This is a genomic window from Bradyrhizobium sp. SZCCHNPS1003, from assembly GCF_032381555.1.
In the GTDB taxonomy this organism is placed as follows: domain Bacteria; phylum Pseudomonadota; class Alphaproteobacteria; order Rhizobiales; family Xanthobacteraceae; genus Bradyrhizobium.
Window position 1 is genome coordinate 57672 of the sequence record NZ_JAUHIU010000015.1, and the last position, 55534, is coordinate 113205.

57 protein-coding genes and 1 pseudogene (1 of these 58 running past the window's edge) are annotated in these 55534 nt (G+C 65.8%); 31 read left to right on the forward strand and 27 right to left on the reverse strand.

The annotated features are described in order from the left end of the window. The first annotated feature begins 27 nt into the window (after nt 1-27). A complete protein-coding gene (gene ychF / locus QX126_RS23905; protein WP_315733974.1) occupies nt 28-1125 on the forward strand; it encodes a redox-regulated ATPase YchF in 1098 nt (365 codons plus the stop codon). Between the two features lie 15 nt (nt 1126-1140). Here the strand turns inward: ychF and QX126_RS23910 are convergent, their stop codons facing one another. Continuing rightward, the gene (locus tag QX126_RS23910) at nt 1141-1431 is read right to left on the reverse strand and encodes a DUF4282 domain-containing protein (protein ID WP_315714083.1); all 291 of its coding nucleotides are present in this window, start codon (nt 1429-1431) and stop codon (nt 1141-1143) included. Between the two features lie 220 nt (nt 1432-1651). Here QX126_RS23910 and QX126_RS23915 point away from each other — a divergent pair, with 220 nt between their 5' ends. The 3 genes from QX126_RS23915 (at nt 1652) to QX126_RS23925 (ending at nt 2851) form a co-directional block, all read left to right on the forward strand. Beyond that, the gene (locus QX126_RS23915; protein WP_315757358.1) at nt 1652-2113 is read left to right on the forward strand and encodes a MaoC family dehydratase; all 462 of its coding nucleotides are present in this window, start codon (nt 1652-1654) and stop codon (nt 2111-2113) included. Further along, on the forward strand, nt 2113-2592 hold the full coding sequence (locus tag QX126_RS23920; protein ID WP_315784080.1) for a MaoC family dehydratase: 480 nt from the start codon (nt 2113-2115) through the stop codon (nt 2590-2592). The genes QX126_RS23915 and QX126_RS23920 overlap by 1 nt, the downstream gene beginning before the upstream one ends. 109 nt (nt 2593-2701) lie before the next feature. Further along, nucleotides 2702-2851, forward strand: coding sequence for a hypothetical protein (locus tag QX126_RS23925; protein WP_315714401.1), 150 nt, complete (start codon nt 2702-2704; stop codon nt 2849-2851). Between the two features lie 56 nt (nt 2852-2907). On the opposite strand, the gene QX126_RS23930 is transcribed toward QX126_RS23925, so the two are convergent. The 6 genes from QX126_RS23930 to QX126_RS23955 all read right to left on the reverse strand — a co-directional run bounded on the left by QX126_RS23930 (nt 2908) and on the right by QX126_RS23955 (nt 6300). Further along, nucleotides 2908-3045 (reverse strand): hypothetical protein, encoded by a 138-nt coding sequence (locus tag QX126_RS23930; protein WP_315733970.1) that lies wholly within the window; start codon nt 3043-3045, stop codon nt 2908-2910. A 157-nt stretch (nt 3046-3202) separates the two neighbouring features. Continuing rightward, a complete protein-coding gene (locus tag QX126_RS23935; RefSeq protein ID WP_315714086.1) occupies nt 3203-3616 on the reverse strand; it encodes a hypothetical protein in 414 nt (137 codons plus the stop codon). Nucleotides 3617-3767: 151 nt separating this feature from the next. After that, nucleotides 3768-4697, reverse strand: a complete 930-nt coding sequence (locus QX126_RS23940; RefSeq protein WP_315784083.1) for a hypothetical protein — start codon at nt 4695-4697, stop codon at nt 3768-3770. A 134-nt stretch (nt 4698-4831) separates the two neighbouring features. Further along, nucleotides 4832-5272, reverse strand: coding sequence for a nuclear transport factor 2 family protein (locus QX126_RS23945; RefSeq protein WP_315784086.1), 441 nt, complete (start codon nt 5270-5272; stop codon nt 4832-4834). A 179-nt stretch (nt 5273-5451) separates the two neighbouring features. Further along, entirely contained in the window at nt 5452-5718 is a 267-nt protein-coding gene (locus tag QX126_RS23950) for a hypothetical protein (protein ID WP_315784089.1), read from the reverse strand. Nucleotides 5719-5853: 135 nt separating this feature from the next. Further along, nucleotides 5854-6300 (reverse strand): nuclear transport factor 2 family protein, encoded by a 447-nt coding sequence (locus QX126_RS23955; RefSeq protein WP_315784092.1) that lies wholly within the window; start codon nt 6298-6300, stop codon nt 5854-5856. Between the two features lie 304 nt (nt 6301-6604). On the opposite strand from QX126_RS23955, the gene QX126_RS23960 reads away from it, so the two are divergent. Further along, nucleotides 6605-6829, forward strand: a complete 225-nt coding sequence (locus QX126_RS23960; RefSeq protein WP_315784229.1) for a hypothetical protein — start codon at nt 6605-6607, stop codon at nt 6827-6829. Between the two features lie 924 nt (nt 6830-7753). Here QX126_RS23960 and QX126_RS23965 read toward each other — a convergent pair. From QX126_RS23965 to QX126_RS23995, 8 genes and pseudogenes are all read right to left on the reverse strand, one after another. Continuing rightward, a complete protein-coding gene (locus QX126_RS23965; protein WP_315784095.1) occupies nt 7754-8035 on the reverse strand; it encodes a hypothetical protein in 282 nt (93 codons plus the stop codon). A 9-nt stretch (nt 8036-8044) separates the two neighbouring features. Further along, nucleotides 8045-8833, reverse strand: a complete 789-nt coding sequence (locus QX126_RS23970; protein WP_315784098.1) for a DpnI domain-containing protein — start codon at nt 8831-8833, stop codon at nt 8045-8047. Between the two features lie 145 nt (nt 8834-8978). Continuing rightward, nucleotides 8979-9160: pseudogene (locus QX126_RS33595) on the reverse strand (hypothetical protein); the annotation flags it as partial. A gap of 29 nt (nt 9161-9189) precedes the next feature. Next, complete coding sequence (locus QX126_RS23975) at nt 9190-9504, reverse strand: transcriptional regulator (RefSeq protein ID WP_315784101.1); 315 nt, start codon at nt 9502-9504, stop codon at nt 9190-9192. A gap of 20 nt (nt 9505-9524) precedes the next feature. Then, nucleotides 9525-12833, reverse strand: coding sequence for an excinuclease ABC subunit UvrB (uvrB, locus tag QX126_RS23980; RefSeq protein ID WP_315784103.1), 3309 nt, complete (start codon nt 12831-12833; stop codon nt 9525-9527). A 188-nt stretch (nt 12834-13021) separates the two neighbouring features. Beyond that, nucleotides 13022-13204: a hypothetical protein gene (locus tag QX126_RS23985; RefSeq protein WP_315733962.1), complete on the reverse strand. Its 183-nt coding sequence runs from the start codon at nt 13202-13204 to the stop codon at nt 13022-13024. A gap of 203 nt (nt 13205-13407) precedes the next feature. After that, entirely contained in the window at nt 13408-13620 is a 213-nt protein-coding gene (locus tag QX126_RS23990; protein WP_315733961.1) for a hypothetical protein, read from the reverse strand. A gap of 66 nt (nt 13621-13686) precedes the next feature. Further along, entirely contained in the window at nt 13687-14610 is a 924-nt protein-coding gene (locus QX126_RS23995) for a LysR substrate-binding domain-containing protein (protein ID WP_315778037.1), read from the reverse strand. A 90-nt stretch (nt 14611-14700) separates the two neighbouring features. Between QX126_RS23995 and QX126_RS24000 the strand changes: the two genes are divergently transcribed. Genes QX126_RS24000 through QX126_RS24010 form a run of 3 tightly spaced genes read left to right on the forward strand, consistent with a single transcriptional unit; the run spans nt 14701 to nt 16438 of the window. Then, entirely contained in the window at nt 14701-15465 is a 765-nt protein-coding gene (locus QX126_RS24000; RefSeq protein ID WP_315733959.1) for a sulfite exporter TauE/SafE family protein, read from the forward strand. Between the two features lie 7 nt (nt 15466-15472). Then, nucleotides 15473-15712, forward strand: coding sequence for a hypothetical protein (locus tag QX126_RS24005; RefSeq protein WP_315784106.1), 240 nt, complete (start codon nt 15473-15475; stop codon nt 15710-15712). Between the two features lie 30 nt (nt 15713-15742). Continuing rightward, a complete protein-coding gene (locus QX126_RS24010; protein ID WP_315784109.1) occupies nt 15743-16438 on the forward strand; it encodes a glutathione S-transferase family protein in 696 nt (231 codons plus the stop codon). Here QX126_RS24010 and QX126_RS24015 read toward each other — a convergent pair. Then, nucleotides 16435-17217, reverse strand: a complete 783-nt coding sequence (locus tag QX126_RS24015) for a crotonase/enoyl-CoA hydratase family protein (RefSeq protein ID WP_315784111.1) — start codon at nt 17215-17217, stop codon at nt 16435-16437. The two genes, QX126_RS24010 and QX126_RS24015, sit on opposite strands and share 4 nt — an antisense overlap. Nucleotides 17218-17319: 102 nt before the next feature. On the opposite strand from QX126_RS24015, the gene QX126_RS24020 reads away from it, so the two are divergent. After that, the gene (locus QX126_RS24020) at nt 17320-17949 is read left to right on the forward strand and encodes a helix-turn-helix domain-containing protein (RefSeq protein ID WP_315784114.1); all 630 of its coding nucleotides are present in this window, start codon (nt 17320-17322) and stop codon (nt 17947-17949) included. Here QX126_RS24020 and QX126_RS24025 read toward each other — a convergent pair. The 4 genes from QX126_RS24025 to QX126_RS24040 form a co-directional block, all read right to left on the reverse strand. Further along, a complete protein-coding gene (locus QX126_RS24025) occupies nt 17924-18409 on the reverse strand; it encodes a hypothetical protein (protein WP_315784117.1) in 486 nt (161 codons plus the stop codon). The genes QX126_RS24020 and QX126_RS24025 overlap by 26 nt on opposite strands. A 15-nt stretch (nt 18410-18424) precedes the next feature. Then, entirely contained in the window at nt 18425-19096 is a 672-nt protein-coding gene (locus QX126_RS24030) for a hypothetical protein (protein WP_315784120.1), read from the reverse strand. A 147-nt stretch (nt 19097-19243) separates the two neighbouring features. Continuing rightward, nucleotides 19244-19927: an HAD family phosphatase gene (locus QX126_RS24035; protein WP_315784123.1), complete on the reverse strand. Its 684-nt coding sequence runs from the start codon at nt 19925-19927 to the stop codon at nt 19244-19246. Continuing rightward, nucleotides 19924-20145 carry a cysteine-rich CWC family protein gene (locus QX126_RS24040; RefSeq protein WP_315784232.1) on the reverse strand — a complete coding sequence of 74 codons (222 nt, stop codon included), beginning with the start codon at nt 20143-20145 and terminating at the stop codon, nt 19924-19926. The genes QX126_RS24035 and QX126_RS24040 overlap by 4 nt, the downstream gene beginning before the upstream one ends. Before the next feature lie 140 nt (nt 20146-20285). Between QX126_RS24040 and QX126_RS24045 the strand changes: the two genes are divergently transcribed. The 4 genes from QX126_RS24045 to QX126_RS24060 all read left to right on the forward strand — a co-directional run bounded on the left by QX126_RS24045 (nt 20286) and on the right by QX126_RS24060 (nt 26038). Then, the gene (locus QX126_RS24045; protein WP_315733942.1) at nt 20286-21806 is read left to right on the forward strand and encodes a DUF1800 domain-containing protein; all 1521 of its coding nucleotides are present in this window, start codon (nt 20286-20288) and stop codon (nt 21804-21806) included. Next, nucleotides 21803-23026: a DUF1501 domain-containing protein gene (locus tag QX126_RS24050; protein ID WP_315784126.1), complete on the forward strand. Its 1224-nt coding sequence runs from the start codon at nt 21803-21805 to the stop codon at nt 23024-23026. Before QX126_RS24045 ends, QX126_RS24050 begins: the two co-directional genes overlap by 4 nt. A gap of 137 nt (nt 23027-23163) precedes the next feature. Further along, a complete protein-coding gene (locus QX126_RS24055) occupies nt 23164-23484 on the forward strand; it encodes an antibiotic biosynthesis monooxygenase (RefSeq protein ID WP_315784129.1) in 321 nt (106 codons plus the stop codon). A gap of 571 nt (nt 23485-24055) precedes the next feature. After that, the gene (locus QX126_RS24060; RefSeq protein WP_315784133.1) at nt 24056-26038 is read left to right on the forward strand and encodes an AI-2E family transporter; all 1983 of its coding nucleotides are present in this window, start codon (nt 24056-24058) and stop codon (nt 26036-26038) included. Nucleotides 26039-26199: 161 nt separating this feature from the next. Here QX126_RS24060 and QX126_RS24065 read toward each other — a convergent pair whose 3' ends face one another. From QX126_RS24065 to QX126_RS24080, 4 genes are all read right to left on the reverse strand, one after another. Further along, nucleotides 26200-26661 (reverse strand): GNAT family N-acetyltransferase, encoded by a 462-nt coding sequence (locus QX126_RS24065; protein ID WP_315733937.1) that lies wholly within the window; start codon nt 26659-26661, stop codon nt 26200-26202. A 63-nt stretch (nt 26662-26724) separates the two neighbouring features. Further along, nucleotides 26725-26919, reverse strand: a complete 195-nt coding sequence (locus QX126_RS24070; protein ID WP_315733936.1) for a hypothetical protein — start codon at nt 26917-26919, stop codon at nt 26725-26727. Nucleotides 26920-27432: 513 nt separating this feature from the next. Further along, entirely contained in the window at nt 27433-28083 is a 651-nt protein-coding gene (locus QX126_RS24075; protein WP_315714112.1) for a glutathione S-transferase family protein, read from the reverse strand. 193 nt (nt 28084-28276) lie between these two features. After that, a complete protein-coding gene (locus QX126_RS24080) occupies nt 28277-29509 on the reverse strand; it encodes a glycosyltransferase family 87 protein (RefSeq protein WP_315778049.1) in 1233 nt (410 codons plus the stop codon). Between the two features lie 191 nt (nt 29510-29700). On the opposite strand from QX126_RS24080, the gene QX126_RS24085 reads away from it, so the two are divergent. The 8 genes from QX126_RS24085 to QX126_RS24120 all read left to right on the forward strand — a co-directional run bounded on the left by QX126_RS24085 (nt 29701) and on the right by QX126_RS24120 (nt 38474). Next, nucleotides 29701-30903 (forward strand): pyridoxal phosphate-dependent aminotransferase, encoded by a 1203-nt coding sequence (locus QX126_RS24085; RefSeq protein ID WP_315733933.1) that lies wholly within the window; start codon nt 29701-29703, stop codon nt 30901-30903. 120 nt (nt 30904-31023) lie between these two features. Further along, nucleotides 31024-31548: a DUF992 domain-containing protein gene (locus tag QX126_RS24090; protein ID WP_315733932.1), complete on the forward strand. Its 525-nt coding sequence runs from the start codon at nt 31024-31026 to the stop codon at nt 31546-31548. Nucleotides 31549-31721: 173 nt separating this feature from the next. Continuing rightward, nucleotides 31722-32195: a DUF992 domain-containing protein gene (locus QX126_RS24095; RefSeq protein ID WP_315733931.1), complete on the forward strand. Its 474-nt coding sequence runs from the start codon at nt 31722-31724 to the stop codon at nt 32193-32195. A 176-nt stretch (nt 32196-32371) separates the two neighbouring features. Beyond that, entirely contained in the window at nt 32372-34420 is a 2049-nt protein-coding gene (locus QX126_RS24100; RefSeq protein ID WP_315771870.1) for an elongation factor G, read from the forward strand. 203 nt (nt 34421-34623) lie between these two features. Continuing rightward, nucleotides 34624-34926 (forward strand): helix-turn-helix transcriptional regulator, encoded by a 303-nt coding sequence (locus QX126_RS24105; protein ID WP_315757334.1) that lies wholly within the window; start codon nt 34624-34626, stop codon nt 34924-34926. 93 nt (nt 34927-35019) lie between these two features. Then, nucleotides 35020-36783 (forward strand): SulP family inorganic anion transporter, encoded by a 1764-nt coding sequence (locus tag QX126_RS24110; protein WP_315784136.1) that lies wholly within the window; start codon nt 35020-35022, stop codon nt 36781-36783. A gap of 126 nt (nt 36784-36909) precedes the next feature. Next, nucleotides 36910-37752 (forward strand): shikimate dehydrogenase, encoded by an 843-nt coding sequence (locus QX126_RS24115; RefSeq protein WP_315771871.1) that lies wholly within the window; start codon nt 36910-36912, stop codon nt 37750-37752. A 143-nt stretch (nt 37753-37895) separates the two neighbouring features. Next, nucleotides 37896-38474, forward strand: a complete 579-nt coding sequence (locus QX126_RS24120) for a hypothetical protein (protein WP_315784236.1) — start codon at nt 37896-37898, stop codon at nt 38472-38474. A 281-nt stretch (nt 38475-38755) separates the two neighbouring features. Here QX126_RS24120 and QX126_RS24125 read toward each other — a convergent pair whose 3' ends face one another. Continuing rightward, nucleotides 38756-39892 (reverse strand): alpha-hydroxy acid oxidase, encoded by a 1137-nt coding sequence (locus QX126_RS24125; RefSeq protein ID WP_315784139.1) that lies wholly within the window; start codon nt 39890-39892, stop codon nt 38756-38758. A 401-nt stretch (nt 39893-40293) separates the two neighbouring features. Here QX126_RS24125 and glmM point away from each other — a divergent pair, with 401 nt between their 5' ends. The 4 genes from glmM to QX126_RS24145 all read left to right on the forward strand — a co-directional run bounded on the left by glmM (nt 40294) and on the right by QX126_RS24145 (nt 44594). Further along, complete coding sequence (gene glmM / locus QX126_RS24130; protein ID WP_315733925.1) at nt 40294-41646, forward strand: phosphoglucosamine mutase; 1353 nt, start codon at nt 40294-40296, stop codon at nt 41644-41646. A gap of 600 nt (nt 41647-42246) precedes the next feature. After that, the gene (locus QX126_RS24135) at nt 42247-43092 is read left to right on the forward strand and encodes an outer membrane protein (RefSeq protein WP_315778051.1); all 846 of its coding nucleotides are present in this window, start codon (nt 42247-42249) and stop codon (nt 43090-43092) included. Nucleotides 43093-43282: 190 nt separating this feature from the next. Then, complete coding sequence (locus QX126_RS24140; protein ID WP_315733923.1) at nt 43283-44110, forward strand: outer membrane protein; 828 nt, start codon at nt 43283-43285, stop codon at nt 44108-44110. Between the two features lie 28 nt (nt 44111-44138). Next, nucleotides 44139-44594 carry a GNAT family N-acetyltransferase gene (locus tag QX126_RS24145; RefSeq protein WP_315733922.1) on the forward strand — a complete coding sequence of 152 codons (456 nt, stop codon included), beginning with the start codon at nt 44139-44141 and terminating at the stop codon, nt 44592-44594. A gap of 5 nt (nt 44595-44599) precedes the next feature. Here QX126_RS24145 and QX126_RS24150 read toward each other — a convergent pair whose 3' ends face one another. Both QX126_RS24150 and QX126_RS24155 read right to left on the reverse strand, forming a co-directional pair. Beyond that, nucleotides 44600-45451: an amidohydrolase family protein gene (locus QX126_RS24150; protein ID WP_315784142.1), complete on the reverse strand. Its 852-nt coding sequence runs from the start codon at nt 45449-45451 to the stop codon at nt 44600-44602. Further along, nucleotides 45448-46434, reverse strand: coding sequence for an aldo/keto reductase (locus QX126_RS24155; protein ID WP_315784145.1), 987 nt, complete (start codon nt 46432-46434; stop codon nt 45448-45450). The genes QX126_RS24150 and QX126_RS24155 overlap by 4 nt, the downstream gene beginning before the upstream one ends. A gap of 106 nt (nt 46435-46540) precedes the next feature. Here QX126_RS24155 and QX126_RS24160 point away from each other — a divergent pair, with 106 nt between their 5' ends. From QX126_RS24160 to QX126_RS24185, 6 genes are all read left to right on the forward strand, one after another. Then, on the forward strand, nt 46541-46831 hold the full coding sequence (locus tag QX126_RS24160; protein ID WP_315784148.1) for a hypothetical protein: 291 nt from the start codon (nt 46541-46543) through the stop codon (nt 46829-46831). A 144-nt stretch (nt 46832-46975) separates the two neighbouring features. Continuing rightward, nucleotides 46976-48148, forward strand: a complete 1173-nt coding sequence (locus QX126_RS24165) for a phosphoserine transaminase (protein WP_315784151.1) — start codon at nt 46976-46978, stop codon at nt 48146-48148. A 275-nt stretch (nt 48149-48423) separates the two neighbouring features. Beyond that, nucleotides 48424-50013 carry a phosphoglycerate dehydrogenase gene (serA, locus tag QX126_RS24170; protein ID WP_315784152.1) on the forward strand — a complete coding sequence of 530 codons (1590 nt, stop codon included), beginning with the start codon at nt 48424-48426 and terminating at the stop codon, nt 50011-50013. A 452-nt stretch (nt 50014-50465) separates the two neighbouring features. Continuing rightward, nucleotides 50466-52133, forward strand: coding sequence for a mucoidy inhibitor MuiA family protein (locus QX126_RS24175; RefSeq protein ID WP_315784238.1), 1668 nt, complete (start codon nt 50466-50468; stop codon nt 52131-52133). A 134-nt stretch (nt 52134-52267) separates the two neighbouring features. Then, entirely contained in the window at nt 52268-54124 is a 1857-nt protein-coding gene (ftsH, locus tag QX126_RS24180; protein ID WP_315733916.1) for an ATP-dependent zinc metalloprotease FtsH, read from the forward strand. 117 nt (nt 54125-54241) lie between these two features. Further along, a protein-coding gene (locus QX126_RS24185) for a methyl-accepting chemotaxis protein (RefSeq protein WP_315771877.1) crosses the window boundary here: on the forward strand, nt 54242-55534 show its 5' portion. Its footprint extends 393 nt past the window's final position; 1293 of the gene's 1686 nt are visible here — the first part of the coding sequence; its start codon is at nt 54242-54244; its stop codon lies off the right edge, out of view.

The following is a 55534-nucleotide window of genomic DNA, read 5'->3' on the forward strand; positions in this document are numbered from 1 at the left end:
GTCGTCTAAAAGGATGCGGGACGGGTCATGGGATTCAAATGCGGAATCGTCGGGTTGCCCAATGTCGGCAAGTCGACGCTGTTCAACGCGCTGACGGAGACGGCGGCGGCGCAGGCCGCGAACTATCCGTTCTGCACCATCGAGCCGAATGTCGGCGAGGTCGCCGTGCCCGATCCGCGGCTGGAGAAGCTCGCGGCCATCGCCAAGTCGGGACAGATCATCCCGACGCGGCTGACCTTCGTCGACATCGCCGGCCTGGTGCGCGGCGCCTCCAAGGGTGAAGGCCTCGGCAACCAGTTCCTCGCCAACATCCGCGAGGTCGACGCGATCGCGCATGTCGTGCGCTGCTTCGAGGATTCCGACATCACCCATGTCGAGGGCAAGATCGCGCCGCTCGCGGACATCGAGACCATCGAGACCGAGCTGATGCTGGCCGATCTCGACAGCCTCGAGAAGCGGGTCGACAACCTGTCCAAGAAGGCCAAGGGCGGCGACAAGGATGCCAAGGAGCAGTACGAGCTCGTCACCCGTGCTCTGGTGCTGCTGCGCGACGGCAAACCGGCGCGGCTGTTGGAGCGCAAGCCTGAGGAGGAGCGCGCCTTCGGCATGCTCGGCCTGCTGACATCCAAGCCCGTGCTCTATGTCTGCAATGTCGAGGAAAGCTCTGCCAAGGACGGCAATAGTTTCTCCCAGGCGGTGTTCGAGCGGGCCAAGGAAGAGGGTGCGGTCGCCGTCGTGATCTCAGCCAAGATCGAGTCTGAGATCGCGACGCTGTCGCGCGAGGAGCGCGTCGACTTCCTGGAGACCTTGGGGCTCGAAGAGGCTGGCCTCGATCGGCTCATCCGCGCCGGCTATCAGCTGCTCGACCTGATCACCTATTTTACCGTAGGGCCGAAAGAGGCGCGGGCCTGGACCATTCACCGTGGCACCAAGGCGCCAGCGGCTGCCGGCGTCATCCACACCGATTTCGAGAAGGGCTTCATCCGCGCCGAGACCATCGCCTTTGCCGACTACGTCGCGCTTGGCGGCGAGGCGGGCGCGCGCGAGGGTGGCAAGCTGCGGCTCGAAGGCAAGGAGTATGTCGTCGCCGACGGCGACGTGATGCACTTCCGCTTCAACAACTGAGAGCCTGTGGGGCGGCTACATCCGCCCCTGCTCGCGGATCGCGCCGAGGTGCTCGTTGATACGGAAGACGATCAGCACGAACTCGGCGATGATGCGCGAGAACACCATGCCGACGATGATTCCGGCGAGCGAGGACAACAGCATCAGGAAACCGCCGAATGGGCTGATTGCCATTTCGGAGAGGCCCGTGAAAATGCCGCGAATTCCCGACAGGATGATCAGCGCAATCACGAGCCAATAGAACGTCTTGATGATGGTGGGCGTGATGAAGCGGTCCCACTGGAACAAATCGCGAAATTCCAACATCCTGATCCCCCGGCCACGTCCGAATCGAAGTCGAATCCGTCTTTAAGTCCTGCTCGACTCTCGCGCCAGACGACATGCGCGGCGGCCGAGTTGGTCCCAGTGTGTGGCGCCTTCTGGCACTCTCGTGCGACTGGACCGGGCGTCAGCCATGCGAGCGGCCCGGTTGTGATTGCTGCAAAGTGCGGCCACAATCGGGCTTCTTTCAGCCATTCCCAGCCTCATGACCCTCACCTTCGAAGATTTTCCGCAAGGCCCGTTCGGCAGCTTTGGCCCGCGACACGTCACCCGCGACGAGATCATTGCCTTCGCCTCTGAGTTTGATCCGCAGCCGATGCATTTGGACGAAGAAGCCGCCTCGCAGTCGATGCTCAGGGGCCTGTCCGGCTCGGGCTGGCACCTCTGCTCGCTGATGATGCGCATGATGTTCGACGGCTTCATCGGCCGCACCGCCTCGCTCGGTTCTCCGGGCGTCAACGAGGTCCGGTGGCTCTCGCCCCTGCGTCCCGACGATGAGCTGATGCTCGATGTGGAGGTTCTGGAAGCGCGGGTGTCGCGGAGCCGTCCGTCGACCGGGATCGTCACCTTCAAATGCAGCGTGCGCAACAAGGCGGGCATGAGGCTTTGCGAGATGGTTTCTCCCATCATCGTCGAGCGCCGTGAGAGCCGCGGGCAGGTGGGCTGATGCGCTTTTTCGAAGATCTTCAGGTCGGCCAGCGCCGCGAGCTCGGCTCCTACACGTTCACAGCCGAAGAGATTAAGCGCTTTGCCGTTCAATTCGATCCGCAACGCTTTCACCTCGACGAGGAAGAGGGCCGCCGATCGCTGTTCGGCGGGCTCGCGGCATCGGGATGGCACATCGGCTCCGTCTGCATGAAGCTGATCGTCGCGGATAATCAGCGCCTCCTGGAGATCGCGCGCTTGCGCGGCGAGCCGATCGTCCTCGGAGGTCCTTCTCCCGGTTTTCGGGATCTGCGCTGGCACAAGCCGGTGCTTGCGGGTGATACGATCAGCTTTTCCAGTGAGATTGATTCGCTTCGCGCGTCGGCGTCGCGCCCGGAGTGGGGCATCCTGCAGGCGCGCAATACCGGCATCAATCAGCACGGCGATCTGGTGTTCTCGGTGCTGGCATCGGCCTTTGTCCCTCGACGGAACGAGGGTTGAGGCGAAAAGGTCACGCTTCGTAGGATTGTCGGCGCGGAACGAACTTCGCGCTAACGCATTCTGAACTCCGACTCTATAAGACAGCCAATCAGGGATCAGGATGTGGGGGATGAGTATGGCAGATCGCGGTGGTCTGAAACTCCTCGGCTTTATCTTTGCCAGCGTGACGCTCGCGGTGATGCTCGCGACGGGAATGGTCGTGAAGGGCTATGCCGACGGCTCGTATTCGCTGGAGACGTCAGCGACGATCAACGAGTGACGGCTTAACTACTCGTTAACCAGAACGGACCACGCAGTCCTGTTTGTAGAGGCGGTCTAGCGGCTCCAGATGAGCACCATGACCGCCATCGCCACCACCAGCAAACCGACGAAGCGGACCATGATGGTCCCGATCCGCTGAGGCTCAGGCCTCAGAGGAATCGGATCGGTGTTTTCCGGCCGGATCGTTTCCATGTAAGTGACACCCTTTTGACGCAACCTGCCCGCCACGAGATGGGCGGGAGTTGGTCGCGGGAGTGCCGGGTCACGTTCAAGGGCGAAGCGCTGCAAAGACGAAAACCGCCGCGCGATACCTCGCACGGCGGTCCTCTTGAAGGTCCGGAAAGAACGCTCAGCTGCTGCGCAGGCCGTCGGCGGCGCGCTTCCACTGCGTCACGTTCTCGGCGATCGCCCGGGTCGACTTCATCGCCGCCTGGCTGAGCTGCGCATAGCTCGCGATCTCGCGCTGCACCCGCTGGCCCTCGGCATGCAGCAGCTCGCGCAGGCTCTCGAGCTCCCCGATCAAGTTCTCGATCTCCGACAGGGAGGTGCCGGCGACGCGCTGGATCAGCGTGGTGACGCTGTTCACCGCCGCATCGGCATCGATCGAAGCCTCGGCCGTGGCGGCCGCATTGGGACGGCGCAGATAGGCGATATCATTACGGACGAAATCACGAATGCCGGCCTCGACTTCGGAGACCGCCGCCAGATCCGTATCCAGCTCGGCTTCAGTTCCATCGATCTTGTCCGGACGAATGACATTCATCGGCTATTTCCTCATTTCGCGTTCAAGCGAGCGCGGTGTCCCCGCACGACGAACTTCTCAAAGCCTATCAGTGCGGCCAAATTGGGCCGCACCGCGGCGAAGTCGCGGCGATGGTTCGACCATTCGTGGCGGCCTGCCGCAATGGTGAACGTCACCAGCTCCGCTTGAAGCCGGCTGAAATGCTCTTGCTGGTGCCGCCCTGCGCGGTCTCGCTGACCGAGCCGGATACGCTGAGACCATCCGACAGCTTCTGCTCCGCGCCGACCTTGCGCAGCCATTTGTCGTCGCTCGACGACAGGGTCTGGCCGGCGGTGACGCTGGTGCCGGTGTCGCCGATCGAGAGCCTGGCGGATTGCTCGGTGTCGAAGCTGCGGCTGGTCTTCGGCGCCGCGCCGGGAATCGGCACCATGCCCTGCTGGGTGACGTTGTAGCCGTTCTGCAGGGTCAGATTGTAGTGATCGATCGGCACCGCCTTGGTGATGGTGGTGCCCAGCCGGCTTTGATCCGAGCCGGGGTTGACGCGGGCCTCGATGGCGGTCTTGTCCCAGATCGAGCCGGCGCCCGGCGCGGTGACGGCCGCCCAGGCCGAGCCGCCGGATTGCGGAGCATTGCCGCCGTTCTCGGCCTTCTCCGCCAGCAATTCCGACATCGTGGTCGGCTGCCGCGCGACCGTCATGTCGGCGCCGACGCGGGCGTCCCAGAACGGCGACACCGACTGCTTGACCGACACGCCCGAGGCGAGGCTGCCCTTGTTCTGGTTCGACCAGTCGAGCGCGGCGGCTTTCTCTGCGGCGGCCTTGCGCCTCGCCGCGGCGGCGGCTTCGGGACGGTCGAGGAAGGTGGTGTCGTCGATCGCGAGCTGGCTCCAGTCGAGCTTTTCGACGTTGATGTCCTTCATCGGGTCGGCCGCTGCGGCCTGGTCCTCGGACTTGTCCTCGTCCTCTGGCTCCGGCGCGATCTGCTGCCAGGGCACGATCTGCAGCGGTTGCGGCGCCTGCATCAGCGTCTGGGCCTGCGCGGCGGACGCAAGAAGGCCGAAGCCGGCCGTAAAAACCGCCAGCGCGCAACCATACGATGTCATGAGAGCAACCCCCGCCGCCCGAACCTGTGTGCCGGAATATGGTGGAATCTTGGCGCAAAATTATGGCTGCGCCAGTCACGATCTGTTGGGTTGTCGGTGAGTGCGACCACAATCCAACACGCGGGGCAGCGGGTTCAGGCGAAGCTGCCGATGCGCGGCAGGTCGATGGAGCGGCCGAGCGTCTGCTCGATCAGATCGAACGTATCGATCAGGATCCGCAGCCGGGCGAGCTTTCCAGCGCGGAATTGCATGAATTGCGCGAGCCGCGCGGTGACCGGCTTGTCGGAATCCTGCGCCGTCATCGCGCAGCGGACCATCGTCGCCGCGCTGGTCTCGTCCAACATCAAGGTCTCGCGCTCCAGCCGCCGGATGCTCACATTGTCCGCGATCTGCCTGACGGCGTCGAGCACCGCCGCGCGGCCGTGCCGCGCGCCGAGGAAGGGAAACATGTCGATCGGGCCGTAGATGGCCCAGTCGATGTCGTCGTCGAGAAGCTCGGCGAAATCATCGAAACGGCGGTCGTTGATCGCGCCATGCAATGCGCGCGACAGACGCCAGAGGCTGTGCTCCGTCATCGGCTCGGGATCCTGAACTGGCTTGCGAGGGGGCGCGCCGGCCTGAAGGCGACGTCGCAACGACGTCGCGCCGGGGCGCCGAATCTATCTCTCTTACGCCTCACATAAATCAGCCACCTGCGCGCGCAACGGCTGTTTTTGCATTGCACAAATGCGCGCGGCTGCCGGTCGCCGCGCCCCTAACGCCCTTCGTGCTGCATCCGCTGCTGCGCGATCGCGACCTCGTGGTCGCGGAAGGCGGCCATGCCGAACAGGGTGGCGCCGGCGATACCGCCGATCAGGGCGCCGAGCGGCATGAAGGTGAAGAACACCAGCATGCCCGCATAGCCTTCGAATTCGCTGGTGTTGAACAGCTCGATCCAGGCCAGTCCAAGCCCTACTCCGATCGTCGCGCCGCCGACAACGCCCATCACCAGTCCGGCCATCGCCAGGAATGCTATTCTCATGTCACCGATGCCCCGTATACCACCGTTGATGGGGTGCGGAGCCCGGGCCACAGGTTCAAGGCAACGACGCCGCCGTTGGTGACGTTTCCGTGATCGGCCGGTCAGGGCTGGCCTCCGCAACCGCCGCGCAGGGCCTCAGGGCCGGGCGGTGCCCGCGATCAGCAGCCGGCTGAGATCGCATTCGAGCACCTGCTGCACCAGGTCGTAGGTGTCCATGATCTCGCGGATGCGGGCGACGCGGCCGTCGCGCAGCGTGTAGAAGGCCGCGAGGTCGTACTGCACGATGCGGTCGTTGTCGCGCTTGCGCAGGAAGATGCGCAGATCCACGGCGACCTGGTCGCCTTCGCAGATCATGGTCTTGATCTCGTGCCGGACCTCGGCATAGCGGCTGCGTGCCGTCTCCCACATCTGCCGCACCTCGGCCTTGCCCCGGCGGCCGCCGAGATGGGGGAAGATGTCGATCGGCGCCGAGGCGAAGTGCTCGAGATCGTCGGTGCAATGCGCCAGCACGCTGTCGAAATCGCCGGCGGCATGGGCCTCGAGCAGCTTGCGCACGCGCTGCTTGTTGATGTGCTCGATCATCCTGTCTCCACTGACGGGAACGCCCGCGTCGGCGATGGCGTTCTGGAGATGCCGGCCCGCGGCCGTCAACCACTTGCGTCACCGTCTGCCGGCGCAATGCGCCGGTACGGTGAACGGAAGCTTGGCGCGGGATCGCGTCACGATCATGTCTCGGGCCATCTCTCACCCCATGGGTCATCCCCGCGCGCGAAAGGTTCGCGCAAGGCGTCATGCCGGTTGCGAGGCGGGAACCGCTTCGCCGCGTCGCCGTTACCCCGCACCATTCTTGCGGAGCTCGATCACGAAGATGTCGATCACCAAGACCATGCTCGCCGCCTCCGTCGCAGCGCTGGCGCTGCTGTCGACGCAGGCCGCCGAGGCCAAGGGCTGCATCAAGGGCGCCATCGTCGGCGGCGTGGCCGGCCACTATGCCGGTCATCACGGCGTGCTCGGCGCGGCCGCCGGCTGCCTCTATGGTCGTCACCGTGCCAAGGAGCAGGAGCGTCAGCAGCAACAGCAGGGCCAGGTCAACGGGCGGGGCCGGACATAGTTGATCCGCGCGTCCATCGTGCTTGGCGTGCCTTTACCTCAAGCTGGCGGCGATGGCCCGGCGTGACCGGGCCTTCGGTCCGTGCCGGAGGTGCCGGCTACAAGGGAGCGCCGCTTGTTGGCGTCGTGGCTCTTTCCGTTACGCCAGCGAGGATGATGCGCATCGGCCTCAACAAACCCTACTGTCGTCCCGGCGAACGCCGGGACCCATACCCCCAGGGAGCGGTTTGAGGCACGCTTGCTATTGGCTTCTTGTCCCTCACGACCGCCGTTGCGTATGGATCCCAGGTCGCCGCGCCGCGCTGTCGCGTCGCAGCTTGCCCACGACGGCAGTGGAGAGAACAACGGATTTACGATTCAAACAGCTAAGGATTGCTCCGGGACATGACGGCGCGGTCTCGCGGCATGTGATGCCCGAGTGATACGATCCGCGTGGCCCTCGTGAGTGCAGAGGGCGCAGGGAATGCCGGGTGAAGGCCTCACCCATGGCCCGCCTGCGAAAAAAATGCAGGCGGCAGGTACCACAGGCAAAGCCGATTCAACCGGCATTCCCTGCGCGACGGTCTTCACGCTTATACGCAGTCTCCCTGGTGCGCCGGGCTTGTTGGCCACCATGTCGCACGACGCGCTTGCGCGCGTCATGCTGGATACCAGCATCGGGGTATCAGGACGCTGCGACTTCACGTCCGCGCATTGCCGTTCGTCCGCACGCCGATAAGCATGCTGCGGCAACATCGCGGCCATCGCATCCCCACCTCGCGTGTCGTGACGATCGCGCGCAACGCCCCTCTGCGGTGAGGCGGGATGCGGGGGAGATAATCATGAATTCCGATAAAGCGCAAGAAGTTTATTTTTTTCGGAAGATGCGAGCTTCATCTCTCGCGTTGTCTGGCGGGCCGTCTGATGGATTTCGTGAAGGGCACCCCTAAATTGGGTCCGACGCCGCGAGAAATTCTTCCGCTTTGGCTCGGCTCGAGAACCGCCCGAGCTCTTCATAGGACGGCTCGTCCTCGGCGTCATCAGCCGATCGCAGGACGACAAAGCAATCCTCATTGCTCAAAATCAGCTCTGTCAGGTCCTCGCTCCGGGACGGAGACATGTCGCGGGCGCCGCAATGAGGACACTCGTCGTCGCAGATGCACGACCATTCATCGGTCCAGGCCTGCGCGCAACGTTCACAACGATAGAAGTTCAAGAACCAGGCCATTGCCGGACCTCACGTCTTCAAACGATAGCGGCCGCGCGATACGAACTCCAGGAATCCCTGATCGCGCAGGAACTGGAGCTGCTGGCGGATTTTCGGTCGGACGTTCTGGTTGCCGGGATAGAGCAGGCTGAGATGGCGGTCGAAAGCGTAGACATCGTCGAGCGTGAATTCCGGCTTGCCGAGCGACTCGACGCATTTCAGCACCTCGATCAGCCATCCGCGTGCATCCAGGGATTCCTTGCGGAGGAAGAGCGTCCGGCTCCACTCCTGCAGCACGACCTGCTTCGCGCGGACGACGCGATTCTGGACGATGTGAATCTTGCCCGACTCGGGAACGCGATCGAGAAGAATGTTCGAGCCGACCCACCCTGCGCGGCGCGCGGTCGCCGCGAGCGGCTTGCGCTGCTCGATGATGTCGCGGACAAAGAAATGCTTCGGCACGACGAAGAGGTTGATGACCGACCGGGTGTCACGGTCATAGTTCATCAGCAGGAGATTGGGATTGTTGCTGGCGGCCAGCCGTTCGCATTTCGTCCCATAGGCACCATCGGCGACCTTGGCGCCGAATGCCTTCTTCTGGCTCTTCAGCTCGAACTCTTCGCTGCAACTCGTACAGAAGAAGTCGGCCAGCGGGCTGTTGTTGGGAAACTGCGCCATGTTCGATCGGCCGCAGTTCGGACAATAGGCTTGCGCGCCGACCCAAGCTTCGGTCCAGGCCCGCGCCTTCTGCGTGCCGCTGGTGTAGGCAGTCTGAGGTTCTTCAAAGCCGAGTTTCATGTGAGCAGAGTAGCTCAACATGATATGTTTTCCAGTCGAGATCGCGGGCCGGACGTCATTGCGAGCGAAGCGGCGAAGCGAAGCAATCCAGATCAGGCCAAGTGCATAGACTGGATTGCTTCGTCGCTGTCGCTCCTCGCAATGAGGCGGCGAGAAGGTTTACACCTCACCGCTTCTTCCACCCGCCGCGCTTTCCCGGCGCGCCGCCGGTCGAGCGGGGGGCAGGACCGAATTCGGGGCCTGAGTCGCGCGAGTTGGTCGGCTGGATGATACGGTCCGGAAAGATTTTTCCGGCAGGGGGCGGTAGGGCAGCGACTCCTGGCCGTGCATTTGGTCCAGATGCAGCCTGTCGACTTGGCCGACGCTCGATCGAGCGCTTAGCCGGTGACGTGGAGCTGCAATCCCACCTGCTTCTGCAGATAAGCGATCACGCTTAAGAGGTTCTTGGCCTGAGGATTGCCTTGCGGGCCGAACATGCGGATCAGGCTCTTGGGCGGTGTATCGATCGCCTCACCGAGCTTTTCGAATCCGACGGTCGCCTTGATGTAGTCGCGAAGAATGGTTTTCCCCGTTTCCATGTCGCCGCTGAGCATCGCGTCGACGCCTTCGCGAAGAAGCGCTGTTGCGAACCTCGTGTCGGCCTTCGCTTGCTTGTGAACCAGATCGTCGAAACGCTTCGCCTTCACGGCCATTGCACTATCCTGCGCCGCACTCACCGCTTCTTCCACCCACCCCGCTTCCCCGGCGCGCCGCCGGTCGAGCGGGGGGCGGGACCGAATTCGGGGCCGGACTCGCGGGAGTTGGTCGGCTGGATGATCTTGCTGCTGCCGCCGAATGGCTTTGGCGGCAGCTTGGCGTTGGGGCGGTAGGGCAGGGATTCCGGGCCGTGCATCTCGTCGAGATGCGGCTTGTGGACTTTGGAGCCGGTGCTTGGGCCGCGAGTGCTGCGGTCCGCGGCCCCCCCTCCCTGGCCCTCCCCCACAAGGGGGGAGGGAACGGAGGGACCGCCCGCGCGGCCTGAAGGACTGGCGGCGAGCTCATCGAGGAGCGGTGCAAGCGGATCCCTATCGCGGGACTTCGCTCCAGCTCGGCCGCCGCGGCCCTTCAGCGCGGTGGTCGGGAGGTTGGCAGCGTCGCCGTATTTCTTGGCGCCGGCGTAGGCGCCGGCCTTGCCTTGCACGGTGCGCTGCTTGGCGGTGGGGTCGTCGACGACGGCAAGCTCGGTGGCGCGCAGGCGCTTGACCTCGTCGCGGAGGCGGGCGGCCTCCTCGAAGTTCAAATCGGCGGCGGCTTCGCGCATGCGGGTTTCGAGATCGGCCAGCACCGCCTCGAAATTGTGGCCGATCGAGATGACGTCGTCGGTGGTGGTGCCGCCGCCGGTCTCGATCAGCACGTGGTCGCGCTCGTAGACCGAGTTGAGGATGTCGCCGATCGACTTCTTGACGCTCTCCGGCGTGATGCCATGGGCCGTGTTGTATTCGACCTGCTTCTCGCGGCGGCGGTTGGTCTCGGCGATGGCGCGCTCCATCGAGCCGGTCATCTGGTCGGCGTAGAGGATCACCTTGCCGTCGACGTTGCGCGCGGCGCGGCCGATGGTCTGGATCAGCGAGGTCTCGCTGCGCAGAAAGCCTTCCTTGTCGGCGTCGAGGATGGCGACCAGCGCGCATTCGGGAATGTCGAGGCCTTCGCGCAAGAGGTTGATGCCGACCAGCGCGTCGAACGCGCCGAGACGAAGGTCGCGGATGATCTCGATGCGCTCGATGGTGTCGATGTCGGAGTGCATGTAGCGGACGCGGATGCCCTGCTCGTGCAGATATTCGGTGAGGTCCTCGGCCATGCGCTTGGTCAGCACCGTGATCAGCGAGCGGTAGCCGGCCTGCGCGGTGGCGCGGACCTCGCCGAGGAGATCGTCGACCTGGGTGCGGGCGGGGCGGATGTTGACCGGCGGATCAATCAGCCCGGTCGGGCGGATGACCTGCTCGACGAACACGCCGCCGGCCTCGTTCAGCTCCCAGCCGCCGGGGGTCGCCGACACCGCGACCGTCTGCGGCCGCATCATGTCCCACTCCTCGAAGCGCAGCGGGCGGTTGTCCATGCAGGAGGGCAGGCGGAAGCCGTATTCGGCCAGGGTCGCCTTGCGGCGGAAGTCGCCGCGGAACATGCCGCCGATCTGCGGCACCGTGACGTGGCTCTCGTCGGCGAACACCAGCGCATTGTCGGGGACGTATTCGAACAGCGTCGGCGGCGGCTCGCCGGGCAGGCGGCCGGTGAGATAGCGCGAGTAGTTCTCGATGCCGGCGCAACTGCCGGTCGCCTCCATCATCTCGATGTCGAAGGTGGTGCGCTGCTCCAGCCGCTGCGCCTCGAGCAGGCGGCCCTGCGCGTGCAACTGGTCGAGCCGGATCTTCAGCTCTGACTTGATCGACTTCATCGCCTGCACGAGGGTCGGGCGCGGCGTCACATAGTGCGAGTTGGCGTAGACCTTGATGAACTCCAGCTCGTCCTGCTTGTGGCCGGTGAGCGGATCGAACTCCTCGATATTCTCCACGGTGTCGCCGAACAGGTTCACGCGCCAGGCGCGGTCCTCATAGTGCGCCGGGAAGATGTCGATGACGTCGCCGCGCACGCGAAAGGTGCCGCGGGTGAAGTCGTGCTGGGTGCGCTTGTATTGCAGGGCGACGAGGTCGGCGATCAGCTGGCGCTGGTCGATGCGCTCACCCTTCTTCAGCGCGAAGGTCATCGCGGTGTAGGTCTCGACCGAGCCGATACCGTAGATGCAGGACACTGAGGCGACGATGATGACGTCGTCGCGCTCGAGCAGCGCGCGCGTCGCCGCGTGGCGCATGCGGTCGATCTGCTCGTTGATCGAGGAATCCTTCTCGATATAGGTGTCGGTGCGCGGGACGTAGGCCTCGGGCTGGTAGTAGTCGTAGTACGAGACGAAGTACTCGACCGCGTTGTCGGGGAAGAAGCTCTTGAACTCGCCATAAAGCTGCGCGGCGAGCGTCTTGTTCGGCGCCAGGATGATGGCCGGGCGCTGCGTCGCCTCGATCACCTTCGCCATGGTGTAGGTCTTGCCGGAGCCGGTGACGCCGAGCAGCACCTGTGTGCGGTCGTTGCGCGCGATGCCCTCGACCAGCTCCTTGATCGCCTGCGGCTGGTCGCCCTTCGGCTCATAGGCCGACTTGATCTCGAAGCGGACGCCGCCTTCCGACTTCTCCGGACGGGGCGGACGGTGTGGCGTCCACACCTTGAGCGAGCCGTCGTCCTTGCGGAACTCGGGACGGCCCTCGCGGATCAGCGACTCCAGCGCTTCCGCCGTGGCCTTGACGCCGAGCGCCTCCATCTTGTTGCGCGGCGGACGGGCGAGCGCCTCCTCGTCGTCCTCGGCCGTGGGCAGGCCAAGCTGCCGCGCCAGCTCGGGATCGAGCGTCGGGATGGTGGCGGCGGTGCCGTAATTGGCTTGCGGCGCTTCGGCGAGGCCGGAGGATGAGGCGGCGTCATCCGCCCCGAGGGGTTGATGCGAAGGAGAGAGGCCCCCACCCTGGCCCTCCCCCGCACGCGGGGGAGGGGACGCTGGGGGCGCGGTTTCGGCATCATCGCTGGCGCCGGCACGCGGCGCCTGCCGCCTGGAGCCCTCCCCCGCTTGCGGGGGAGGGTTGGGTGGGGGCGAGCCATGCGACGGATCGTTGTTTGACGATGAACGCCCACCCACCGGCTGCGGATTCGGCCGCAGCGGCATGGACCGCGCCGAGGCGTCGCCCGTCGCAACCTCGGCACTCCTGCCCTTGGTCGACGCCCGCGCGCGGTGCGCGGCGGCCTCGCCGCCGCTGCGGCGGTCCCAGGAATTGTCCGGCGGAGGCTTCAGTCCCGTTGAGGAACCGATGCCGCTCTCGCCGCGGTTGATGGCGGGATTCAGCAGCTCGGCGAGCGCGGGCGCGATCGGCTGCACGTCGGGCCGGTGCGCTTTCGATTTCGGAGTTCGGCCAGGCTTCTTGGGGGTGTCGGGGGTCTTCGCCATGGCCCGAATATGGGACGGATGACGCCGACTTGAAAGAGTGATCGGGCGCCGCGCAGCGGCCTTGCTGACAGCATGGTGGCAGCAGGACGGCCCGAGATGCGCCTGCACGCGGCAGGCCACACGAGATCAGCGAGCGACTCGCGAGCCGTGGCGCGCGCGATGGCGCTCCAGCGACCCCTCGCTGCGGTTCAATGCCGGGTCGGCTGCTCGACGATGTCGAGATGCACGCCGTGGCAGGCGACGCATTGCAGGGCCCAGTACTCGGAACCGCCGCGGCCGTTGATGACGCTCAGGACGCTCAGCTCGGCATCGCAGTCCGGGCATCGCGTACGCACCGAATAAGCGAGGTGTTTGACGGCAGGCTCAGCCATGAATTGCAGTCCGCATTACGAATACACTCGGCATTTCGAATTGGCGTTTGGATTGTTGGCTTGGAACCGTCTGGCCGCGCGGATGGACTCTCGGGGACTTCACTCTCGAAGATTGTTCCACGTCGCGCTATCCGTCTTTTCCCGGGGGGCGGTCGATATCCTCCGTTGCATGCTCGAAGCGACGGCCTATCAGTTGGCCGTCGTCAGTCCCACCGCTTGCGGAAGCGGTCGATGTGGCTCTTGGCATCGGCGATCGCCATGTCTGCATCGGACCAGGCAAAGCCGACTTCGAGAGACGGGAACGAAACACCATTGATCACCACCGGGGTCATGTCCGCGCGGCGGATCCGCGCGTGCCACAAGCCGCGTCCTGCTTCGAACGGCTCGATGGCGAAGTCTTCGTACAAGTACGTCATTGCGCAGTCCTGGATGTTCCAAACTGCAACAACAGCATGAGTTTGTCCGGGCATTTGTGAACAGGTTCACACGTCAGCGTCTTTTTTGATCGCGTCCCTCCGCTGAGAATTCCGAGTCGCGGGTTGCGACGCTGCGCGCATGATCCAGCGCCGGAACGCGGCGAAATCACGTTGGCCGGCCTGGAAATGGCGGTAGACAAGATACCAGCGCTCGCCTTTTGGGACGGTCAGTGCGAACGGTGCAACCAGGCGTCCCGCCGCGAGGTCATCGTCGATATAGGGACGGATGCCCATCGCGACGCCGAGCCCGTCGATCGCGGCCTGCAGCGCATGCCCGTAATACTGGAACTCGGTGCCGCGCGCGCTGACGCGGGTGACGCCCGCGGCCTTCAGCCACAGCGCCCAGTCCTCGGCCGCATGCGACACTCGCAGCAGGCTCGGGCCCTTGAGGTCGGCCGGTTTCTTCAAGGTCGCGGCCAGCCGTGGCGTGCACACCGGCACGAGATCGGCGGCGAACAGCGGCTCGGCGACGAGACCCGGCCAGGCGCCGTGGCCGAGCTTGATGCCGCAGCTCCAGTCGTCGCCGAACGGCACCGCCGCCCCGCCGGTGGTGATGCGGACCTCGATGTCCGGCTGCTCGGTGCTGAAATCGGCGAGCCGCGGGATCAGCCATTTCATCGCGAAGGTCGGACCGACGCCGAGCGTCAGCACGCGCATCGACGACGGCGCCATGATCTGCGCGGTCAGGCTCGACAGCGCATCGAAGATCGGCGTCAGCCCGCTCTGATAGGCGCGCCCCGGCGCGGTCAGCGCCAGGCGGTTGGCCTTGCGCTCGAACAGCACCACGCCGAGCCGCTGCTCGAGCAGGTTGACCATGCGGCTGATCGCGGCGGCGGAGACGTTGAGCTCGCTGCCGGCCGCGGCGAAGCTGCCGGTGCGCGCAGCCGCCTCGAATGCCTTGATGCCGTTGAGGAACAGCAGCCGTCTCATCGAGCCCTCAGGAAAACTGATGGAGGGCAAGATAACTCGGTTTGTGCGGCCGTCGCCAGTGCGACAATCTGCATGGCGAGGAGATCAGCCATGACACCAGCCCTGATTGCAGCGCTCGGATTGCTGATGGTGGCGACGGCGTTCCTGTCGGGCCTGTTCGGCATGGCGGGCGGGCTGATCCTGATCGGCGTGCTCTTGGCGATCATGCCGCTGCCGGCGGCGATGGTGCTGCACGCGGCGACGCAGATGGCGTCCAACGGCTGGCGCGCCGTGCTGTGGCGCCGGCACATCCGCTGGCGGCCGGTCGCGGTGTATCTCGTCGGTTGCGCGCTGGCGCTCGGCCTATGGTCCCTGGTGCGCTACGTGCCTGACAAGCCGGTCGCGCTCCTGCTGCTCGGCGTCACGCCGTTCATGGCGCGGCTGATGCCGGCCGGCCTCAGGCCCGATCCGGACAGTGTCTGGCAGGGCGCGATCTACGGCACGATCTGCATGGGGCTGATGCTGATGACCGGGGTGTCCGGGCCGCTGCTCGACACGTTCTTTCTCGGCGCGCGGTTCGACCGCCGCGCGATCGTCGCCACCAAGGCGACGTGCCAGGTCGCGAGCCACCTCACCAAGCTGATCTATTTCGGCGGCATCATCGATCAGGCCGCGGGCCTCGATCCCGTGCTCGCGCTCGTCGCCGTCGGAGCGTCGATGCTCGGCACGAGCCTGGCGCGGCGGCTGCTGGAGGCGATGAGCGAGCAGCAGTTCCGCACCTGGGCCAACCGCATCATCACGGCGGTGGCGAGCTACTACATCCTCTATGGCGGCTGGCTGCTGCTGGCCGCGCAGAGCTCGGCGGCGGCAGAGTGAGGCGAGCATGGCCGTATCGGCAGACCCCCTGGTGCTCGACTTCGTCGAATGGATCGCGCGCGCGCCGCGCAGCCATGCCGAGGTGGTGGCGACGTGGCGAACGAGCTGCCCACGGCTGACGGTGTGGGAGGATGCCGCCGATCTGGGCTATGTCACGCGCCAGGCGATCGCGGGCGTCGGCATCTTCATTATCGTCACCGATGCCGGCGCGCAGCTGCTGCGCGACAACGGCCGCGTCGTGCGCTAGAACGGTCCGGACTTGGAGGAAAGACCGGGAATGGCAGTGAAGCTGTATGAACTCGTCGGGAGCGATGCGGGCCGCCCGTTCAGCCCCTATTGCTGGCGCACGCGGATGGCGCTGGCGCACAAGGGGCTGAGCGCAGAATCGATTCCGTGGCGCTTCACCGAGAAGAGCGCGATCGCGCCGCATGGATCGGAGAAGGTGCCGGTCATGCTCGACGGCGACCGCGCGGTGGCCGACTCCTGGACGATCGCCAACTACCTCGAGGACACCTATCCGGGCCGGCCGTCGCTGTTCGGCGGCGCCGGCGGCCGCGCGATGGCGCGCTTCCTCAATGCCTGGGGTGACATCGCCATCGTCGGCGGCATCTTCCCGCTGATCATCGCCGACATCCCGAAGAACCTTGCCGCCGAGGATGCCGACTATTTCCGCAAATCGCGCGAGGCGCGGTTCGGCAAGAGCCTCGAAGAGGTCATGGCGACGCGCGACCAGGCGGTCATCGGCTTCCGCAGATCGCTGGAGCCGCTGCGCCAGACCCTGAAGACGCAAGCCTTCATCGGCGGCGATACGCCCGACTATGCCGACTACATCGTGTTCGGCGGCTTCCAATGGGCGCGCGTGGTGAGCCCGTTCAGGCTGCTGGAGGAGAGCGACAGCGTCCATGCCTGGCGCGAGCGGCTGCTCGATGCGTTCGACGGGCTGGCGCGCAAGTCGCCGGGCCACCCGGTCTAGAAACGCGGCGGCCGGCGCTCGCGCCAGGCCGCCAGCCCATCGGTGAGATCGCGGCTGCCGACCAGGCTCGCGAACTGCTCGCTCTCGACCTGCAGCCCCTCGCCGACCGCCATGTTGAGCCCGCGCGTCGCGGCGGTGATGATGCCGGCGATGGTGTCCGGCCCGTGGCGGATGATGCGCTGCGCCAGCGCGCGCGCCGCCGGCAACAGCTCGTCGTGCGGCACGACGGCGTTGACGAGGCCGATCTCCAGCGCGCGCTGCGCCGGGAAAGAATCGCCGGTCAGCAGCAGCTCGAGTCCGCGCTTGCGGCCGACCAGCCGCGGCAGCCGCTGCGTGCCGCCGAAGGTTGGTGGCATGCCGAGCCTGATCTCGGGCTTGGCGAAGCTGGCGCGCTCGCTCGCCACCGCAAGATGCACGGCCTCGGTGATCTCGCAGCCGCCGCCGAAGGCGAGCCCGTTGACCGCGGCGACGACCGGCTTGCGGAACGCCTCCAGCCGCGCCGTCATCGCCTGGCCGCGCCGCACGAAGTCGCGCAGCGCCGCGGCGCGCCCCTGGCGGACGCTTGCGGCGAATTCGTCGATGTCGGCGCCGGCCGAGAAGGCGCGTTGTCCCGCGCCGGTGAGGATCACGGCCCTGACGCCGGCATCGGTCTCGATGCGGTCGAGCGCGGCCATCAATCGATCGATCAGCGCGTAGCTGAGCGCGTTCAGTCGCTCCGGCCGGTTCAGCGTGATCGTGGCGATGCGGTCGGAGATGTCGAGCAGGAGGAGGTCGGTCATGGCGTCTCGCAGGCTGGCGGTTGGAGCAAGCGAAGACTAGGCGTCGCGGCAGCCGAGGTATATTCACTGGTCAGTATACATTGACCGAGACCGAGCGCCGCCATGCCCCGATCCTCCGATCCCACGCCCGCCCGCATCGTCGCCGCCGCGAGCAGGCTGTTCTATGCCGAAGGCATCCGCGCCGTCAGCGTCGATGCGGTGGCGGAAAAGGCCGGCGTCACCAAGAAGACGCTGTATTATCATTTCCGCAGCAAGGACGATCTCGTCGCGGCCTATCTCGCCGCGCGCGACCAGCCGAACCTGGAGCTGTTCAAGCGCTGGTTCGACGAGACCGAGGGCGCGCTGCCCGACAAGATCGCCGGGATCTTCAATCAGCTTGCGCGCGCCGCGCGGCATCCGAAATGGCGCGGCTGCGGCTTCCTGCGCACCACCGCGGAGCTCGCCAATCTGCCCGGCCATCCCGCGATCAGGATCGGCGCCGCCCACAAGAAGAAGTTCGAGGCCTGGCTGCAGGCGATGTCCGAAGAGCAGGGAATTGCCGAAGCCGGCGAGCTCGCGCGGCAGATGCTGCTCCTGCTCGACGGCGCATTCGCGGTCGTGCTGCTGCATCGGGACGCCAGCTACATGGAGACCGCGGGCGCGGCGGCACGGACGCTGGTCGCGGCGGCGCTGCCAAAGGGGAGGCGATATGCTTCCCGCAGGACCGTCAGCCGGCGCAGCCGCGTCCCCTGACCCGCTCGCCGCGAACGATCGTCGCGACCATCTGGCTGGCCATGCCGTCGAAATCGGACGGCTTGATGTAGCCGGCGGCGTAGGCTTCCTGGGTCAGGCGTTCGATCCGGCGATCCTCGGCGGTCGTCCATACGCGGGCGATGTAGGCGGCGCCCGCCGGACCATAGGTCTCGGGATAGCGCTCGTTCTGGTTCTGCCGATGATAGTAGTAGTGGTTGAGGCCGCTGATGAAGCTGTCGCGATTGGCGCCGCAGCGGTCGCTCCAGGCCAGATCGAGCGCCTTCAGCGCGTCCTGGCGCTGCGAGCGCCGGGCGTCCTCGGTGTATTTCTCGTGGTCCTGAAACTCCGCGCCCGTGACGGGCGGAAACGCAACCGCCGCACTCGGCGCGTCGGTCAGGAACAGGCGTCCGCCAACCTGCCAGACGAGGATGGCTGCGATGATGAAGATGAGCCGGTTCATGGCAGCGCTCGTTTGCTATCGCCGGTCCCGTTGCGCCTGCCGGATACGGCACACCGACGATTCGTCGGACCAGAGACCGGGTCCGGCGAACATCGGGACGTCCTCGCGCACATCGGCCGGAAAGTCCGCCTTGGTGATCCCCTTCTCGTCGAAGGCTTCGAACAAGGCCTCCTTCACGCGCTGATCGAGCGGCGTGCCGACGCTGGCGGCCGCCTCCTCCATGGATTTTTCGCTGCAGATCTTGGCGCCGAAGAAATTGCGCTTGCAATCCAGCTTGGCGACGTAGGCGCGCGTATAGGCGGTGACCGCCTCGACGAGGTTCTGCTTCTGGGTCTTGTCGCAGGGCGACAGCTTGTAGGCGGTCGCGGCCTGCAGCGCGTCCATGCGCAACGCATCGAGCTTGGGGTTCTTGTCGCTCTGCGAGGTGTGCTCGGCGAGCCATGCCTTGCGATCGAATTTTTCCCTGGACCTGGCATCGCCGAACGACATGTCCACCGTCGCGGACAGCGGTGCCACCACGGCCACCGTCTGTGACCCATTGGCAATATTGGACACCGTCTCGATCGGGGCCGACCAGGTCGAGGCTCCCCAGGACGCGCCCGGCAACGGAAAGCCCCTGACGGCCCAGCTCACACCACCGAATGCCACTACAAATGCCGCGCCCACGGCGCCAATAAATCGCAACATGAAACGACCCATCCACGAACGTCCCTAAGGTAGTCCATGCAGGTTAATGCATCCATCAGCGCCGCGCGATGCGTGCATCGACGTGAAGAGAAGGTGACCGGCTTCGGCGGCTTTTGAAGACAATGGGCGGATGAATGCGCCGTCGCTTCAGGTCCTGACGGGCAGCACTGAGCGTTCGGCCAGCAGCGTGATCGTGGCGTCGAGATCTGGCAGCACGGCGGCGCATTTCGCGCGCGACTGTTCGGTCGGCGCAACGATGTCTGGCACCATCAGCGTGATCGCGCCGGCGGCATGGGCCGCGGCGACACCCGGATTGGAATCCTCGATCGCGATGCAGGCCTGCGCGCGCGTGCCGAGCCGCTTCGCGGCGAGCAGATAGAGATCGGGATGCGGCTTGGCGCGGCTGACATCGTCGCGCGTCAGGATCGCGTCGAAGCGATGGTGAATGCCGGCAAGCCGAAGATGCTCCGCGGCCGTGCTGCGCGACGACGAGGTGACGATGGCCTTGGGCAGACCGGCGGCCTCGATCGCCGCGAGCAGATCGATCACGCCGGACTTCAGCGGCATACCCTGGTGCAGGATCTCGGCGGTCTTGGCGGCGAACAGCCGGTTGACCTCGTCGAGCGGAAAATTGTCGCCGAAATGGTCGCGCAGCGTCCGTTCATTGTCCGGCCCGGGGATGCCGATCATGGCGTGGCAGAGCTCGGTCACCCCGTCGACATGGCCGAGCGCATTCAGCGCCGCGATCGCAGCTTCGAGATAGACCTTCTCGGTGTCGAGCAGCGTTCCGTCCATGTCGAGCAGGACCGCTTCGACGTGCCAGCGCGTCACGATCCCGCCTCCGGTTCGCCGGCCAGCCTCTTGAGGCAGTTGACGCACAGGCAGTCCTTGAACCGGCTTTGTCCGCTCTTGGGCAGCGGCAGGCGCACGGCCTCTTCGAAGCACCAGCAGGAGCCGCCGGGATCGCAGCTGAACTCCGCGCCGCACGACTCGCAGGTGAGTTGCCGCGCGGTCATGTCCGCTAAACGATTTGTCACGTTCGGAGCCACGTCCGACCAGCCCCTTTTCATGTCCGGTTCATCTGCCGGGGCAAGTATAGTGCGTGACAATCTGCCGCGCCATCGCAGTCTGCGGTCGCGGCAACACAGCGTTTCGGGAGCTCCCGCGATGACAGGCTCGAGGATGTGGCATGGCGCGTGATGCTCGAGCGGCTCTTGTTGCATTGAATCGCTTCGGCTTCGGCGCGCGTGGCGGCGCCTCGGGCGATCTCGTCAATGCGGCGTCGGACCCGCGCGGCTTCGTCAAGGCCGAGCTCGGGCGTCCCAATGGAGCGCTCTTGGAAGCGCCGGGTCTGCAGCCGACGCCCGCACTCGCCGATGCCGTCTTCGCCTATCAGGACGAGGTCAAGCGGGCCCGCGAGGCCGCGAAGTCGGAGGCTGCGCCGCAGGAGCAGTCCAGCCCCACGCGCGGCCTGTCCACGAACGGCGCGGACAAAGCCACGGCCGCAACGCCATCGGCGGCCCCAGCAGCCGGCGCCGACCCTGCACCCGCGATGCAGGGAACGCCGGCAAAGCCCGCGCAGGCTCAGCAGCCGCCCAACGTCGTCCAGAAGACGTTCCGTGCCGAGGCGCTGGCGCGGCTGCAGCGCGCCGTGCTCGCCGATTGCGGCTTCACCGAGCGGCTGGTGGCGTTCTGGTCGAACCATTTCTGCATCTCCGCAGGCAAGGGCGAGTTGGCGCGGATGTGGGCCGGTGCGTTCGAGCGCGAGGCGATCCGGCCGCACGTGCTCGGACGCTTCGCCGACATGCTGAAGGCGGTCGAGCAGCATCCGGCGATGCTGTTCTTCCTCGACAACCAGGAATCGCTCGGACCGGACTCGCGCGCCGGCCAGAACCGCAAGCGCGGCCTCAACGAGAACCTCGCCCGCGAGATCATGGAGCTGCACACGCTGGGTGTCGGCGGCGGCTACACCCAGGAGGACGTGACCTCGCTGGCGCGCATCATCACCGGCTGGAGCTTTGCCGGACGCAACAGCCGCAACGCGGCGCCCGGCAGCTTCGTGTTCAATGCCAATGCGCACCAGCCGGGGCCGCAGACCCTGCTCGGCAAGGTCTATCAGGATGACGGTCTCGCGCAGGGCGAGGCCGCGCTCGCGGACATCGCCCGCCATCCCTCGACGGCGAAGTTCATCGCCACCAGGCTCGCGCGCCATTTCGTCGCCGATGATCCGCCGCCCGCGCTCGTCGCCCGGCTCGAAGCCGTGTTCAAGAAGAGCGATGGCGACCTCAAGGCGCTGACCTTGGCGCTGGTCGACTCCGACGAGGCCTGGTCGGCGCCGCTGACCAAGATCCGTTCGCCCTATGAGTTCCTGGTCGCCGGCGGCCGGCTGCTGGCGCGCGTGCCGGAAGATCCCGGCTTCTATCTCAGTTCCCTGAACACGCTCGGCCAGCCGCTATGGGCGCCCGCAGGACCGAACGGATTTGCTGATACCAACGCGATGTGGGCTGCCCCTGAGGGCATGAAGCTGCGGCTGGACATTTCCGCGCAACTCGCCGCACGTCTCGGCAACAATCTCGATCCGCGTGATCTGCTCGATCTCGTCGCGGGCGATGCGACTTCGACGGAGACGCGGCGCACGATCGAGCGTGCGGAATCGCGCCAGCAGGCGCTGGCGTTGTTGCTGATGTCGCCGGAATTCCAGAGGAGATGACGATGGACCGGATCGCGACCTCGCTGTTGACCTCGCGACGCCATCTGCTGCTGGCAGGCGCGTCCTTTGCGGCCTGGGGCTATCTGCCGAAATTCGCGCGGGCCGCCGGCCAGCGCGACCCGCGGCTGATCGTCGTGATCCTGCGCGGCGCGCTCGATGGCCTCGCCACCGTCGCGCCGATCGGCGATCCCGACTACGCCGGACTGCATGGCGCGATCGCGCTGACGACGGCGGGACCAAATCCGGCGCTGCAGCTCGATTCGTTCTTTGCGCTGCATCCGTCGATGCGGGAATTCGCGCGCATGTATCGCGACAAGCAGGCTGCCGTGATTCACGCGGTCGCGACACCGTATCGCGAGCGCTCGCATTTCGATGGTCAGGACGTGCTCGAAAGCGGCTTCGCCGGTCCTGGCCGCGTGCAATCGGGCTGGCTGAACCGCGCAGTCGAGGCTCTGCCGCGCGGCCCCCGCGTCGCGGGCGCGCTCGCGGTCGGTCCGACGGCGCCGCTGGTGCTGCGCGGCGCAGCGCCCACCGTTGGTTGGGCGCCGGTGACGCTGCCGCAGGCCGATGACGACACCGCGATGCGGCTGGTCGACCTCTATGCGCATCGCGATCCCGCGTTGGCGGCTGCATTGTCGCAAGGGCTCAAGCTCGAGAAGGTCGCGGTCGGTGACGACATGAAGCCGAAGCCGGGCGGCAACCAGATCGCGGCGATGCGCCAGGTCGCGCGCGGCGCGGCGAAGCTGATCGCCGCGGAGGATGGTCCGCGCATCGCCGCGCTGGCGTTCGACGGTTGGGACACGCATGCCAATGAAGGTGGTGCGGTCGGTCGGCTGGCGCAGCTCTTGTCGGGTCTCGACGGTGCGCTCGCCGAGTTCGAAAGCGGGCTTGGCCCGTGCTGGCGCGATACGGTCGTGGTGGTCGCAACCGAGTTCGGGCGCACGGCAAGGATCAACGGCACCCAGGGGACCGATCATGGGACCGGGACGATTGCGCTGCTTGCCGGCGGTGCGGTGAAGGGCGGACGGGTGATCGCCGACTGGCCGACGCTGAAGATGGCGAGCCTCTACCAGGGACGCGATCTTGCGCCGACGACGGATCTTCGCGCGGTGTTCAAGGGCGTACTCGCCGATCATCTCGGCATCGGCGAGCACGCGCTCGGCGGCGCGGTGTTTCCGGACAGCGCGGCCGTGAAGCCGATCAAGGGGCTCGTAGCGTAAGGCTCGCTTGCGCCATTTCCCGATCAGGCGTCCTGAAGCCTTTCACATTGCGGCATCAGCGGCCGTCGTCGCAGGCGCATTGCACCGCGAAGTCTGCTACTCCTCGACCTGCGGCATTCATCCCTCAGGAGATCAGCATGTTCATCGCCATGAATCGTTTTCGCGTCGCCAAGGGCTCGGAGGCCGCCTTCGAGCAGGTCTGGCTGTCGCGCGACAGCCATCTCGACAAGGTGCCGGGCTTCGTCGAGTTTCACCTGTTGAAGGGACCGGAAGCCGAGGACCATACGCTCTACGCCTCGCATACGATCTGGGCGTCGAAGACGATGTTCGAGGACTGGACCAAGTCCGAAGCATTCCGCGCCGCGCACCAGCGGGCCGGCGACACCAAGGTGCACTATCTCGGCCCGCCGCAGTTCGAGGGGTTCGAGGTCCGCCAAACGGTGGGCAGCAAGACGTAGGACAAGGACAAAGCCCACCATTGCGATCCGTCTCCGCGACCCGTCTTGGCTGAGCACGGCCGAGCGGACGCTCGTTTTGCGCTGAAGCGACGCGGCGGCCGACAGGACCCGGACGGCCGCCGGTCGTGCGCCATCGCAAGCTGCTCGCGCCGGGCCTGCCGGTCCGCCGGGCCTGCTGGCGTCAACAAGGACAACGCCATAGCGAAGCTCCGGCTGATTCGAGCAGGTAAGACGGCGCGCCGAAGCTGAGCAGTCGTAGCCGTCAGCAGACGCGCAGGCGACGTCAGGCGCTCTCGGGAACTGGAGCCTCACGAGGCTGTTATCGCGTGTCTGAAACAGGAAGCCGAATGTCCGGCAGGGCGGGCAGCGCCGGCCAGCGCCCTCGGTCGTTCTGTTCTAGCGAAGGCCGGGATGGTTGCTCGGATCGAGACGAACCTTCCGGCATATGACCACCGGCGCCGGCGACATCGTCAGAAGCTTCCCTCCGTTGCAACGCGCCACCTTCGTCGACGTTGACAGCCTGACCGCATGAGCGACGTGCGCCGCCCTTCCTCGTTCGGAGCGAGATTCGATGATCATCAGACAGCCGCTCAAGGTCCGCACCCCGGAGGAAGTTCTCGGGCTGATCAGCGCGCTGGCCGTCGCCATTTTTGCGGTCATCATCATCGCGCTGCTGTATTTCGGTCGTGACATCCTGGTGCCCGTGGCCCTGGCCATCCTGCTCAGCTTCGTATTGGCGCCGTTGGTCGCGCAACTGCAGCGGCTTCGTGCCCCGCGCGGACTGGCCGTCGTCAGCGTGGTCGTTCTCGCGTTCGTCGTGATCTTTACGCTGGGCAGCCTGCTCGCCACCCAGCTCACCCAGCTTGCCAGTGAGTTGCCGAACTATCAATCGACGATGAGCAACAAGATCCAGTCGTTCCGCGACACCAAAGCCGGGAGAGGGACGCTCGAGCGTGCATCGGACATGCTCAAGGATCTGGGCAAGGAACTCGACAAACCGAAAGAGCCGGAAGCGGCTCGGCCGCCGAGCGGACTGCGAACGAATTCCTCAGTCCCTGTGACCCCGATCCCGGTGGAGGTCCGGCAGCCCGATCCTGGAGCGCTGGACAGTCTTCGCACGCTGATTTCGCCGCTCATTCATCCGCTGGCGACGACCGGCATCATCATCATCTTCGTGATCTTCATATTGCTTCAACGCGAGGACCTGCGGAATCGGCTCATCCGCCTTGCGGGCTCATCGGACCTGCAGCGCACCACGGCGGCACTCGATGATGCGGCTTACAGGCTCAGCCGGCTGTTCCTCACCCAGCTCGCCCTGAACGGCGGGTTCGGCGTCGTGATCGGCGTCGGCTTGTGGTTCATCGGCATCCCCAGCGCCCTCCTTTGGGGAATCCTCGCCGCAGCGCTTCGGTTCGTGCCCTATATCGGCGCCGTCATCGCCGCGGCGTTTCCGCTTGCTCTGGCGGCAGCGGTGGACCCTGGCTGGTCGATGCTGATTTGGACGCTGGCCCTGTTTCTCGTGGTCGAGCCGTTGCTCGGCCACGTCATCGAACCGATGGTCTATGGGCGCAGCACGGGCCTGTCCCCTGTGGCGGTGGTCGTTTCAGCCGCGTTCTGGACCGCGCTGTGGGGCCCGATCGGGTTGGTGCTCGCGACGCCGCTGACGGTCTGCCTGGTCGTCATCGGACGACATGTGGAGCGCCTGGAGTTCCTCGACGTCATGTTCGGTGATCGTCCAGCGCTGTCTCCTCCCGAGATCTTCTACCAGCGCATGCTTGCGAACGATCCGACGGAAGCGGCCGAGAAGGCAGAGGAGTTCTTGAAGGAGCGCTCGTTGATTGCCTATTGCGACGAGGTCGCGGTGAAGGGGCTGCAATTGGCCCAAGCCGACGCCGACCGAGGGGCGCTCGCCTATGATCGCCTTGCAACGATCCGTGACGCCGTCGCCGAGTTGACCGCCGATCTTTCCGATCAGAATGATGGTCCGCTGGCGAAACGCGAGACCACCAGCGATCCGGAGGCGGCATCGGCCGTCGACAGCTCGGCCAGCAGTGGGGCCATCGACACGATACCCATCCTCAGCAAGGACAATCTCGCCGAAGGATGGCGGAGCGAGCAGCCGGTCCTGTGCGTGGCGGGGCGAACCCCGATCGACGAAGCGGCGGCGGTGATTCTCGCGCAACTGTCGTCGGCGCACGGGCTGGGCGCGAAGGTCTCAGGAGCGGAGGCGCTCTCGACGGCGAACGTCATCAAGCTCGAGCCCGCAGGTGTCGCGATTGCCTGCCTGATCTATATCGGCAATTCCGGCGTCGCACATATGCGCTACTCCGTTCGTCGCTTGAAGCGACGGCTCCCCAGAGCAAAAGTGATGTTGGTCTGCTGCGCGGCCGACGTCGATCAGGAGGCCGCGAAGGTGCTGCAAGAAGCCACCAAGGCCGATCTGGTCGCGGCGAGCATGGGCGAGGCTGTCAGAATGTGCATCGAAGCCGCGCAGGCGAAGGCTTCTCAGCTGGCACCATTGGAGCAGCAGGACACGACGACGAACGTGGCGTGAGACGCGCCACGTCCAACGACCAGGCCCGACAAAAAAATGCGGCCCCGGTCAGAGACGGCGACTGACGGGGACCGCTGAAACGCGTGACCGGTGACGGGGGGATGATCAGGCGCTCGATGGAGCGTAGGCCGGCCCCGTGACGGCGACGTGACACCGCCCGCTTACAGCGCCTTGCGGTAGACGATGAAGCCCGAGCGCTCGGCGATCTTGTCGTAGAGCGCCTGTGCCGTCCTGTTGGTCTCGTGCGTCTGCCAATAGACCCGCGGCGCACCGGCCTGCCGCGCTTCGCGGTAGACTGCCTCGATCAGCGCCCGGCCGACGCCCTTGCCGCGGGCGGCTTCGCTCGTGAACAGGTCGTTGAGATAGCAAAGCGGCCCGATCGTGGTGGTGGCGCGATGAAACAGGTAATGCGCCAAGCCGATCAGCTCGCCACCGCTCTCGGCGACCAGGGCATGCACCGGCTCGTTGGCATCGAAGAAGCGCGACCATGTCATCGCGGTCACCTCGGCCGGCAGCGCCGTCGGCCCGGAACGGCCGTAGAAGGCGTTGTAGCCGTCCCAGAGCGGCAGCCAGCGATCATGGTCGTCGCGCGCGATGGCGCGCACAGTGAGTGCTTCGTGCATCAAGGATTCGTCGTCCGTTTGAAAATCTCCACGGACCTTCGATACGCGCAGCCGTGTTCGCGATCAATCAGGGATGGGCAGCACCGGTTCGGCGGTGGGCGGCCGCATCAGCTCGACGTAGACCGACCGATCCTCCTCGGTCAGCGGCGAGAGCGAGAGCTCGCCCCGTCGCTCGATCAGGATCAGCAGTGACGCCGCCAGCAGGATCGCGAGTGCCAGGGTCACGGCAACGATTACGACCGTTGATTTCATCGCCATTTTGTGTGCGAGACAATCATCGCCTGTTGTCGCGAAAACCGCGAAGGGTTGTCAAAATGGCTTCCTGCTAAGCGGGCATCGACAAGAGGGCGTGAATCGACACCACCGCAATGGTGACGCTGACACCCAATGAGAGCGTGCTGGCCGCGATCGTTGCGACCACGGCGGTGGTCAGGCCGGGCGAAAGGGTGAGCGTTGCGTGGCCGTGAAAGCCGCTGACGGGCGTGCGGAGCCCTCTACGGTGGTTCGACTCCTGCGGTGACGCGCGGCCGCGGACCCAACTGAACTTCGGAACGGAAGCACAACGCCACCGGGACATGAAGTCGAAATCCCTTACCCATACATCCGCGAGCGAATCACTCGCAGAGGTAAATTCTAAGGTAGCGCTGGGCAGGATTGCGGCGGCAAATCAGCAAAAAAGGCAAGAACATGGCGCTCGTGGTATTTGTTCCCGCCTAAACGTGTATTTTCCCCGCTGTTCTACGGGCGGTCGGTAGTTTTACGGTGAGCATGTCACCCGTAGTCGGCGGCGATGCCGGCTGAATCGATCAGTGCCGGCTGCCAATCCATCGCGACGAAACCGGGTGTCTGTTCGACGCGGCGCAGCCAGTTGCGGATCTTCGGGAAGGTCGACAGATCGAAGTCGCAGCGATCGGCGACGTGCGTGTAGCCGTAGAGCGCGATGTCGGCGACCGTCAGCTGTTTCGCGGCAAAGTAATCGTTGCTCTTGAGATGATTCTCCATCACCTGGAGCGCGGCATAGCCGCGCTCCATCCAGTCCTCCAGCGCATGGGTCTGAAGGTCGCGCCCGCCCTTGACCAAGAGCAGCCAGAAATAGGCGGCGCCGATGTTCGGCTCGAGCGCATGCTGCTCGAAGAACATCCACTGCAGCGCTTCGGCGCGCTCGATGCGCTGCTCCGGCACCAGCGGCGTGCCGCCGGCGACATACCAGAGGATCGCGTTCGATTCGGCGATGAAGCGGTCCTCGCCGACTTCCAGCAGCGGCACCTGGCCGCTCGGATTCTTGGCGAGAAAATCCGGCGTGCGGCTCTCGCCGCGCAGAATGTCGATCTCGATCGCCTGATAGGGCGCGTTCAGAAGCGCAAGCGCAAGGCGGACCTTGTAGCTGTTGCCTGACCGCTGCATCGAATAGAGCTTGTACATCCGGCCGATTTCGAGTTCGAGGAATCAAGGGTTGGACGCATCGCGCATCCGGACGCCAGATCGTCCCGCAATGCGGCCAGACAATGATGCCGATGAGCGCAGGCTGCAAGTGCCGACGGATGGAAAAAGTCGAAATGCGCTACTGCACTGCACTCTCGAATAACAACTTTCCAATAGATTCAAACAATCGAGATCACGCTTGTGCGATGCGCGCGTGTCCACCGATCTCGACGGCGCGATCGGTGAATGCGCGGCGCAGGGTCAGCGCGAACAGGGCCATCAGAATGATGAGGCCCAGCGGTATCGTCGTCAGCCCGGCAACGCTGCGCGAGAGCAGCGGCACGATCCAGGCGGCCGCGAGCACGCTGAGCTCGTAGTCGCGAAAGCCGTTCGCGAGGCCGTGCCGGACGAAGAAAATGATCGCAACCGCAACGACCACGAGGTCGTAGTCGAGCACGTAGGGCGTCGCCAGCAGGCTCGCGCTCGCCAGTGCCGAAGCCTTGAGATCGAACGCAGCCTCGCTCTGCCACAGCCAGGCAAGTCCGGCCGCGAGCGACAGCGCCAGCAGGCTTTGCAGCGCATAGGCGGACCTGACATCGGCGCCCCAATGGCGCGCGGCGGAGAATACCGACTGGATCTTCTCCCACCCGGTGCCGCCTTGCTCGAGCACGACGCTCTGTGTGAAAGTCATGGACTGGAAGAAGGCGTGCCAGACCTCGTTGCCGAGCGCGGCGAAGCTGATCGCGACCAGCGCGGCCACCGTGGCGGCTGCAGCAGCGATCGTCGGCCAGCGCGTGCCTGCGAGCAGCGCCACGGGAATGAGGACGCCGAATTGCGGCTTGTAGGCGAGCAGGCCGATCAGGATGCCGGCCGCCCACGGCCGGTCGCGCTCCATCAGCAACAGCGCGCCGCCGAGCAGCGCCGCGGTGAAGAACGCGTTCTGGCCGTGACCGATGTTGACGAACACGGCGGGAAAGGCGGTCGCCACCAGCAGGGTCTCGGAACGCGGCAGGATCGCGCGCATGACCGCGAGGTATGCGAGCAGGCTCGACACGACCCAGAGCGCGAGCCCTCCGGCATAGGGCAGCAGGGCGGTGATGGCGGCGATCGCGAAGAAGAAGGGCGGGTAGTGCCAGCCGAAGAACGGCACGTCGCGGCCATCGAACACGGCCTTTTCCACCGCATGCTGCAGCGGCGGATCGTAGGCATCCGCCGCCTTGCCGTGAAGGGTCAGCACGCCTGCCGCATAGACGTTGGAGAAGTCGGTCCCGATCGGCTTGCCGTTGCGGTCGATCAGCCCGTCGGACAGCGCGATCCAGCCGGCGATTGCCGCGATCGTGACCGCGAGCAGAATCCAGCTGTAGGACTTGATCCGCGTGGCCGTGAGCCAGTCGCCGGATCGCAGGGCGCACCCGATAGTGGTCATTTCGGCCTGAGACTCTGGACAATCGTGGGCCCACGCTAGCGGGGCGGCTTTAACGTTCCCTAAAGTCTTGGGAGCCATGTGCCCAAGCTTCTTGCGATGCAGCGCTGGGGGCCCTACAAATGGGCGTTTCCCTGACATGACTGGTCGTGGCCCCGAGGGGGTGATCCACGACGCCTGCATAGGAGCTGATGATGTCCTTTCTCGCCGCTGCGCTCGACCGTGTGAAGCCGTCCGCGACCATCGCGGTCACGGATAAAGCGCGCGTCCTCAAAGCGGCGGGCCGTAACGTCATCGGCCTTGGCGCCGGCGAGCCGGATTTCGACACCCCGGACAACATCAAGCAGGCTGCGATCAAGGCCATCCAGGACGGCAAGACCAAGTATACCGCGGTCGACGGCATCCCCGAGCTGAAGGAAGCCATCATCGGCAAGTTCCAGCGCGAGAACGGCCTCACCTATAAGCCGAACCAGGTGATCGTCGGCGTCGGCGGCAAGCAGGTGCTGTACAATGCGCTGATGGCGACCATCAATCCCGGCGACCAGGTGATCATCCCGGCGCCGTATTGGGTCAGCTATCCGGAGATGGTGGCGCTCGCCGGCGGCGAGCCGGTGCCGGTGGTCTGCACCGCGGCGCATGGCTTCAAGCTGCAGCCGGAGGCGTTGGAGAAGGCGATCACGCCGAAGACCAAGTGGCTGATCCTGTGCTCGCCGTCGAATCCGACCGGCGCGGCCTATACCAAGGCCGAGCTGAAGGCGCTCACCGAGGTGCTGGTCAAGCATCCGCATGTCTGGATCATGACCGACGACATGTACGAGCACCTCGTCTATGACGACTTCGTGTTCACCACGCCGGCGCAGGTCGAGCCGTCGCTGTACGACCGCACGCTGACCGTGAACGGTGTCTCCAAGGCCTATTGCATGACCGGCTGGCGCATCGGCTATGCCGGCGGTCCGGCGCATCTGATCAAGGCGATGGCGACGATCCAGTCGCAGTCGACCTCGAACCCGTGCTCGATCGCGCAATGGGCGGCGGTGGAAGCCTTGAACGGTCCGCAGGACTTCATTCCCGCGAACAACAAGGTGTTCAAGGAGCGCCGCGACCTCGTGGTCTCGATGCTGAACCAGGCGAGCGGCATCGAATGCCCGCGGCCGGAAGGCGCGTTCTACGTCTATCCGTCCTGCGCCGGCACGATCGGCAAGACGGCGCCGTCGGGCAAGGTGATCGACAATGACGAGGCCTTCGTCACCGAGCTCCTGGAGACCGAGGGCGTCGCGGTGGTGCACGGCTCGGCGTTCGGCCTCGGCCCGGCGTTCCGCATCTCCTACGCGACCAAGACCTCCGACCTCGAGGACGCCTGCAAGCGCATCCAGCGCTTCTGCGGCAATCTGAGGTAATCGGGCAACATCTGTCTCGAAACTCCAGAAGCCAAGTTCCAGGCCGAAAGGCGCCATGTTTTGAACATGGCGCCTTTCTCTTGTCGGTCGATAAGTCTGGTGGCGTAGGGTTGGAGTTCGATGCGGCTGCTTCTGCTGTCGATCATGTTGCTTGTGTCGGTTGCTCCGTTCGCGCAAGCCCACGCAAATCGCCCCATGCGCGCCGGTGTGCTCGAGTGCGCGGGACGAAAGACTTCCGGCAAGCTCGTGATGTCCCAGTCACGCCTGCGCTGCGTGTTTCGCAGCCAGGGCCGCCAGCCGGAGCGCTATGTCGCCAAGGTCCGGCGCTACGGCCTCGATGTCGGGCTGACGGATGAGACCAGGATGGCGTGGGCGGTCAGCGCACCGGTCAACGATTTCGGCCGCAGCGAGCTGCGCGGGCGGTACGGTGGATTGTCCGCCAACGCTGCGGCTCTGGTCGGCTTCGGCGGCAGCTTCCTGGTGCGCGACACCGATCGCGCCGCCGCCCTGCAGCCGATCAGCCTGCAGGGGCAGACCGGCCTGAACATCGCTGCCGGAATCACTGAGGTCGAGCTGGTGCCGCTGCTGCCGATCCACCCGAGCCCGAGCCGTTCATCGTCCTATTTCTCGCGCTTCTATCGCTGAGCCGCGGAAGCGTTCGGGCGAACGCGTCGCAATGGCCGGCGCGATGGCGCGTGCTGACGGCGCGGCGAATCTGGTGCGACTGTAAGGCTTGTGGCATAGATGTGATGCCCCGTGATCGTCAGTCCGATCGACGGGTCTGCATCACACGTTCATTTCAGCCGGAGTTTTTATTCATGCGCTCGACCATCCTCGCCGGGCTCGCTGCTGCGGTCGTCCTCTGCACCGGCGGCGCTGCCCAGGCGCAAGATCGCGTGCGGGTCGGCGTCCTCGAATGCCGCGGTGGCGCCAGCGTCGGCTTCATCGTCGGCTCGGTCACCCATCTCGGCTGCGTGCTGCGCGCCGACGGGCTGCCGGAGGATCGTTACGTCGCGACCATCCGCAAGGTCGGCCTCGATCTCGGCATCACCCAGGAATCGCTGCTGGCCTGGGTGGTCTATGCCCCGGTTGCACGGCTCGGGCCGGGCGATCTCTCCGGCGACTATGCCGGCGCACAGGGCTCGGCCGCCGTCGGCGTCGGCCTTGGCGGCAACGTGCTGGTCGGCGGCTCCGCCAACTCGATCGCGCTGCAGCCACTCAGCGTCCAGGGCCAGGTCGGCCTCAGCGTCTCGGCGGGGCTGCAAAGCCTCGAATTGCGCCCGGGTCGGTGATCTTCCCTTTGCCGTGAATAGCCGCTCTTTCCGCCATCGTGCGGGAAGGCGGCGGACTCCCCGCACTGCAGCGACGTTTTTCGCGGGCCCCCTGCTTGCCAAAGCGGCAGCCGAGGCAGAGCATTCGGCTTTGCCGACCCAATCCAGGGCCGAGCTCCACAACGAGGAGGCGGCGAATGGGACAAGACCTGAGAAGTCCCCGCGGTCCACGGTGCATTGCGCTGGTGGGCCCTTTCCAAAGCGGTAAAACCACTCTGTTGGAGGCGATCCTGGCGCGGACGGGCGTGATCCCACGCGCGGGCAGCGTCGACGCCGGCACATCCGTCGGCGATGCCAGCCCGGAGGCGCGTCAGCACAAGATGAGCGTCGCCATGACGGCGGCGACCACGACCTTCATGGGCGACAGCTACACCTTCCTCGATTGTCCCGGCTCGATCGAATTCATCCACGACATGCGCGCGGCGCTGCCGGCGGTCGATGCCGCCATCGTGGTCTGCGAGGCCGACGAGAAGAAGCTGCCGCAATTGCAGATCATCCTGCGCGAGCTCGAGGAGCTGCGCATCCCGCGCTTCCTGTTCCTCAACAAGATCGACCGCGCCAATGCGCGCATCAGGGAGACGCTTGCCACATTGCAGCCGGCCTCGCGCGTGCCGCTGGTGCTGCGCCAGATTCCGATCTGGAACGGCGAGCTGATCGAGGGCTTCGTCGACCTCGCGCTGGAGCGCGCCTTCATCTATCGCGAGCACAAGGCGTCGGAAGTCGTTGGGCTCGAAGGCGGCGATCTCGACCGCGAGAAGGAGGCGCGCTTCTCGATGCTGGAGAAGCTCGCCGATCACGATGACGCGCTCATGGAGCAACTGCTGGAGGACATCCCGCCGCCGCGCGACGCCGTGTTCGACGATCTCGCGCGCGAATTGCGCGAGGGGCTGATCTGCCCGGTGCTGCTCGGCTCGGCGCTGCGCGAGAACGGCGTGCTGAGGCTGATGAAGGCGCTGCGCCACGAGGCGCCCGGAATCGCCGAGACCGCGCAGCGGCTGGGCGTGAAGGACGCGAAGGAGGCGCTCGGCTACGTCTTCAAGACGTTGCACCTGCAGCACGGCGGCAAGCTGTCATTGACGCGCCTGCTTTCGGGCCATCTCGACGACGGCGCGACGCTGCATGCCGCTTCGGGCGAGGCGGCGCGCGTGTCCGGCATCCTGGCTGCGACCGGCGCCTATGACAGCAAGCGCGCGGGCGCCGAAGCCGGCGACACGGTCGCGCTCGGCAAGCTCGATGCGGTCAAGACCGGAGATACGGTTGCGACCGGCAAGACGGCGCCGCTGCCGCTGGCAAAGGTCGAGGCGTGCCCACCCGTGCTGGCGCTCTCGATCGCCGCCGTGGACCGCAAGGACGACGTCAAGCTCGGCCAGGCCTTGCAGCGGCTCCACGAGGAGGATCCATCGCTGACGATGGTACAGAACCCGCGCACCCACGACACGGTGCTGTGGGGGCAGGGCGAGATGCATCTGCGCGTCGCGCTGGAGCGGTTGCGCGACCGTTTCGGCGTCAACGTGAAATCGCATCAGCCTGCGATCGGCTATCAGGAGACCATCCGCAAGCCGATCACGCAGCGCGGCCGCCACAAGAAGCAGTCCGGCGGTCACGGCCAGTTCGGCGACGTCGTGCTCGACATCAGGCCGCTGCCGCGCGGCGAAGGCTTCCGCTTTGCCGAGAAGGTGGTCGGCGGCGCGGTGCCGCGCAACTACATCCCGGCGGTGGAGGAGGGCGTTGTCGACGCAATGGCCCGCGGCCCCCTGGGCTTTCCGGTGATCGACGTCGAGGTCACGCTGACCGACGGCTCCTATCACAGCGTGGATTCGTCCGACCTCGCGTTCCGCACCGCGGCGCGGGTCGGCGTCGGCGAGGGGCTGCCGCAATGCCAGCCGGTGCTGCTGGAGCCGATTCACACCGTTGAGATTGTCTGCCCCACGGAAGCGACCGCCAGGATCAACGCGATCCTGTCGGCGCGGCGCGGCCAGATCCTGTCGTTCGACACCCGCGACGGCTGGCCGGGCTGGGATTGCGTCCGCGCGATGATGCCGGAGGCCGAGATCGGCGAGCTGATCGTCGAATTGCGCTCGGCCACGGCCGGCGCCGGCAGCTTCACTCGCCAGTTCGACCACATGGCCGAGGTGACGGGCCGCGCCGCCGACCACATCATCGCCTCCCACCGCGACGCCGCCTGAGCCGAACGCTCCGCGCCGAGCAGCACCGGCCCGTCATCCTCTCGGGATGGCGGGCCGGATCGCGTCGGGACCTTTGCTCGGGCGCGCAGGGAACAGTGGGCGAGGGCCGGTTCCAGCTTGCCTCCGAAAGCAATTTATGATGTATTTTACATCATTGTCTTTGTCTCAGACATCATTTATGGTGTCTGCTACGTGAGGCCATCGTGATCACGTCGTTCCAGATGCGAGCAGCCCGTGCGCTGCTCGGGATAGATCAGAGAACCTTGGCCGAGCTGGCCGGCGTGTCGCTGCCGACGATCCAGCGGATGGAAGCCTCCACGGGCAACGTCCGCGGCGTGGTGGACTCGCTGACCAAGGTCGTCGATGCGCTCAATCGTGCGGGCGTGGATCTGATCGGTGAGCATTCCCGCAGCGAGAATGGCGGGCGTGGTGTTCGCCTGAAGGACCCGGGGCCGCCCCGCCGCATGGGCCGTCAAACTGACATTGTGCGCGATGACGCGAGCTAGGCTCATCGCGCGGCACGGGGCCCCTGGGCGCTTCGTGTGGGACGCATCGTCGGCTGCGCCGCGGCCCGATGAGGCGACGGGAGCGTGATGGGCATGAGCATCGCAAACGAACACCGTTCGCACGGGCGGGTCGGACATCATGAGCCGACCTTCGCCGAGCTTTATTCCCCCAAACTCCTGACGGTCTTGCGCGAGGGCTACGGCCTCAGCGACTTTCGCGCCGACGCGCTGGCGGGCCTGACCGTGGCGATCGTGGCGCTGCCGCTGTCGATGGCGATCGCGATCGCCTCCGGTGTCTCGCCGGGGCGTGGTCTCTACACCGCCGTGATCGGCGGCTTCCTGGTCTCGCTGCTCGGCGGCAGCCGCTTTCAGATCGGCGGTCCCGCGGGTGCCTTCATCGTGCTGGTCGCTGCGACGGTCGATCGCCAGGGTCTCGATGGCCTGCTGATCGCGACGATGATGTCCGGCGTGATCCTGGTGATCGCAGGATATTTACGGCTCGGCACCTACATCAAGTTCATTCCCTATCCGGTCACGGTCGGCTTCACCGCGGGCATCGCCGTCATCATCTTTGCCAGCCAGCTGAAGGATCTGTTCGGTATCACGCTTGCGGGCAAGGAGCCGGGCGAGCTGCTTCCGAAGCTCACGGCGCTCGCGCATGGCGCGCCGACCGCGAGCATGTCTGCGGTCGTGACGGCCGCGCTGTCGATCGCGATCATCATCGGCCTCAAGCATCTGCGGCCGACCTGGCCCGGCATCCTGATCGCGGTCGTGGTCGCGGCCATCATCACCTTCGCGCTGCAGCTTCCGGTCGAGACCATTGGGACGAAATTCGGCGGTATCCCGCGCGAGCTGCCGGCGCCGGCGTTGCCGGCGTTCTCGCTCGCCAAGGTCCAGGCGGTGTTCCCCGACGCGATCGCCTTCGCACTGCTCGGCGCCATCGAATCGCTGCTGTCGGCCGTCGTCGCCGACGGCATGACCGGCCGTCGCCATCGCTCGAACTGCGAGCTGGTGGCGCAGGGCTTTGCCAATGTCGGCTCGGCGCTGTTCGGCGGCATCTGCGTCACCGGCACCATCGCGCGCACCGCCACCAACGTTCGCGCCGGCGCACGCGGGCCGGTGTCGGGCATGCTGCATTCGCTGTTCCTGCTGGTGTTCATGCTGATCGCGGCTCCGCTCGCGAGCTACATCCCGCTGTCGGCGCTCGCCGCGGTGCTGGTGGTGGTGGCCTGGAACATGGCCGAGAAGCACGAGTTCGCCACCCTGATCCGATCGTCCTGGGGCGATGCCACGGTGTTGCTCGCGACCTTCGGGCTGACGGTCTTCCGCGATCTCACCGAGGGCATCCTGGTCGGCTTTGCGCTCGGCGCCGTGCTGTTCATCAACCGCATGGCGCAGATGACCGGCGTCGAGGACAGCACGCCGCTGGTCGCGCAGGACCGTGCGGATTTCGAGGACAGCGCGCGGGTGCCCTACAATCCCAAGCTCAGCACCGACAAGGACGTGCTGGTCTATCGCATCACCGGGGCGTTCTTCTTCGGCGCCGCCTCGACCGTTGGCACCGTGCTCGACTCGATCGCCGACCGCCGCAAAGCCTTCGTGGTCGACTTCGCCGCCGTACCGTTCCTGGATTCGACGGCCGCCAACGCCATGAGCCGCGTCGCCGCCAAGGCCAGGCGCCAGGGCATCCGCCTGTTCATCACGGGCGCGTCGCCGACCGTGCGCCGGGCGCTGCTGACCCACGGCGTGCGGCCGCCGCTGGTGCGCTATCGCGAGACAATCGAGCGCGCCGTGGCCGACATCAAGGGCAAGGAGACGGCGCCGGCGGACGTCGCCGATGGGCTCGCCGCGAGCTGACACGCGACCTTAACGCCGCGTCGCCGTTTGGGCCATGGCGCCTCTCGGCCGCTGCGGCGCTTTCCCGGGGGGCGACTGCCGAGCCCCAGCATTGACTCCAGCCGGGGCTTGTCCGATGTCACGGCCATGACCCTCGCCGCCAAACCCCGCGCTGCGTGCCTGATCGGCTGGCCTGCCGCGCATTCGCGCTCGCCTTTGATCCATCATCATTGGCTGCACGAGCTTGGCATTGCCGGCGGCTACACCATCGAGGCGGTGCCGCCGGAAGAGCTGGCGGACTTCGTCATGCATCTCGACCGTCGCGGCTTCGTCGGCGCCAACGTCACGATCCCGCACAAGGAGCGCGTGCTGGAGCTGAGCGAGCCGGACGCGCGTGCCCGCGCGGTCGGCGCGGCCAACACGCTCTGGTACGAGGACCGCATCCTGCGGGCCACCAACACCGACGTCGAAGGCTTCATCGGCAATCTGGATGCCGCCGCCCCAGGCTGGGACCGCACCGACGAGGCGCTGGTGCTCGGCTCCGGCGGCTCGGCGCGGGCCGTCGTGTTCGGCCTGCTCGAGCGCGGCATCGGCCGCGTCCACGTCATCAACCGCACCGCGGCGCGCGCACAGGCCCTGGCTGATCAGTTCGGCAGCCATGTCGTTGCCGAAGGCTGGGACCGCGTCGGCGCGCTGCTGCCGCGCGCGGGCCTGTTCGTGAACACCACCTCGCTCGGCATGCACGGCCAGCCGCCGCTCGAGCTCGACGTCGAGCTGTTGCCGCAGCAGGCTGTCGTCGCGGACATCGTCTACGTGCCGCTGGAGACGCAGTTGCTCGCGGCGGCGCGGGCGAGGGGGCTGCGCACTGCCGATGGGCTCGGCATGCTGCTGCACCAGGCCGTGCGTGGCTTCGAATTATGGTTCGGCCGCCGTCCGCAGGTCACGCCCGAGTTGCGCGCGCTGGTCGAGGCCGATCTCACAAGGGCTTGAACGCGGAATAAGCGCAGATGGTCGGCGTCTCATTGATCGAGCGTCCGCGTAGCCCCGCATTGGACGCGGATGATCTTCTCTCGCCCTCGGAGCCCTGCATGTCCGCTCGTCTCGTCCTGATCCGTTCCGTCGCTTCACTCGCCATGGTTGCGGCTGTATCCGCGCTCGCCATTGCCCAGCAGGCGCCGGTGCCGACGCGCGTGCGCGGCGCCATCGAAAGCGTCGACGCCGACATGATGACGGTGAAAGCCCGCAGCGGCGAGATCTTCAAGCTGCGCATGGCCGGTGATCTGCGCGTTTCGGGTGTCGTCAAGGCGCAGCTTTCCGACATCAAGCTGGGCTCGTTCATCGGCGCCACCACGGTGCCCGGCCCGGACGGCGCGCCGAAGGCGGTCGAGATCCACATCTTTCCCGAGGACATGCGCGGCACGGGCGAAGGCTCGCGGTCGTGGGACCTGAAGCCGAATTCGAGCATGACCAACGCCACCGTATCCGAAAGCTCGGTCTCGACCGACGGTCACTCGCTGCTCGTCAAATACAAGGGCGGCGAGAAGCGGGTCGACATCGCGCCGGACACGCCGATCGTGACCTTCGTGCCCGGCGACAAGTCCGAGCTGACGGCCGGCGCGAAGGTGATGGCCACCGTCAAGCAGTTACCCGATGGCTCGCTCGAGACCAGCCGCGTCAGCGTCGGCCGCGATGGGCTGACGCCGCCGATGTGACCCAGCTCATCTGGAGCGTATGCCGCATCCTGACAAAAGGTGTCGTCCCTGCGAACGCAGGGACCCATAACCCCAGGATGGAGTGTCGGGGCACGCCAGGGTGTCTTAGTCTGAGCAGATGCCCAAACGCACCATGCAGTGGCGCGACCGCCCGAAATAACTGACAGCGGTGGCTATGGGTCCCTGCGTTCGCAGGGACGACAGCTTTTGCTTGGCAAGCGCTTCGGATCATCACGGTGTGAGACCAGCGTCATGCTTTGTCCCAACCGGTTAAGTGTCGATCAATCCGCCAGCACCTTCCGGTCGATCTCGGCCACCGTGTTGATGCCGCACAGGCCCATCGTCGTCAGCAGCTCGTTGCGGATGATGTCGATCGCCTTGGCGACGCCGGCCTGGCCCCCGGCGCCGAGGCCGTAGGCATAGGCGCGGCCGAGCATGCACGACTTGGCGCCGAGCGCGAGCGCGCGCATCACGTCCTGGCCCGAGCGGATGCCGCCGTCGAACATGATCTCGATCTTGTCGCCGACCGCTTCCGCAATGCCGGGCAGCACGTGGATCGAGGACGGTGCGCCGTCGAGCTGGCGGCCGCCATGGTTGGAGACGACAAGCGCCTGCGCGCCGGTCGCGGCCGCGAGCTTCGCGTCCTCGATGTCGTGGATGCCCTTGATGATCAGCTTGCCCGGCCAGATCGAGCGGATCCAGTCGACGTCCTTCCAGTTCAGCGAAGTGTCGAACTGCGCCGTGGTCCAGGCCGAGAGCTTGGTGAGATCCTCGGTGTTCTTCACGTGGCCGGCGATGTTGCCGAAGGTGCGGCGCTTGCCCTGCAGCACGCCCTGCACCCAGGCCGGCTTGGTGGCGAAGTCGAACAGCTTCGACAGCGTCCATTCCGGCGGCACGCTCATGCCGTTCTTGATGTCCTGGTGGCGCTGGCCGATCACCTGCAGGTCGACGGTCAGGCATAGCGCGCTGCACTTCGCGGCGATCGCGCGCTCGACCAGGGCCTTGATGAAGCCGCGATCCTTCATGACGTAGAGCTGGAACCAGAACGGCTTCTCGACGCTGCCCGCGATGTCCTCGATCGAGCAGATCGACATCGTGCTCTGCGTGAACGGGATGCCGGCGGCCTGGGCGGCGCGGCAGGCGTGAATCTCGCCGTCGCCGTGCTGCATGCCCAGGAGGCCGACCGGCGCCAGGATCAGCGGCATCGATGACGGCTCGCCAAGGATCGTCGTCGACAGATCCCGCTTGGACACGTCGACCAGAATGCGCTGGCGGAATTTGATCTTCTGCAGATCGTCGCGGTTGGCCCGCAGCGTCTCCTCGGCATAGGAGCCGCGATCAGCGTAGTCGAAGAAGGCTTTGGGCACGCGGCGCTTGTGCAGCAGGCGCAGGTCTTCAATGCAGGTGACGTGTTTCATCGCGCTCTTCGACTCCCCACCGACGTCTCGTTTCTTGGGCTCGGCAGTCATCTAGCATCTTTGCGGCGCCTGCCAAATCCAACTTGGGAACCGCCACGGCGTCCGGGCAAGACACGCAAACTGCGAGCGTTCCGCAACAGGACGTCAGGGGCCGCCGGAGCGAGCACATTCCTGCTGCGGGGGCACTCCGAGGGGGGCCCTCCGGAGCCGTCAGGTCGAGTGAAAAATTAGCCTTAACAATGACTTGCGGCGGCCGTGGCGGTTTCGTGGTAATGATTGATCACATTTTTTGAATCCATCTTAGCTTTAAGGCGACTATAACCCGCGGGCTGACCGGAGGGGCTTGCCATGTGATTCGCCCCCGCCGGTAACGAAATCCAGAAGCCGTTGCTGGGGGTCATATGAGCCGTAACTATTTCGGGACCGATGGGATTCGTGGCCGCGCCAACGGCCTGATCACGCCGGAACTCGCGCTCAAGGTCGGGCAGGCCGCAGGTCTTCTGTTTCAGCGCGGCGAGCATCGCCACCGGGTGGTGATCGGCAAGGATACCCGCCTGTCCGGCTATATGATCGAATACGCGATGGTGGCCGGCTTCACCTCGGTCGGCATGGACGTGCTGCTGGTCGGCCCGATGCCGACGCCGGCGGTCGCCATGCTCACCAAGTCGATGCGCGCCGATCTCGGCGTCATGATCTCGGCCTCGCACAATCTGTTCGAGGACAACGGCATCAAGCTGTTCGGGCCGCAGGGCTTCAAGCTGTCAGACGATGTCGAGAAGCAGATCGAGCAGCTGCTGGACGAGTCGCTCGACAAGAAGCTGGCGCAGAGCGCGAGCCTCGGCCGCGCCCGCCGCATCGACGGCGTGCATGATCGCTACATCGAATTCGCCAAACGCACCCTGCCGCGCGACCTCTCGCTCGACGGCCTGCGCGTCGTGGTCGATTGCGCCAATGGTGCGGCCTACAAGGTCGTGCCCGAGGCGCTGTGGGAGCTCGGTGCCGACGTGATCTCGATCGGCGTGGAGCCGGACGGCTTCAACATCAACAAGGAATGCGGCTCGACCTCGCCGGAGGCATTGTGCCGCAAGGTGCGTGAAATGCGCGCCGACATCGGCATTGCGCTCGACGGCGACGCGGATCGCGTGATCCTGGTCGACGAGCGCGGCCACATCGTCGATGGCGATCAGCTGCTCGCGGTCATCGCGCAGAGCTGGAAGGAAGACGGCCGCCTGGCGCGCGCCGGCATCGTCGCGACCGTGATGTCCAATCTCGGTCTCGAGCGCTTCCTGCAGGGGCAGGGGCTCGAGCTGGTGCGCACGCCGGTCGGCGACCGCTATGTGCTCGAGCGCATGCTGGCCGACGGCTACAATCTCGGCGGCGAGCAGTCGGGCCATATCATTCTCTCGGACTACGCGACCACGGGGGACGGCTTCGTCGCCGCGCTGCAGGTGCTGGCGACGGTGCAGAGGCTGCGCCGTCCGGTCTCCGAGGTCTGCCATCGCTTCGATCCGCTGCCGCAGATCCTCAAGAACGTCCGCTATCGCAGCGGCAAGCCACTCGACGCGGACGAGGTGAAGTCGGCAATCGACACCGGACAGAAGCGCCTCAACGGCCATGGCCGACTGCTCGTGCGCTCCTCCGGAACCGAGCCGGTGATCCGCGTGATGGGCGAGGGTGACGACCGCGATCTGGTCGAGGAGGTCGTCGACGAGATCGTTGCTGCGGTCGGCAACGCGGCTGCGGCCGCCGCATAATCATCAACCGTCATATTCGGCCTTTGCGGCCTGCCATCATCGTCTGATGGCAGGCCGCCGTTTTGTTGGCAGCTTGTCGTCCTGCGCGCGAGAGCGGTGGGCTCGGGTCTGCCGGCGCGATCCGCGGCTCGTCGTAAAGCGGGCAGGGGCCAGGACAGGGCGATGCATCGATGAAATCGGCCAATCGCGGCGGGCAAGTCTGCCAATCCGTTACGTCGTGCCCGGGCTTGACCCGGGCATCCACGACGTTCCTTCCGAGCGCAACAAGGACGGGGCTGGCCGAGACAGGCCGGCCACGACGATGTGGGAGCAGACGGCGCAAAACGCAGATCGCCATATGCGATCGCTCCGTCTGGAGAGAGGCGATGTCTACAATTTTAAGTTGAACTAATTAGTTGATGATTACTACGAAGACGAGACGGAGATGACGAATTGTTAGGAGGTGTTGCGCGGTCGTTAACGGTTCTTGTGCGCTCAGGAAATATCAACCTTAATAATTAGGGTTAAGCGCCGCTTAAGCATTTGGCGCGATTGTACGGTCGTCAGTTGTGATGTGGGGCCGGATTCTCGATCGCCTCACCGGCCAAAGGGACGAAGCCAATGCGTAGCGTTAAGTCTTTGATCGCCGCCGGAGCGGCCTCTCTGTTTTCAACTCTCGCCTTTGCGGCCGACATGCCCATCGCGCCTCCTCCGGTCTACGCGCCGCCGCCGGCGGCCGATTTCGGTGGCTGGTATCTGCGCGGCGACATCGGTTTCAGCAATCAAAAGGTCAAGGACGTTCATTACTCGCGCGAGTCCGCCTACACGCCGATGACGTCGTTCAACCAGACCTCGGCGTTCGACACCGCGGGCATCTACGGCGTCGGCGTCGGCTATCGCTTCAACAGCTGGTTCCGCGCCGACGTCACCGGCCAGTATCGCGGCAATTCGAACTTCAAGGCCACCGACCGCTTCAATGCAACGGCGGGCGGCGTGCCCTACAGCGGCATCGACAATTACAGCGGCAGCAAGTCCGAATGGCTGGTGCTCGCCAACGCCTACGTCGATCTCGGCACCTGGTGGTGCGTGACGCCGTTCATCGGCGCGGGTGTCGGCGGTGCGCGGGTGACGATTTCGAATTTCACCGACACGGGCATCAACAACCTGCCGTTCACGACCACGAGCTTCGCGACGGCGCCGACCTCCTCGAAATGGAATTTTGCTTGGGCGGCCCATGCGGGTCTCGCCTACAACGTCAATCCGAACCTGGTGTTGGAGCTGGCCTACAGCTACGTCGATCTCGGTCAAGGGCAGACCGGCGTTCTGTCCGACTATGTCGGCAACACCACCGGCAACGTCTTCAAGTTCAAGGACATCACCTCGCACGACCTGAAGCTCGGCGTGCGCTGGAATTTCGACCAGCCTCCGCCGCCCCCGATGATGCCGCCCTTGATCCGCAAGGGCTGAGCCGAGCGGTCCTCATCACTGTAAACAATCAAGCGGCGCGGGCGTCCCGCGCCGTTTGGCGTTTCTGATCCCGCTGTTCGAACGCCTCCGCGCTGAAAGAATTTCCGTGCTGAGCGCTGCGACAACGAATGATTAAGGTTAACGCGCGATGATCGGAACAGAGAGTTCAAGTGCTGATTGGAGCGTTGCGATGCGTAGCCTGGTGGTGGCGGTTTCGGTGTGCGGCATGATCTCCGCGGCGCAGGCCGCGGATTTGTCCGACCTTCCGATCCTGCGGGGCGGCCTGACCGAGGGCCTGAACAATTCGCGGGTCAACTGGGACGGCTATTACGTCGGCGTCCAGGGCGGCTACGGCTCGTCCGATGAAAATTTCAACGGCTCGACCAAGAACATCACGGCGGCGGTGCTTGCCAACACGCTGATCGAGAGCCAGATGCAGGTATCGTCGTGGAACCCCAATCTCGGCAAGCAGTCCTCGCGCGCATCTGGCTTCGGCGCCTTCGTCGGCTACAACAGTCAGTGGGACGACGTCGTGCTCGGCGTCGAGGCGAGCTATCTGCATGGCAAGTATGGCGGCATGGCCTCTTCGAGCCGCACGCTTGTCAGCACGGCCGCACTGTCTGACGGCAACTTTCACGCCGTGACCTCGACGCAGTCCTCGCAGATCTCGATCACCGACATGGCAACGATCCGGGGGCGTGCCGGCTATGCAATGGGCTGTTTCCTGCCTTATGGGTTCTTCGGCCTTGCGCTCGGCAATGCAGATCTCGGCCAGTCCGTGACGGTTCAGGATCGAGTCAGCACCACTTTCCTCGGGACCTACACGCCGCTCGCGCCGCTCAGCGCCAACAACATTCAGCACAATCACCTGATCTATGGCTACAGCGCCGGTCTCGGCGTCGACGTCAATCTCGTCGGCGGCCTGTTTGCGCGGGCCGAATACGAATACATCCGCTTCACCTCGACCGTCGACACCAGCATCAACACGGTGCGCGCGGGCCTCGGCTACAAGTTCTGAGCTGTTTGCAAGCCTGTCCTGAAAGCTCATGTCCATCATGATCCGGCCTGCGCAACGCGACGACGTCGGCGCCATTGTCGCCATGCTCGCCGACGATCATCTCGGCCGGGCGCGGGAGCGTGTCGAGCAGCCGTTGCCGCAGTCCTACTACGACGCATTCGAGGCGATCGTGCGGGACGCGAATATCACCCTGGTCGTCGCCGTGGAGGCGGACAGGGTGGTCGGCTGCCTGCAACTCTGCATCCTGCCCGGGCTCAGCTCGCAAGGTGCGTCGCGCGCGCTGATCGAAGACGTTCGGGTCGCAATCGACCGGCGCAGCCGGGGCATCGGCGAGCAGCTGCTGCAATGGGCGATTGCCGAGGCCCGCAGCCGGCGCTGCAATCTGGTCGAGCTCATGACGCATCAGAGCCGCACCGACGCACAGCGCTTCTATGAGCGGCTCGGCTTCGCCAAGAGCCATTTCGGCATGGTGATGCGATTCTGATCTAATCAGAGCGGCAGGCGGTAGGCTGCGACGGCGTTGGGGCCGAAGGCCATGTCGCGGACCTCGGCACCGAGCCGGGCCAGGCAGTGCTGGAGCGCCTGCTTGATTTCGCCATAGCTGCCGGCGAGCAGACACACCGGCCAGTCCGAGCCGAAGATCAGCCTGTCGGCGCCGAAGCAGCGTGCGACGTGCGCGACATAGGGAAACAGCCGCTCGGCATCCCAGTCGGTCCAGACGGCTTCCGTGGCGAGCCCCGACACCTTGCACCAGACATTGCCGCAGGCCCCGAGCTCGGCGATGCGATCGGCCCAGTCCTGATCGAACCCGGTTACGATCGGCGGCTTGGCGGCGTGGTCCAGCACGAAGCGTGCTCTTGGAAACGCGCGCACGGTCGCGATCGCCGCCGGCAGCTCGCGCGTGCGCACCAGCAGATCGTAGGTCAGGTCGTGCGCGAACACGATGTCGAGGCCGCGCCTGACATCGCCGCGATAGATCCACGCCGGATCGGCCTCGTCATGGACTTGGTGGCGGATGCCGACCAGCCTGTCGCCGCCGGGCAGGCCGCGCAGCCTGTCGATCGTCGACCCTACCGATGGATCGCTCAGGTCGACCCAGCCGACGACACCGGCGACGAACGGCGTCGTGTGCGCGATGCGCAGGAATTCCTCGGTCTCGTCGAGCGACGACCGGGTCTGCACCAGGATGCTGGCGTCGAGGCCATTTTCGGCGAGCAGCGGGGCGAGGTCGGCGGGACCATACGGACGGCGGATCGGCGCCAGCGCGTCGCCGGCCATCCACGGATAGTCGGCGCGGCCGGGATCCCAGAAATGCTGATGCGCATCGATGACGCGGCTCATGGCGCCTCTCCCGGCAGCGGTGCGCGCGCATCGATCAGATTGCTGGCGCGCAGGTCGCGCCAGAACGTGTCGGGGATTCGCGCCTGCGCCAACGCGATGTTGTCGGCCGCCTCGTGCGCATTGCGCGCGCCCTGCAGGCCGACGGTGACGGCGGGATGGGCGAGACAGAACTGGATCGCGGCGGCCTTGAGCTCGGTGCCGTGTTGCTTGCACAGGGCGTCGAGCTGGCGCGCGCGGGCCACCAAGGCGGCATCGGCATCTTCGTAGTTGAACTTCGCGGGCCCGTAAGGATTGGCGAGGATGCCGCTGTTGTAGATGCCGCCGAGAATGATGGCGATGTTCCTCGCGCGGCAGATCGGAAACAGCGCCGTCAGCGCGCCCTGGTCGAGCAGCGTGTAGCGGCCCGCCAGGAGAAAGCAGTCGACCGGAACGGCCTCGGCGAAGCGCGCCAGCATCTCCGACTGGTTCATGCCGGCGCCGATCGCCTTGATGCTGCCGTCGTCGCGCAGCCGCTGCAGGGCACGGAAGGCGCCAGCCACGGCTTCGTCATAGTGATCGTCGGGATCATGGACGAGCAGGATGTCGACGCGATCCAGGCCGAGCCGAACCAGGCTCTCCTCAACCGAACGCATCACGCCGTCGTAGGAGTAATCGAACTGCGGCCGCAGCGGCGGTGTGCCCTTGTAGTGCGGATCTTCGCCCGAGGCGGCCGGGTCCGGCCGCAACAGCCGGCCGACCTTGGTCGAGATCACGTAGCTGTCGCGCGGCTGCCGGCGCAGAAATGCACCGAGCCTCTGCTCGGCGAGGCCGAAGCCGTAGAGCGGCGCGGTGTCGTAGAAGCGCACCCCGCGCGCCCACGCCGCAGCGATCGTGGCTTCGGCATCGCCATCGCTGACCGGCTCGAACAGGCCGCCGAGCGGCGCCGTGCCGAGGCCGAGGCGGGTGATGTCGAGCGGGCTCCTCCCGAGACGGACGCGTTCCATTGTTCTGTCCTTGTTGTTCGGCGCGTACAGATCGCGTCATTGTGCATGGATGCGTTCGGCGAGACAATGACGTCGCTTGGTGCAGCACAACGAAGAGGAGAGGACGATGTCGGCGATCAATCCACTCACGGCCTTCGGTGTCGCCCTAGCGACTGCAGCGACCGATGCGGTTTACGTCATGTTCACTTCGGCGGTCGTTGCCAAGCGGCGAGTGTCAGCGGCGACCTGGAGCTCGATCTGGTACATGCTCTCGTCCTTCGCCGTGATCAGCTACACCGAGAACTGGATCTACGTCACGTTTGCGGCGGTCGGCTCCTGGATCGGCGCCTATGCCTCGATGACCTTCCTGCATCGTCCGCCGGCTGGTCAGGCACCGGTCGGTGCCGCACCGGAATGAATTGCATTCGCTTGCATGCCAGCACGACTGCGTGAACGCCGACAAGAGGGCGCGAAGTTCCTTGACGCGGAACGACCCTTCCCGTATTCACGCCGGCGGGACACCTCCCCCCAACGGGAGGCTTACTATCTGGAAGGATAGACGATGACTGCAGCGAAGCCCTCGCAGCGGCCTGCCGTGCCGCATTTCTCCTCCGGCCCCTGCGCCAAGCGCCCCGGATGGACCTCCGAAAATCTCAAGGACGCTCCCCTCGGCCGTTCGCATCGCGCGAAGATCGGCAAGGCCAAGCTCAAGCTGGCCATCGAGCTGACGCGCGACGTTCTCGAAGTGCCGGCCGACTACAAGATCGGCATCGTGCCCGCATCCGACACCGGCGCGGTCGAGATGGCGCTATGGTCGCTGCTCGGTGCGCGGCCCGTCACCACGATCGCCTGGGAATCCTTCGGCGAAGGCTGGGTCAGCGACATCGTCAAGGAGCTCAAGCTCAAGGACGTCACCAAGCTGCACGCCGGTTATGGCGAGATCCCCGATCTGTCGAAAGTCGATCCGGCAAGCGACGTGGTCTTCACCTGGAACGGGACCACGTCGGGCGTGCGCGTCCCGAATGCCGACTGGATCAGCGCGAGCCGTGAAGGCCTGACGATCTGCGACGCCACCTCGGCCGCCTTCGCGCAGCCGCTCGACTGGCCGAAGCTCGACGTCGTCACCTTCTCCTGGCAGAAGGCGCTCGGCGGCGAGGCCGCGCATGGCATGCTCATCCTCTCGCCGCGCGCGGTGGAGCGCCTCGAGACCTACAAACCGGCCTGGCCGCTGCCGAAGATTTTCCGCCTCACCAAGGGCGGCAAGCTCAACGCCGGCATTTTCGAGGGCGAGACCATCAACACGCCATCGATGCTGTGCGTCGAGGACTATCTGGACGCGCTCAACTGGGGCAAGTCGATCGGCGGCCTCAAGGCGCTGATCGCCCGCGCCGACGCCAACACCAAGGTGCTGGCCGACTGGAAGGCGCGAACGCCGTGGATCGATTTTCTCGCCAAGGATCCCGCCATCCGCTCCAACACGTCAGTGTGCCTCAAGGTCGTCGATCCCGCGATCACATCGCTGTCGGCCGATGCCCAGGCGGAGTTCGCCAAGAAACTGGTGTCGCTGGTCGAGAAGGAGAACGCCGGCTTCGACTTCGCGCACTACCGCGATGCGCCGGCCGGCCTGCGCATCTGGTGCGGCGCCACCGTGGAAGCCAAGGACGTCGCGCTGCTGACGCAGTGGATCGACTGGGCTTTTGCCGAAGCCAAGGCCGCGCTGCCCAAGGCGGCCTGACCCACGCTCGTCGTGCCGTCATTGCGAGCGCAGCGAAGCAATCCAGGGCCACGAAGAAAGTCTGGATTGCTTCGTCGCTCCGCTCCTCGCAATGACGAAATTCAAGACGCGTAGGGTGGGCAAAGGCGCGAAGCGCCGTGCCCACCATCAACGTCAACCGACGCGAAAGACGGTGGGCACGCTGCGCTTTGCCCACCCTACGATTCGATTGCTTCCACCCATTCCGGCGCCGATGCGCTGTCCCTCTCTCGCGAGAGGCGTGAAGGAACATCGTCATGTCCAAACCCAAAGTTCTCATTTCCGATGCGCTGTCGCCGGCTGCCGTGCAGATCTTCAAGGATCGCGGCATCGAGGTCGACTTCCAGCCCAATCTCGGCAAGGACAAGGACAAACTCGCCGACATCATCGGCGACTATGACGGTCTTGCGATCCGCTCCGCGACCAAGGCCACGGCCAAGATCATCGAGCGCGCCAAGCGGCTCAAGGTGATCGGCCGCGCCGGCATCGGCGTCGACAATGTCGAGATTCCCGCGGCGACCGCCAAGGGCATCATCGTGATGAACACGCCGTTCGGCAATTCGATCACGACCGCCGAGCACGCGATCACGATGATGTTGTCGCTGGCGCGCGAGATCCCGCAGGCCGACGCCTCGACCCAGGCCGGCAAGTGGGAGAAGAACCGCTTCATGGGCGTCGAGATCACCGGCAAGACCCTGGGCGTGATCGGCTGCGGCAATATCGGCTCGATCGTCTGCGACCGTGCGCAGGGCCTGCGCATGAAGGTGATCGGGTTCGATCCGTTCCTCACCGAGGAGCGCGCGCTCGATCTCGGCGTCGAGAAGGTCGAACTCGAGGAGCTGCTGAAGCGCGCCGACTTCATCACGCTGCACACGCCGCTGACCGACAAGACCCGCAACATCATCGATGCCGCGGCGATCGCCAAGATGAAGCGGGGCGTGCGCATCGTCAATTGCGCGCGCGGCGGCCTGATCGACGAGCAGGCGCTGCTCGAGGCCCTCGACAGCAAGCATGTCGCGGGTGCGGCGCTCGACGTGTTCGCCGAGGAGCCGGCGACCAGCAATCCGCTGTTCGGTCATGCCAATGTGATCTGCACGCCGCATCTCGGCGCTTCGACCACGGAAGCGCAGGAGAATGTCGCGCTGCAGATCGCAGAGCAGATGTCGGACTACCTGCTCACCGGCGCGATCTCGAACGCGATCAACTTCCCGTCGATCACCGCGGAAGAAGCGCCCAAGCTGAAGCCGTTCATCGCGCTCGCCGAGAAGCTCGGCTCGTTCGCGGGCCAGCTCACCGAGAGCAGCATCACCAAGATCCAGATCACCTATGAAGGCCATGTCGCGGAGATGAAGACCAGGGCGCTGACCTCGGCGGTGCTGGCCGGTCTGCTGCGGCCGATGCTGGGCGAGGTCAACGTGGTGTCGGCACCGGTCATCGCCAAGGAGCGCGGCATGGTCGTCGACGAGGTGCTGCGCGCCGGCGAGAGCGACTATGAGAGCCTGATCACGGTCGCGGTCACCACCGAGCATCAGGAGCGCGCGGTGTCGGGCACGGTCTACGCCGACGGCAAGCCGCGTCTCGTCGACATCAAGGGCATCCGTGTCGACGCCGAGTTCGGCAAGTCGATGATCTACGTCACCAACGAGGACAAGCCGGGCTTCATCGGCAAGTTCGCAAGCCTCCTCGGCGACGCCAAGATCAACATCGCGACCTTCCATCTTGGCCGCGTGGCGCCGGGCAGCGACGCGATCGCGCTGGTCGAGGTCGACGGTGCGGTGCCGGCCGAGCTGCTCGGCAAGATCCAGGCATTGCCGCAGGTCAAGCAGGCCAAGGCGCTGGCGTTCTGATGACGCGCTAGAGCGCGCGGTGCTTCTTGGTTGAATCGACTTAGCCGCTGGCTCAGTTCACCTCTCCCGTCAAGCGAAGCTTCGCTTCGCCAGAGCGGGGGAGGTCGGCGCGAAGCGCCGGGTGGGGGCTCCCTCCACTCGGGCAGCCTCAATTGAGGAGACACCCCCACCCCAGCACTCCCCCGCAAGCGGGAGAGGGAGCGCACATCCTTCGCGGTTCGCAACCAGACCTCAACTCTTCACGCGCTGGGCCAAATTGACCGACCGGAAAGGGGCAGCACGGCACCGTGGCCGTGCTGCCTTTTTCTGTGCTCGTCTGTGCTCGGCGGAATTTCAACGGCAAGCTTTGCGGTCACACGATTTGAACCCGCGGACCTCTCGTGGCGTCTAACGCCCCGCAAGGGACCGGCTCCTCCGGTTCTCAGGGCTGGGATACGGAGAGATCGATGGCAATGCGAACGACGTGGCTGGTTACGACAACTCTCGTTCTCGGTGCCTCGCTGGCGGCGGCGCCGGGCCATGCTGCAAACCTCGACACGACGTCCACCGTTGATGCCGTCACCGTGTATCCCGACGGCGCGACCGTGACCCGGGTCATCTCGCTCGACCTTCCCGCCGGCGACACGACGGCGATCGCCAAGGACTTCCCGCTCGGACTCGATGCGTCCTCGCTTCGCGTGGAAGGCGAGGCCGGCGCCAAGCTCGTGATCGGCACCGTCGACGCCAAGCCACCGCGTGCGGCGCCGCCCGTCAACCTGCCCGACATCGACAAGCGCATCGAAGCGCTGAAGGACGAGCGCGCCAATCTCGATGGCACGATCGCCGCGGCCCTGGCGCGCAAGAAGTTTGCCGAGCGTTTTGCCGAGGCGTCACCGGCCGGGCTCGGCGAGAAGGGCGAGGCGCGTCCGATCACAGAATGGCGTGCCGCGTTCGCCGCCGTTGCCGACGAGGTTGGACAGGCCGACGCGGCGATCCGTGATGCCGAGCGCAAGCAGCGCGAGATCGATCGCGAGATCGCGCGCCTGCAGGACAATCTCACGACGAAGCCCCCGAGCAAGCTGGAGGTGCGGATCGAATTGTCGGCTGCAGCAGCGACCAAGGCGACCTTGCGCGTGACCTACGCGGTGCGCAATGCCCGCTGGGTGCCGCTCTATGATGCCCGCCTCGACACCTCGGCGAAGGACCGCAAGCCGGCTCTCGAACTGGTGCGACGCGCCGAGATCCAGCAGGCCACCGGGGAGGACTGGTCCGAGGTCGCGCTGACGGTTTCGACGGTGCGGACCGGACGCGGCGGCAGCGCGCCCGAGCTCAGGACGATCATCGCGCAATATCCGCCGCCGCCACAGCCAGCGCCGAAGCCGGCCGCCGTCAGCGCCGCGCGAGGACTCATGGAGAGCCGACAGGAGTTTCGCTTTGGCGGAGGGACGACGTTCGGAGATGTCGCGGACAAGGCCGTCGAGCAGCAGACGGTTGCGGAGATCAGCGCCTTTCAGACCGTCTTCCACCTCCCCGGACGCGTCAGCGTCGGTGCCAATGATGGCGCGAAGAGCCTGCGTATTTCTAGCGCGACGATCACGCCCGAACTGACGATCCGTTCGGCGCCCGTCATCGATCCCACCGCCTATCTCGAAGCGAGCTTCCCGCAGAACGAGGAGGCACCGCTGCTGCCGGGCAAGGTCTCGATCTATCGCGACGGCATGTTCGTCGGCACCAGCAGACTGGCGTCGGCGGGCAAGGACGAGGTCGTTCATGTCGGCTTCGGGGCCGACGACAAGGTCAAGGTCGAGCGCAGCGTCGTCAAGCGCAACGAAGGCTCGGCCGGCCTGATCGTGACGACGGCGAAGATCGACGAGCGCACCTTCAAGACGACGGTCCGCAACGCTCACGACTTCCCGGTGAAGGTCGCGATCCAGGATCAGCTGCCGGTCAGCGAGAACGAGGAGATCGTGGTCGAGATGCTGTCCGCGACCACGCCGCCGACGTCGACGAACGTGCGCGATCGCCGCGGCGTCGTCGAATGGGTCATCGACGCCAAACCGGGCGAGGCCAAGGATATCGCCTTCGCCTGGCGGGTGCGCTGGCCGAAGGACAAGTCGATCGTGATGCAGCCGTCGGGTTGAAGCGGGGCGTGAGGCCACCGGCCGGCGCCGTTTGATCCATGACAAGCCGCCCGGTCCCGCTCCTGTTATGCGCGTGGGAACCCGTTCGATCACGTCCTGTCCGGCCGTGATCGAACTCGACCGAGAGCGCCGCCATGGAATCCGACCCGAACACCCGCAAGCAGGCCGTCGCCGTCGGCTACATCTTCCTCGCCGGCGTCGGCATGCTGCTGCTGCAATGGCTGCTGACGACCTACAACACGGTCGAAACCATTCCCTATAGCCAGTTCGAGCAGCTGATCGAGCAGGGCAAGATCACCGAAGTGGCGGTTGGCCAGGACACGATCCAGGGCAAGTTCAAGGACAAGCAGCCGGACGGCAAGACCTCGTTCATCACCACGCGTGTCGATCCGCCGTTGGCGGCGAAGCTGGCCGCGAAGGGCGTGACGGTGACCGGCGTACCCTCGGGCGGGCTGATTCAGGCGCTGCTGTCCTGGGTCGTGCCGGCGCTGATGTTCTATCTGATCTGGGTGTTCCTCGGCCGCAAGGTGATGGACCGCCAGGGCTTCGGCGGCCTGATGTCGATCGGCAAGTCGCGCGCCAAGGTCTATGTCGAGACCGACACCAAGGTGACCTTCGCCGATGTCGCTGGCGTCGACGAGGCCAAGTTCGAGCTGCAGGAGGTCGTGCAGTTCCTGAAGGATCCGAAGAGCTATGGCCGGCTCGGCGCACACGTGCCCAAGGGCATCCTGCTGGTCGGCCCGCCCGGCACCGGCAAGACCCTGCTCGCGCGCGCCGTCGCGGGCGAAGCGGGTGTGGCGTTCTTCTCCATCTCCGGATCCGAATTCGTCGAGATGTTCGTCGGCGTCGGCGCCGCGCGGGTGCGCGACCTGTTCGAGCAGGCGCGCAAGGCCGCGCCCTGCATCATCTTCATCGACGAGCTCGATGCCCTCGGGCGCAGCCGAAGCGGCGGCGGCCAGTTTGGCGGCTACGACGAGAAGGAGCAGACGCTCAATCAATTGCTGGCGGAGCTCGACGGCTTCGACCCAAGCTCCGGCGTCATCCTGCTCGCCGCGACCAACCGGCCGGAGATCCTCGATCCCGCACTCATGCGCGCTGGCCGCTTCGATCGGCAGGTGCTGGTCGACCGTCCCGATAGGGGCGGGCGGCTTGCCATTCTCAAGGTGCATGTCCGCAAGATCACGGTCGCCGACAGCGTCGATCTCGACAAGGTCGCGGCCCTGACGACCGGCTTCACCGGCGCCGACCTCGCCAACCTGATCAACGAGGCTGCGATCGCGGCGACGCGCCGCAAGGGCCACGAGGTGACGTTCGACGATTTCACGATGGCGATCGAGCGCATCGTCGCCGGCATCGAGAAGAAGAGCCGCGTGCTCAGTCCCGCCGAGCGCCGCCGCGTCGCCTATCACGAGATGGGGCACGCGCTGGTCGCAGCCAATCTCGTCGGCGTCGATCCGGTGCAGAAGGTCTCGATCATTCCGCGCGGCGTCGGCGCGCTCGGCTACACGATGCAGCGCCCGACCGAAGATCGCTTCCTGCTCGCGGTCAGCGAATTGAAGAACCGCATCGCCGTGCTGATGGGCGGACGGGCTTCCGAGCAGTTGATCTTCGACGGCGACGTCTCGACCGGTGCCGCCGACGATCTGCAGCGCGCGACCGAGATCGCGATCGAGATGGTCACCAAATACGGGATGGATGCGACCGTCGGGCAGCGCACATACGCGCCGCGTCCACAGGTCTCGTTCCTGCAGCCACAGGATCAGATCGTGTCGGCGGCGGAGGAGACCGGCCGCGAGATCGATCTCGCCGTGCGGGATCTGATCGCAGACGGCGGCGCCCGCGCTCGCGCGATCCTCGAAAGCCATCGCCCGGACCTCGAGCGCGGCGTCACGCTCCTGATCGCCAAGGAGACGCTGACCGCCGAGGAGTTTGCGCCGTTGCGGCCGGCCTCCGCTGCGGTCCCGGTCCGGGATGCCGTTGTCTCGAGCTGATCCGGGTTTCTACGGGGGACGTTCGCAACCGAAATCTAACCATCGCCTGATCAGTTGACCAGCAGCTCACCTTGACAGATCGAGGTCGTCGATCGGGGACCGGGCGGAGTTCGTTACGTGCTGCTGAATAACCTGAAGATTGCCCCCAAGCTCGCCATCGTCGTCGGCGTGGCGATGCTGGGCCTTGCCGCGGCCGGTACGTTTGCCGGCACTCTGATGCAAAAGGAGATGGTCGACGCCCGCATCGAACAGTGCCGGGCGATCGTCGAGACCGCGCGTAACATGGCCATGGGCCTCATCAAGGAGGTCGAAGCCGGCAAGCTGACGAAGGAGGCCGCGCTCGACGAGTTCGTCAATCGCGCGAGAACGATGACCTTCGACAAGGGCATGGGCTATCTGTTCGCCTACACGATGGACGGCAATGTGGTGTTGTCCCAGGATCCGAAGCAGCGTGGCTCGAATGTGATCGATTTCGAGCTCAACGGCCGCAAGCTCGTCGTCGAGCTGCGCGACGGCGTTGCCAAGGACGGCGAAGTCACCTTGCACTACGAATATCTGCGTCCCGGTCAGGAGCAGCCGACCCGCAAGATCTCCTATGCGGTGATGATTCCCGGCTGGAATACGTTCGTGGGCACCGGCGTCTATGTCGACGATCTCGATGCGAAGATGAAGCCCCTGAAATGGCTGATCTGGATGGCCTGCGCGGGCATCGCGGTCATCGCCGGCGGGATCGCCTGGCTGATCAGCCGCAGCATCAGCGTGCCGCTCGATCGTCTCGGCATCCGCATGCGCGAGATCGCCGATGGCCGGCTCGATGGCGAGATTCCCGGTGTCGGCCGCGGCGACGAGATCGGCGGGATGGCCGCCACCGTCCAGATCTTCAAGGACAACGCGCTGCGGATGCGCGAGCTAGAGCAGGCCGAGGCCGCCACCCAGCAGCGCGCGGCCGCCGAGCGGACCGCGGCCATGCAGAACCTCGCCGCCGACTTCGAGCGCAGCGTCAACGGCATCGTCCGCTCGGTGGCGTCGGCGGCCGAGGGCATGCAGCACACCGCGCAATCGATGACCTCGACCGCGAGCGATGCCAGCTCGCGCGCCTCGACCGTCAGCGCCGCCACCCAGAGCGCCAATGACAATGTCGGCACGGTCGCGGCCGCGGCCGAAGAGCTGTCGAGCTCGGTCAATGAGATTTCGCGCCAGGTCGCCCGCTCCAGCGAGATTGCGAGCAAAGCCGTGGGCGACGCGGAGCGCACCAATGCGACCGTTCAGGTCCTGTCGACCGGCGCCGAGAAGATCGGCGAGGTCGTCAAGCTGATCCATTCGATCGCGGCGCAGACCAACCTGCTGGCGCTGAACGCCACCATCGAAGCCGCGCGCGCCGGCGAGTCCGGCAAGGGCTTTGCCGTCGTC

Bases quoted from the DNA above. Each gene is read 5' to 3' on its own strand.
- QX126_RS24020 (WP_315784114.1), top strand. From the start codon at position 17,320: ATGCCCCGATCCTCCGATCCCACGCCCGCCCGCATCGTCGCCGCCGCG.
- QX126_RS23915 (WP_315757358.1), top strand. From the start codon at position 1,652: ATGACCCTCACCTTCGAAGATTTTCCGCAAGGCCCGTTCGGCAGCTTT.
- QX126_RS24050 (WP_315784126.1), top strand. From the start codon at position 21,803: ATGACGATGGACCGGATCGCGACCTCGCTGTTGACCTCGCGACGCCAT.
- QX126_RS24165 (WP_315784151.1), top strand. From the start codon at position 46,976: ATGACTGCAGCGAAGCCCTCGCAGCGGCCTGCCGTGCCGCATTTCTCC.
- QX126_RS23990 (WP_315733961.1), bottom strand. From the start codon at position 13,620: ATGACGTACTTGTACGAAGACTTCGCCATCGAGCCGTTCGAAGCAGGA.
- QX126_RS24085 (WP_315733933.1), top strand. From the start codon at position 29,701: ATGTCCTTTCTCGCCGCTGCGCTCGACCGTGTGAAGCCGTCCGCGACC.
- QX126_RS24060 (WP_315784133.1), top strand. From the start codon at position 24,056: ATGATCATCAGACAGCCGCTCAAGGTCCGCACCCCGGAGGAAGTTCTC.
- QX126_RS24025 (WP_315784117.1), bottom strand. From the start codon at position 18,409: ATGAACCGGCTCATCTTCATCATCGCAGCCATCCTCGTCTGGCAGGTT.
- QX126_RS23965 (WP_315784095.1), bottom strand. From the start codon at position 8,035: ATGGCCTGGTTCTTGAACTTCTATCGTTGTGAACGTTGCGCGCAGGCC.
- QX126_RS23945 (WP_315784086.1), bottom strand. From the start codon at position 5,272: ATGACGGAGCACAGCCTCTGGCGTCTGTCGCGCGCATTGCATGGCGCG.
- QX126_RS24030 (WP_315784120.1), bottom strand. From the start codon at position 19,096: ATGTTGCGATTTATTGGCGCCGTGGGCGCGGCATTTGTAGTGGCATTC.
- QX126_RS24000 (WP_315733959.1), top strand. From the start codon at position 14,701: ATGACACCAGCCCTGATTGCAGCGCTCGGATTGCTGATGGTGGCGACG.
- QX126_RS23960 (WP_315784229.1), top strand. From the start codon at position 6,605: ATGCTCGCCGCCTCCGTCGCAGCGCTGGCGCTGCTGTCGACGCAGGCC.
- QX126_RS24080 (WP_315778049.1), bottom strand. From the start codon at position 29,509: ATGACCACTATCGGGTGCGCCCTGCGATCCGGCGACTGGCTCACGGCC.
- QX126_RS24145 (WP_315733922.1), top strand. From the start codon at position 44,139: ATGTCCATCATGATCCGGCCTGCGCAACGCGACGACGTCGGCGCCATT.
- QX126_RS23920 (WP_315784080.1), top strand. From the start codon at position 2,113: ATGCGCTTTTTCGAAGATCTTCAGGTCGGCCAGCGCCGCGAGCTCGGC.
- QX126_RS23935 (WP_315714086.1), bottom strand. From the start codon at position 3,616: ATGAATGTCATTCGTCCGGACAAGATCGATGGAACTGAAGCCGAGCTG.
- ftsH (WP_315733916.1), top strand. From the start codon at position 52,268: ATGGAATCCGACCCGAACACCCGCAAGCAGGCCGTCGCCGTCGGCTAC.
- QX126_RS23930 (WP_315733970.1), bottom strand. From the start codon at position 3,045: ATGGAAACGATCCGGCCGGAAAACACCGATCCGATTCCTCTGAGGCCT.
- QX126_RS24045 (WP_315733942.1), top strand. From the start codon at position 20,286: ATGGCGCGTGATGCTCGAGCGGCTCTTGTTGCATTGAATCGCTTCGGC.
- QX126_RS24065 (WP_315733937.1), bottom strand. From the start codon at position 26,661: ATGCACGAAGCACTCACTGTGCGCGCCATCGCGCGCGACGACCATGAT.
- QX126_RS24135 (WP_315778051.1), top strand. From the start codon at position 42,247: ATGCGTAGCGTTAAGTCTTTGATCGCCGCCGGAGCGGCCTCTCTGTTT.
- QX126_RS24160 (WP_315784148.1), top strand. From the start codon at position 46,541: ATGTCGGCGATCAATCCACTCACGGCCTTCGGTGTCGCCCTAGCGACT.
- QX126_RS24110 (WP_315784136.1), top strand. From the start codon at position 35,020: ATGAGCATCGCAAACGAACACCGTTCGCACGGGCGGGTCGGACATCAT.
- QX126_RS24140 (WP_315733923.1), top strand. From the start codon at position 43,283: ATGCGTAGCCTGGTGGTGGCGGTTTCGGTGTGCGGCATGATCTCCGCG.
- serA (WP_315784152.1), top strand. From the start codon at position 48,424: ATGTCCAAACCCAAAGTTCTCATTTCCGATGCGCTGTCGCCGGCTGCC.
- QX126_RS24055 (WP_315784129.1), top strand. From the start codon at position 23,164: ATGTTCATCGCCATGAATCGTTTTCGCGTCGCCAAGGGCTCGGAGGCC.
- QX126_RS23950 (WP_315784089.1), bottom strand. From the start codon at position 5,718: ATGAGAATAGCATTCCTGGCGATGGCCGGACTGGTGATGGGCGTTGTC.
- QX126_RS24155 (WP_315784145.1), bottom strand. From the start codon at position 46,434: ATGGAACGCGTCCGTCTCGGGAGGAGCCCGCTCGACATCACCCGCCTC.
- QX126_RS24070 (WP_315733936.1), bottom strand. From the start codon at position 26,919: ATGGCGATGAAATCAACGGTCGTAATCGTTGCCGTGACCCTGGCACTC.
- QX126_RS23995 (WP_315778037.1), bottom strand. From the start codon at position 14,610: ATGAGACGGCTGCTGTTCCTCAACGGCATCAAGGCATTCGAGGCGGCT.
- QX126_RS24115 (WP_315771871.1), top strand. From the start codon at position 36,910: ATGACCCTCGCCGCCAAACCCCGCGCTGCGTGCCTGATCGGCTGGCCT.
- QX126_RS23955 (WP_315784092.1), bottom strand. From the start codon at position 6,300: ATGATCGAGCACATCAACAAGCAGCGCGTGCGCAAGCTGCTCGAGGCC.
- QX126_RS24125 (WP_315784139.1), bottom strand. From the start codon at position 39,892: ATGAAACACGTCACCTGCATTGAAGACCTGCGCCTGCTGCACAAGCGC.
- QX126_RS23925 (WP_315714401.1), top strand. From the start codon at position 2,702: ATGAGTATGGCAGATCGCGGTGGTCTGAAACTCCTCGGCTTTATCTTT.
- QX126_RS24075 (WP_315714112.1), bottom strand. From the start codon at position 28,083: ATGTACAAGCTCTATTCGATGCAGCGGTCAGGCAACAGCTACAAGGTC.
- QX126_RS23910 (WP_315714083.1), bottom strand. From the start codon at position 1,431: ATGTTGGAATTTCGCGATTTGTTCCAGTGGGACCGCTTCATCACGCCC.
- uvrB (WP_315784103.1), bottom strand. From the start codon at position 12,833: ATGGCGAAGACCCCCGACACCCCCAAGAAGCCTGGCCGAACTCCGAAA.
- QX126_RS24175 (WP_315784238.1), top strand. From the start codon at position 50,466: ATGCGAACGACGTGGCTGGTTACGACAACTCTCGTTCTCGGTGCCTCG.
- QX126_RS24015 (WP_315784111.1), bottom strand. From the start codon at position 17,217: ATGACCGACCTCCTCCTGCTCGACATCTCCGACCGCATCGCCACGATC.
- QX126_RS24005 (WP_315784106.1), top strand. From the start codon at position 15,473: ATGGCCGTATCGGCAGACCCCCTGGTGCTCGACTTCGTCGAATGGATC.
- QX126_RS24120 (WP_315784236.1), top strand. From the start codon at position 37,896: ATGGTTGCGGCTGTATCCGCGCTCGCCATTGCCCAGCAGGCGCCGGTG.
- QX126_RS23970 (WP_315784098.1), bottom strand. From the start codon at position 8,833: ATGTTGAGCTACTCTGCTCACATGAAACTCGGCTTTGAAGAACCTCAG.
- glmM (WP_315733925.1), top strand. From the start codon at position 40,294: ATGAGCCGTAACTATTTCGGGACCGATGGGATTCGTGGCCGCGCCAAC.
- QX126_RS24090 (WP_315733932.1), top strand. From the start codon at position 31,024: ATGCGGCTGCTTCTGCTGTCGATCATGTTGCTTGTGTCGGTTGCTCCG.
- QX126_RS24150 (WP_315784142.1), bottom strand. From the start codon at position 45,451: ATGAGCCGCGTCATCGATGCGCATCAGCATTTCTGGGATCCCGGCCGC.
- QX126_RS23985 (WP_315733962.1), bottom strand. From the start codon at position 13,204: ATGGCTGAGCCTGCCGTCAAACACCTCGCTTATTCGGTGCGTACGCGA.
- QX126_RS24100 (WP_315771870.1), top strand. From the start codon at position 32,372: ATGGGACAAGACCTGAGAAGTCCCCGCGGTCCACGGTGCATTGCGCTG.
- QX126_RS24010 (WP_315784109.1), top strand. From the start codon at position 15,743: ATGGCAGTGAAGCTGTATGAACTCGTCGGGAGCGATGCGGGCCGCCCG.
- QX126_RS23940 (WP_315784083.1), bottom strand. From the start codon at position 4,697: ATGACATCGTATGGTTGCGCGCTGGCGGTTTTTACGGCCGGCTTCGGC.
- ychF (WP_315733974.1), top strand. From the start codon at position 28: ATGGGATTCAAATGCGGAATCGTCGGGTTGCCCAATGTCGGCAAGTCG.
- QX126_RS24095 (WP_315733931.1), top strand. From the start codon at position 31,722: ATGCGCTCGACCATCCTCGCCGGGCTCGCTGCTGCGGTCGTCCTCTGC.
- QX126_RS23975 (WP_315784101.1), bottom strand. From the start codon at position 9,504: ATGGCCGTGAAGGCGAAGCGTTTCGACGATCTGGTTCACAAGCAAGCG.